56 protein-coding genes and 2 pseudogenes are annotated in these 54,504 nt (G+C 70.0%); 29 read left to right on the forward strand and 29 right to left on the reverse strand.

Going from position 1 to position 54,504, the window contains the following annotated elements; genetic code table 11:
• Nucleotides 1–240 (forward strand): annotated as a pseudogene (locus tag A5691_RS28120) (hypothetical protein); the annotation flags it as partial.
• A 28-nt stretch (nucleotides 241–268) separates the two neighbouring features.
• On the opposite strand, the gene A5691_RS19740 reads toward A5691_RS28120, so the two are convergent.
• The 4 genes from A5691_RS19740 to A5691_RS19755 form a co-directional block, all read right to left on the reverse strand.
• On the reverse strand, nucleotides 269–769 hold the full coding sequence (locus A5691_RS19740) for a nitroreductase/quinone reductase family protein (protein WP_067757217.1): 501 nt from the start codon (nucleotides 767–769) through the stop codon (nucleotides 269–271).
• A 106-nt stretch (nucleotides 770–875) separates the two neighbouring features.
• Nucleotides 876–1,364: a DUF302 domain-containing protein gene (locus tag A5691_RS19745; protein WP_067888224.1), complete on the reverse strand. Its 489-nt coding sequence runs from the start codon at nucleotides 1,362–1,364 to the stop codon at nucleotides 876–878.
• Entirely contained in the window at nucleotides 1,361–2,437 is a 1,077-nt protein-coding gene (locus tag A5691_RS19750; RefSeq protein WP_067782979.1) for an NmrA family NAD(P)-binding protein, read from the reverse strand. Before A5691_RS19750 ends, A5691_RS19745 begins: the two co-directional genes overlap by 4 nt.
• A gap of 5 nt (nucleotides 2,438–2,442) precedes the next feature.
• On the reverse strand, nucleotides 2,443–3,618 hold the full coding sequence (locus A5691_RS19755; protein WP_067782976.1) for a thiolase family protein: 1,176 nt from the start codon (nucleotides 3,616–3,618) through the stop codon (nucleotides 2,443–2,445).
• Nucleotides 3,619–3,712: 94 nt separating this feature from the next.
• On the opposite strand from A5691_RS19755, the gene A5691_RS19760 reads away from it, so the two are divergent.
• Complete coding sequence (locus A5691_RS19760) at nucleotides 3,713–4,186, forward strand: helix-turn-helix domain-containing protein (protein ID WP_067757229.1); 474 nt, start codon at nucleotides 3,713–3,715, stop codon at nucleotides 4,184–4,186.
• Here the strand turns inward: A5691_RS19760 and rsgA are convergent.
• Together rsgA and aroA are read right to left on the reverse strand one after the other, a co-directional pair.
• Entirely contained in the window at nucleotides 4,173–5,165 is a 993-nt protein-coding gene (gene rsgA / locus A5691_RS19765; RefSeq protein ID WP_067782974.1) for a ribosome small subunit-dependent GTPase A, read from the reverse strand. The two genes, A5691_RS19760 and rsgA, sit on opposite strands and share 14 nt — an antisense overlap.
• Entirely contained in the window at nucleotides 5,162–6,445 is a 1,284-nt protein-coding gene (gene aroA / locus A5691_RS19770; RefSeq protein ID WP_156675541.1) for a 3-phosphoshikimate 1-carboxyvinyltransferase, read from the reverse strand. The genes rsgA and aroA overlap by 4 nt, the downstream gene beginning before the upstream one ends.
• 44 nt (nucleotides 6,446–6,489) lie before the next feature.
• Here aroA and A5691_RS19775 point away from each other — a divergent pair, with 44 nt between their 5' ends.
• Together A5691_RS19775 and A5691_RS19780 are read left to right on the forward strand one after the other, a co-directional pair.
• Complete coding sequence (locus tag A5691_RS19775; protein ID WP_067757244.1) at nucleotides 6,490–7,254, forward strand: SOS response-associated peptidase; 765 nt, start codon at nucleotides 6,490–6,492, stop codon at nucleotides 7,252–7,254.
• A 110-nt stretch (nucleotides 7,255–7,364) separates the two neighbouring features.
• Nucleotides 7,365–8,231 (forward strand): 3-hydroxyacyl-CoA dehydrogenase family protein, encoded by an 867-nt coding sequence (locus tag A5691_RS19780; protein ID WP_068015562.1) that lies wholly within the window; start codon nucleotides 7,365–7,367, stop codon nucleotides 8,229–8,231.
• A 24-nt stretch (nucleotides 8,232–8,255) separates the two neighbouring features.
• Here the strand turns inward: A5691_RS19780 and A5691_RS19785 are convergent, their stop codons facing one another.
• Nucleotides 8,256–8,510 carry a hypothetical protein gene (locus A5691_RS19785; protein ID WP_067782966.1) on the reverse strand — a complete coding sequence of 85 codons (255 nt, stop codon included), beginning with the start codon at nucleotides 8,508–8,510 and terminating at the stop codon, nucleotides 8,256–8,258.
• Between the two features lie 135 nt (nucleotides 8,511–8,645).
• Between A5691_RS19785 and A5691_RS19790 the strand changes: the two genes are divergently transcribed.
• Nucleotides 8,646–9,248, forward strand: coding sequence for an HdeD family acid-resistance protein (locus tag A5691_RS19790; protein ID WP_067757344.1), 603 nt, complete (start codon nucleotides 8,646–8,648; stop codon nucleotides 9,246–9,248).
• Nucleotides 9,249–9,368: 120 nt separating this feature from the next.
• On the opposite strand, the gene A5691_RS19795 is transcribed toward A5691_RS19790, so the two are convergent.
• The gene (locus A5691_RS19795; protein WP_067757252.1) at nucleotides 9,369–10,562 is read right to left on the reverse strand and encodes a CdaR family transcriptional regulator; all 1,194 of its coding nucleotides are present in this window, start codon (nucleotides 10,560–10,562) and stop codon (nucleotides 9,369–9,371) included.
• Nucleotides 10,563–10,705: 143 nt separating this feature from the next.
• Between A5691_RS19795 and A5691_RS19800 the strand changes: the two genes are divergently transcribed.
• The 3 genes from A5691_RS19800 to A5691_RS19810 are packed head-to-tail and all read left to right on the forward strand — an operon-like array spanning nucleotide 10,706 to nucleotide 14,769.
• Complete coding sequence (locus tag A5691_RS19800) at nucleotides 10,706–12,217, forward strand: long-chain fatty acid--CoA ligase (protein WP_067782988.1); 1,512 nt, start codon at nucleotides 10,706–10,708, stop codon at nucleotides 12,215–12,217.
• Nucleotides 12,218–12,219: 2 nt separating this feature from the next.
• Nucleotides 12,220–13,911: an alpha/beta hydrolase gene (locus A5691_RS19805; protein WP_067757255.1), complete on the forward strand. Its 1,692-nt coding sequence runs from the start codon at nucleotides 12,220–12,222 to the stop codon at nucleotides 13,909–13,911.
• A 30-nt stretch (nucleotides 13,912–13,941) separates the two neighbouring features.
• Nucleotides 13,942–14,769 carry an alpha/beta fold hydrolase gene (locus tag A5691_RS19810; RefSeq protein WP_067782985.1) on the forward strand — a complete coding sequence of 276 codons (828 nt, stop codon included), beginning with the start codon at nucleotides 13,942–13,944 and terminating at the stop codon, nucleotides 14,767–14,769.
• Here the strand turns inward: A5691_RS19810 and A5691_RS19815 are convergent.
• Together A5691_RS19815 and A5691_RS19820 are read right to left on the reverse strand one after the other, a co-directional pair.
• Entirely contained in the window at nucleotides 14,766–15,251 is a 486-nt protein-coding gene (locus A5691_RS19815; protein ID WP_067782963.1) for an aminoacyl-tRNA deacylase, read from the reverse strand. The genes A5691_RS19810 and A5691_RS19815 overlap by 4 nt on opposite strands.
• Nucleotides 15,252–15,266: 15 nt before the next feature.
• Nucleotides 15,267–16,115, reverse strand: a complete 849-nt coding sequence (locus tag A5691_RS19820; RefSeq protein ID WP_067782960.1) for an NAD(P)-dependent oxidoreductase — start codon at nucleotides 16,113–16,115, stop codon at nucleotides 15,267–15,269.
• Nucleotides 16,116–16,419: 304 nt separating this feature from the next.
• Here A5691_RS19820 and A5691_RS19825 point away from each other — a divergent pair, with 304 nt between their 5' ends.
• Nucleotides 16,420–17,067, forward strand: a complete 648-nt coding sequence (locus tag A5691_RS19825; protein WP_067757263.1) for a sigma-70 family RNA polymerase sigma factor — start codon at nucleotides 16,420–16,422, stop codon at nucleotides 17,065–17,067.
• Nucleotides 17,064–17,366, forward strand: coding sequence for a mycothiol system anti-sigma-R factor (gene rsrA, locus A5691_RS19830; protein ID WP_067757266.1), 303 nt, complete (start codon nucleotides 17,064–17,066; stop codon nucleotides 17,364–17,366). The genes A5691_RS19825 and rsrA overlap by 4 nt, the downstream gene beginning before the upstream one ends.
• Before the next feature lie 6 nt (nucleotides 17,367–17,372).
• Here rsrA and A5691_RS29180 read toward each other — a convergent pair whose 3' ends face one another.
• The gene (locus A5691_RS29180) at nucleotides 17,373–17,447 is read right to left on the reverse strand and encodes a 50S ribosomal protein bL37 (RefSeq protein WP_011728008.1); all 75 of its coding nucleotides are present in this window, start codon (nucleotides 17,445–17,447) and stop codon (nucleotides 17,373–17,375) included.
• A gap of 195 nt (nucleotides 17,448–17,642) precedes the next feature.
• Here A5691_RS29180 and A5691_RS19835 point away from each other — a divergent pair, with 195 nt between their 5' ends.
• The gene (locus tag A5691_RS19835) at nucleotides 17,643–17,858 is read left to right on the forward strand and encodes a biotin/lipoyl-binding carrier protein (protein WP_044512934.1); all 216 of its coding nucleotides are present in this window, start codon (nucleotides 17,643–17,645) and stop codon (nucleotides 17,856–17,858) included.
• A gap of 51 nt (nucleotides 17,859–17,909) precedes the next feature.
• Nucleotides 17,910–19,409, forward strand: a complete 1,500-nt coding sequence (locus tag A5691_RS19840; RefSeq protein ID WP_067757269.1) for a sensor histidine kinase — start codon at nucleotides 17,910–17,912, stop codon at nucleotides 19,407–19,409.
• A gap of 66 nt (nucleotides 19,410–19,475) precedes the next feature.
• On the opposite strand, the gene whiB1 is transcribed toward A5691_RS19840, so the two are convergent.
• On the reverse strand, nucleotides 19,476–19,730 hold the full coding sequence (gene whiB1, locus A5691_RS27535; protein WP_007168139.1) for a transcriptional regulator WhiB1: 255 nt from the start codon (nucleotides 19,728–19,730) through the stop codon (nucleotides 19,476–19,478).
• A gap of 271 nt (nucleotides 19,731–20,001) precedes the next feature.
• Nucleotides 20,002–20,982 (reverse strand): diacylglycerol kinase family protein, encoded by a 981-nt coding sequence (locus A5691_RS19845; protein ID WP_067757272.1) that lies wholly within the window; start codon nucleotides 20,980–20,982, stop codon nucleotides 20,002–20,004.
• A gap of 79 nt (nucleotides 20,983–21,061) precedes the next feature.
• Here A5691_RS19845 and A5691_RS19850 point away from each other — a divergent pair, with 79 nt between their 5' ends.
• Nucleotides 21,062–21,511 (forward strand): hypothetical protein, encoded by a 450-nt coding sequence (locus A5691_RS19850; RefSeq protein ID WP_156675542.1) that lies wholly within the window; start codon nucleotides 21,062–21,064, stop codon nucleotides 21,509–21,511.
• Here A5691_RS19850 and A5691_RS19855 read toward each other — a convergent pair.
• From A5691_RS19855 to A5691_RS19865, 3 genes are read right to left on the reverse strand one after another with little or no spacing between them, the layout of a single operon-like run.
• Complete coding sequence (locus A5691_RS19855; RefSeq protein ID WP_067888230.1) at nucleotides 21,463–21,939, reverse strand: GNAT family N-acetyltransferase; 477 nt, start codon at nucleotides 21,937–21,939, stop codon at nucleotides 21,463–21,465. The two genes, A5691_RS19850 and A5691_RS19855, sit on opposite strands and share 49 nt — an antisense overlap.
• Complete coding sequence (locus tag A5691_RS19860) at nucleotides 21,936–23,033, reverse strand: isochorismate synthase MenF (RefSeq protein ID WP_067757278.1); 1,098 nt, start codon at nucleotides 23,031–23,033, stop codon at nucleotides 21,936–21,938. The genes A5691_RS19855 and A5691_RS19860 overlap by 4 nt, the downstream gene beginning before the upstream one ends.
• On the reverse strand, nucleotides 23,030–23,641 hold the full coding sequence (locus A5691_RS19865; RefSeq protein ID WP_068015571.1) for an acid phosphatase: 612 nt from the start codon (nucleotides 23,639–23,641) through the stop codon (nucleotides 23,030–23,032). Before A5691_RS19865 ends, A5691_RS19860 begins: the two co-directional genes overlap by 4 nt.
• Nucleotides 23,642–23,751: 110 nt before the next feature.
• Between A5691_RS19865 and A5691_RS19870 the strand changes: the two genes are divergently transcribed.
• The gene (locus A5691_RS19870; protein ID WP_067757284.1) at nucleotides 23,752–24,552 is read left to right on the forward strand and encodes a ParA family protein; all 801 of its coding nucleotides are present in this window, start codon (nucleotides 23,752–23,754) and stop codon (nucleotides 24,550–24,552) included.
• Between the two features lie 127 nt (nucleotides 24,553–24,679).
• On the opposite strand, the gene A5691_RS19875 is transcribed toward A5691_RS19870, so the two are convergent.
• Nucleotides 24,680–25,900 carry a hypothetical protein gene (locus A5691_RS19875; RefSeq protein WP_067888233.1) on the reverse strand — a complete coding sequence of 407 codons (1,221 nt, stop codon included), beginning with the start codon at nucleotides 25,898–25,900 and terminating at the stop codon, nucleotides 24,680–24,682.
• Nucleotides 25,901–25,916: 16 nt separating this feature from the next.
• Nucleotides 25,917–27,413: a DEAD/DEAH box helicase gene (locus A5691_RS19880; protein WP_067782332.1), complete on the reverse strand. Its 1,497-nt coding sequence runs from the start codon at nucleotides 27,411–27,413 to the stop codon at nucleotides 25,917–25,919.
• Between the two features lie 251 nt (nucleotides 27,414–27,664).
• On the opposite strand from A5691_RS19880, the gene A5691_RS19885 reads away from it, so the two are divergent.
• On the forward strand, nucleotides 27,665–28,384 hold the full coding sequence (locus tag A5691_RS19885) for a ferritin-like fold-containing protein (RefSeq protein ID WP_067757306.1): 720 nt from the start codon (nucleotides 27,665–27,667) through the stop codon (nucleotides 28,382–28,384).
• 49 nt (nucleotides 28,385–28,433) lie between these two features.
• Here A5691_RS19885 and A5691_RS19890 read toward each other — a convergent pair whose 3' ends face one another.
• Entirely contained in the window at nucleotides 28,434–29,147 is a 714-nt protein-coding gene (locus A5691_RS19890) for an MmpS family transport accessory protein (protein WP_067888237.1), read from the reverse strand.
• 206 nt (nucleotides 29,148–29,353) lie between these two features.
• Here A5691_RS19890 and A5691_RS19895 point away from each other — a divergent pair, with 206 nt between their 5' ends.
• A complete protein-coding gene (locus A5691_RS19895) occupies nucleotides 29,354–29,620 on the forward strand; it encodes a DUF3107 domain-containing protein (protein WP_067782352.1) in 267 nt (88 codons plus the stop codon).
• Here A5691_RS19895 and A5691_RS19900 read toward each other — a convergent pair.
• Nucleotides 29,607–30,293: a TetR/AcrR family transcriptional regulator gene (locus tag A5691_RS19900; RefSeq protein WP_067782337.1), complete on the reverse strand. Its 687-nt coding sequence runs from the start codon at nucleotides 30,291–30,293 to the stop codon at nucleotides 29,607–29,609. The genes A5691_RS19895 and A5691_RS19900 overlap by 14 nt on opposite strands.
• Before the next feature lie 199 nt (nucleotides 30,294–30,492).
• On the opposite strand from A5691_RS19900, the gene A5691_RS19905 reads away from it, so the two are divergent.
• The 3 genes from A5691_RS19905 (at nucleotide 30,493) to A5691_RS19915 (ending at nucleotide 33,768) form a co-directional block, all read left to right on the forward strand.
• Nucleotides 30,493–31,518 carry a DUF3152 domain-containing protein gene (locus A5691_RS19905; protein ID WP_156670169.1) on the forward strand — a complete coding sequence of 342 codons (1,026 nt, stop codon included), beginning with the start codon at nucleotides 30,493–30,495 and terminating at the stop codon, nucleotides 31,516–31,518.
• A 180-nt stretch (nucleotides 31,519–31,698) separates the two neighbouring features.
• Nucleotides 31,699–32,877 (forward strand): adenylyltransferase/sulfurtransferase MoeZ, encoded by a 1,179-nt coding sequence (gene moeZ / locus A5691_RS19910; protein ID WP_068015573.1) that lies wholly within the window; start codon nucleotides 31,699–31,701, stop codon nucleotides 32,875–32,877.
• Nucleotides 32,878–32,913: 36 nt separating this feature from the next.
• A complete protein-coding gene (locus A5691_RS19915) occupies nucleotides 32,914–33,768 on the forward strand; it encodes a TIGR02569 family protein (protein WP_067782343.1) in 855 nt (284 codons plus the stop codon).
• Here A5691_RS19915 and A5691_RS19920 read toward each other — a convergent pair.
• The 3 genes from A5691_RS19920 to A5691_RS19930 are packed head-to-tail and all read right to left on the reverse strand — an operon-like array spanning nucleotide 33,765 to nucleotide 35,097.
• A complete protein-coding gene (locus A5691_RS19920; protein WP_067757330.1) occupies nucleotides 33,765–34,067 on the reverse strand; it encodes an MGMT family protein in 303 nt (100 codons plus the stop codon). The genes A5691_RS19915 and A5691_RS19920 overlap by 4 nt on opposite strands.
• Nucleotides 34,068–34,069: 2 nt before the next feature.
• Nucleotides 34,070–34,855, reverse strand: coding sequence for an alpha/beta fold hydrolase (locus tag A5691_RS19925; protein WP_068015576.1), 786 nt, complete (start codon nucleotides 34,853–34,855; stop codon nucleotides 34,070–34,072).
• A 47-nt stretch (nucleotides 34,856–34,902) separates the two neighbouring features.
• On the reverse strand, nucleotides 34,903–35,097 hold the full coding sequence (locus A5691_RS19930; RefSeq protein WP_067757337.1) for a hypothetical protein: 195 nt from the start codon (nucleotides 35,095–35,097) through the stop codon (nucleotides 34,903–34,905).
• Nucleotides 35,098–35,207: 110 nt separating this feature from the next.
• Here A5691_RS19930 and A5691_RS19935 point away from each other — a divergent pair, with 110 nt between their 5' ends.
• The 4 genes from A5691_RS19935 (at nucleotide 35,208) to nudC (ending at nucleotide 43,802) form a co-directional block, all read left to right on the forward strand.
• Nucleotides 35,208–38,342 carry an ATP-dependent DNA helicase gene (locus tag A5691_RS19935; protein ID WP_068017120.1) on the forward strand — a complete coding sequence of 1,045 codons (3,135 nt, stop codon included), beginning with the start codon at nucleotides 35,208–35,210 and terminating at the stop codon, nucleotides 38,340–38,342.
• A complete protein-coding gene (locus A5691_RS19940) occupies nucleotides 38,339–41,599 on the forward strand; it encodes an ATP-dependent DNA helicase (protein ID WP_068266766.1) in 3,261 nt (1,086 codons plus the stop codon). Before A5691_RS19935 ends, A5691_RS19940 begins: the two co-directional genes overlap by 4 nt.
• A gap of 90 nt (nucleotides 41,600–41,689) precedes the next feature.
• A complete protein-coding gene (locus A5691_RS19945) occupies nucleotides 41,690–42,760 on the forward strand; it encodes a TrkA family potassium uptake protein (protein ID WP_067750960.1) in 1,071 nt (356 codons plus the stop codon).
• A gap of 109 nt (nucleotides 42,761–42,869) precedes the next feature.
• Nucleotides 42,870–43,802, forward strand: a complete 933-nt coding sequence (nudC, locus tag A5691_RS19950) for an NAD(+) diphosphatase (RefSeq protein WP_067889809.1) — start codon at nucleotides 42,870–42,872, stop codon at nucleotides 43,800–43,802.
• A gap of 10 nt (nucleotides 43,803–43,812) precedes the next feature.
• Here the strand turns inward: nudC and A5691_RS19955 are convergent, their stop codons facing one another.
• Both A5691_RS19955 and mrx1 read right to left on the reverse strand, forming a co-directional pair.
• Nucleotides 43,813–44,478 carry a sensor domain-containing protein gene (locus A5691_RS19955; protein WP_067889812.1) on the reverse strand — a complete coding sequence of 222 codons (666 nt, stop codon included), beginning with the start codon at nucleotides 44,476–44,478 and terminating at the stop codon, nucleotides 43,813–43,815.
• Nucleotides 44,479–44,560: 82 nt separating this feature from the next.
• Nucleotides 44,561–44,815: a mycoredoxin Mrx1 gene (gene mrx1 / locus A5691_RS19960; protein ID WP_067750972.1), complete on the reverse strand. Its 255-nt coding sequence runs from the start codon at nucleotides 44,813–44,815 to the stop codon at nucleotides 44,561–44,563.
• Nucleotides 44,816–44,930: 115 nt separating this feature from the next.
• Here mrx1 and A5691_RS19965 point away from each other — a divergent pair, with 115 nt between their 5' ends.
• The 3 genes from A5691_RS19965 to A5691_RS19970 all read left to right on the forward strand — a co-directional run bounded on the left by A5691_RS19965 (nucleotide 44,931) and on the right by A5691_RS19970 (nucleotide 47,760).
• Nucleotides 44,931–47,030: an ATP-dependent DNA helicase UvrD2 gene (locus A5691_RS19965; RefSeq protein WP_197504943.1), complete on the forward strand. Its 2,100-nt coding sequence runs from the start codon at nucleotides 44,931–44,933 to the stop codon at nucleotides 47,028–47,030.
• A 173-nt stretch (nucleotides 47,031–47,203) separates the two neighbouring features.
• Entirely contained in the window at nucleotides 47,204–47,356 is a 153-nt protein-coding gene (locus tag A5691_RS28130) for a hypothetical protein (RefSeq protein WP_156669995.1), read from the forward strand.
• A gap of 134 nt (nucleotides 47,357–47,490) precedes the next feature.
• Entirely contained in the window at nucleotides 47,491–47,760 is a 270-nt protein-coding gene (locus A5691_RS19970; protein ID WP_067750977.1) for a WhiB family transcriptional regulator, read from the forward strand.
• Here A5691_RS19970 and A5691_RS19975 read toward each other — a convergent pair.
• The gene (locus A5691_RS19975; RefSeq protein WP_067750983.1) at nucleotides 47,757–49,100 is read right to left on the reverse strand and encodes an AarF/ABC1/UbiB kinase family protein; all 1,344 of its coding nucleotides are present in this window, start codon (nucleotides 49,098–49,100) and stop codon (nucleotides 47,757–47,759) included. The genes A5691_RS19970 and A5691_RS19975 overlap by 4 nt on opposite strands.
• An 81-nt stretch (nucleotides 49,101–49,181) precedes the next feature.
• Between A5691_RS19975 and A5691_RS28410 the strand changes: the two genes are divergently transcribed.
• Nucleotides 49,182–49,355, forward strand: coding sequence for a hypothetical protein (locus A5691_RS28410; RefSeq protein ID WP_197499210.1), 174 nt, complete (start codon nucleotides 49,182–49,184; stop codon nucleotides 49,353–49,355).
• On the opposite strand, the gene A5691_RS19980 is transcribed toward A5691_RS28410, so the two are convergent.
• Both A5691_RS19980 and A5691_RS19985 read right to left on the reverse strand, forming a co-directional pair.
• Nucleotides 49,352–50,167: a TOMM precursor leader peptide-binding protein gene (locus A5691_RS19980; RefSeq protein WP_067750997.1), complete on the reverse strand. Its 816-nt coding sequence runs from the start codon at nucleotides 50,165–50,167 to the stop codon at nucleotides 49,352–49,354. The two genes, A5691_RS28410 and A5691_RS19980, sit on opposite strands and share 4 nt — an antisense overlap.
• A 78-nt stretch (nucleotides 50,168–50,245) precedes the next feature.
• Nucleotides 50,246–51,625: a zinc-dependent metalloprotease gene (locus A5691_RS19985; RefSeq protein WP_197499209.1), complete on the reverse strand. Its 1,380-nt coding sequence runs from the start codon at nucleotides 51,623–51,625 to the stop codon at nucleotides 50,246–50,248.
• Nucleotides 51,626–51,702: 77 nt separating this feature from the next.
• Between A5691_RS19985 and A5691_RS19990 the strand changes: the two genes are divergently transcribed.
• Nucleotides 51,703–52,725 (forward strand): PDZ domain-containing protein, encoded by a 1,023-nt coding sequence (locus A5691_RS19990; RefSeq protein WP_067750990.1) that lies wholly within the window; start codon nucleotides 51,703–51,705, stop codon nucleotides 52,723–52,725.
• 78 nt (nucleotides 52,726–52,803) lie between these two features.
• Nucleotides 52,804–54,159, forward strand: a pseudogene (locus tag A5691_RS19995) (UPF0182 family protein); the annotation flags it as partial.
• Here the strand turns inward: A5691_RS19995 and A5691_RS20000 are convergent.
• On the reverse strand, nucleotides 54,111–54,494 hold the full coding sequence (locus tag A5691_RS20000) for a UPF0182 family protein (RefSeq protein ID WP_369827104.1): 384 nt from the start codon (nucleotides 54,492–54,494) through the stop codon (nucleotides 54,111–54,113). The pseudogene A5691_RS19995 and the gene A5691_RS20000 overlap by 49 nt on opposite strands.
• Nucleotides 54,495–54,504 lie beyond the last annotated feature (10 nt).

The following is a 54,504-nucleotide window of genomic DNA, read 5'->3' on the forward strand; positions in this document are numbered from 1 at the left end:
GGACGAAGTGCCGTCGCCCGGGCTCCCACCCGTCGAACTTCGGGTGGTGATGGGCCCGGTCCAGGGTCCCGGGCGGGGGTCGATCCCGACCAGGTCCCCGAAGCCGACAAGGCCGGCCTGGCCGCGTCCGCACCGGAGATCGTCGCGGCGGTCAAACGGATGCTCGACGGCGTGCGCGACGGGGAGTTGGCCCCGTCGCCGCCCGAGCCTGTCGCCGCGGCCCGCACCGGCTGGCTCTGAGCTCTCGAGTTCGGTTGCCCGGCAACGGCTACCGGGAGTCTTCCGCGGAAAAGACGTCGATCGCCCGCACGGGCGTCAACATCACCAGCGGGATCTGACGGCTGGTTGACTGCTGATAGGTGAGGTACGGCGGATACAGGTGCGCCATGTACGCCCACACCTGGTGGCGTTCCTCGGCCTCGGGCTCCCGCCAAGTGGCCTCGAACGCTTGAGTCGCGATCTGGACGCCGATCGTGTTGCTCTGCAAGACGTTCAAGTACCACTGCGGGTGCGTGTCGGCACCGCCCTTGGACGCGACGACCACGATCTCGCCACCGACGTTGCCGTAGATCAACGGCCTGACGTAGCTCTTCCCCGACTTGCGGCCCATACACCTGATCAGGCAGTGGGTGGTCATCGCCCTGCCCCCGACCGCGCTCACGTCCATGATGTGGCCGCGCGCGCCGCCGGAGGTCAGATACGTCTCGAGGTGCTCGGCGATCCAGTCGCTGCGTGCGGCTCGGATAGATGCGGCGTCGGCGTCGCTCATCGGTGACTCCTAACGTAAGCGAGGCGAGGGCCTTTGGATGACGGCTTCCGTCGCCCGACTATGCCAGGCGGACCGGTCAGCCGTGCGCCGACCCAACCCGGTGCCGTTAGCCGCTCGTCACCTTTTCGGCCAGCGCAGCCAACTTGGCGTCCAGTTGCTCCGCGGCGCTCAGTAATTCGGGATTGGGTTCGACGACCATCAGCGATGACGGCTTGACGTAGGTCAGGCTGCTGCCGGCCGGCTCGTCGGTGATCAAGACTTCGACCGGGGCGAACAGGCCCGCGGTCGGGTCGTGCCGCAGCATCGTGATCGCGATCAACGGGTTGCCGAGGATTACGCGAATCACCTTGCGGTCGATGCCGGCCTTGGGGATCCACGCGCCGTGGTCGAACAACCCGAACAACATGAATCCGCTGGGGCCGACGTGTGGTTCGACGGCCTGCCGGTAAGAATCCCAGTTGTCGCTAGTTGCCGCGATGTCGTTGATCGCGACGGCTCGCTCGCCGATGTCCGCGAGCAACGCGGCGAGCAGTTCGTCGTAGCTCTTCGTGCTGTCGTGGCGCACCCGCACGCCGTTGAAAACCGTCTCGGTCATAATCTTCCTGTCCTTCGGTCCTCGCCGATCTTGAGGATCGGGGTCCGGTTCTCCGGTTGCACCCTGTCCCACAAGCCGCCCTTGCCCAGTTCTCGTCCCAACTGCTCTTCGCGGCGGAACCACTCCTCGGCAGTCTTGATCCGATTCGGGTGGATCTCGTCGAGCAGGCCGTAATCGCGCTTGATCACCTCGTATTTCCACAAGTTCCAGAATCCGGTGAAGTTGTCGCGGATGTTCATCGTGCTCTTGTCCTTGGGGTCCGCGTTGTAACCGGCGGGCGCATCCGCGGCCCCGCTAAGTGGGCCCTCGCGCCAGTAGGTGTCCAGGTCGGTGTCGATGTACCGCGCCGGATGCCCGGTGACCGCCTCGAACGCCGCGGCGAGGTCGGCGTAGCGAATCTGGTCGACGGCGACTTCGAGATCCATGCCATTCGCGCGCTCGGGGTGGTCGAAAAGCCAGCGGACGTAATAGCCGCAGTCTTCGAGGGCCACATGGGGCACGGCCCCGTCGCCGAGCGGAACCCGCCAGGTCACCACGCCATCCTCGATGGTGGGGGCCATCGGTGTGCCGGGCGAAATCACCATCTCGATGTAGGGGCCCGACGTGAAGACCGCCGCGCCCATCCGATCGGCGTTCACCTGATTCTGGAACAGGATCCACTCACCCACGCGGCCCTTGCCGTCGTAATGGCCGGTGCGGAATCGCGAGTCATAGCCCGCTTTCTTGAGCCCGTAGTCGAGGTTGCCATACACGAAGAACTTGATTCCCTCTTCGATCGCTATCTCGTAGCTGCGGATGGCCCAATACATTTCGGTCTTCTCGCCCGTGTTGAATCCGTCGATGTTGACGAATGCCGCTTCACAACCGCGGAACCCTTCCCGCAGCTTCGCCTCGTCGGCGAATGAGCCTTCCAACACGGACACGTTGTCGAGGGCGAGCAGCTCCTTGGCTCGCCGGGAGCCGGGGTCTCGGCTGAGGAAGCGGATGGAATACTTGTCGTCGGCGACCAGGGCACGAATGATCGGCATGCCCTGGGCGCCGGTGCCGCCGACGACGAAGATCTTCTGGGACATCGTCGTCAGCCCAGCCGCTCGATGATGGTGGCGTTGGCCATGCCGCCGCCCTCGCACATCGTCTGCAGCCCGTACCGGCCGCCGCGCTGCTCCAAAGCGTTGACGAGCGTGGTCATGATGCGGGCGCCGCTGGCCCCCAGCGGATGGCCGATCGCGATGGCGCCGCCGTTGACATTCGTCTTGGCCAGATCGGCGCCGGTGTCGTGCGCCCAGGCGAGCACGACGGGCGCGAAGGCCTCGTTGACCTCGAACAGGTCGATGTCAGCCAGCGTCAATCCCGCACGGTGGAGCACCTTTTCGGTGGCCGGGATGACCCCGGTCAGCATGTACAGCGGATCCGAGCCCACGACGGTGGTGGTGTGGATGCGCGCCAGCGGGCGCAGGCCGAGCTTCTTGGCGACGTCGCTGGTGGTGATCAGCACGGCGGCGCTGCCGTCCGAGAGTGGCGAGGAGTTGCCGGCGGTGATCTCCCAATTGATCTGTGGGAAACGGGCTTTCATCGCCTCGCTGTAGAACGCGGGCCGCAAACCGGCCAGCGTCTCGACCGTCGTGCCGGGCCGGATGAATTCGTCGGCGGACAGCCCGGCGATCGGGATCAGCTCGTTGTCGAAGAGCCCATCCTTGGTGGCGCGCGCGGCCTTGTCGTGGCTGCCCGCGGAGAACTCGTCGAGCTGGGTGCGCGAGAAGCCCCACCGCGCCGCGATCAGTTCGGCGCTGATGCCCTGCGGCACCAGCCCGTCGGGATAGCGCCGCGTCATGTCGTCGCCGAAGGGATTGCTGCCCGGCAGCACCGAGGTGCCCATCGGGACGCGGCCCATCGACTCCACGCCGGCGGCGACGACGAGGTCGTAGGCGCCGGAGAGCACGCCCTGGGCGGCGAAGCTGATGGCCTGCTGGCTGCTGCCGCACTGCCGGTCGATCGTGACCCCGGGAACCGACTCGGGGAATCCGGCGCCGAGCAGCGCATTGCGGGCGATGTTGACCGCCTGGTCGCCGACCTGGGCGACGGCGCCGGCGATGACGTCGTCGATCTGCGCCGGGTCTACGCCGGTGCGCGCCACCAGCTCCCGCAGGCTGTGTGCCAGCAGGTCGGCGGGCAAGACGTCGTGCAGCGCACCGCTGGGCTTGCCCTTGCCGATGGGGGTGCGGACGGCTCCGACGATGACGGCGTCGCGATTCATGGCTCCTCCTTGAGTCCGACGATCTAGGTATAGACAGCTGTACCCAGGTAAACATCTAGGTACACTAAAAGCAACCCAGCCGGAAGGGTGATTTATGACACTGCTACAGGGGCCGCTCGCCGACCGCGATACCTGGTCGGCCGTCGGCGAGTGCGCGATCGAGAAGACCATGGCGGTGGTGGGCACCAAATCCGCGATGCTCATCATGCGCGAGGCCTACTACGGCACCACGCGCTTCGACGACTTCGCCCGCCGGGTGGGCATCACCAAGGCCGCCACCTCGGCCAGGCTGTCCGAACTGGTCGAGCTGGGGCTGCTGAAGCGGCAGCCCTACCACGAGCCGGGGCAGCGCCGGCGTGAGGAATACGTGCTCACGGAGGCCGGCATCGACTTCATGCCGGTGGTGTGGGCGATGTTCGAGTGGGGCCGGCGCCACCTGCCGGGCCGCCACCGGCTTCGCCTGACCCACCTCGGCTGTGGCGCCGATGCGGAGGTCCAAATGCGTTGCACCGAGGGGCATCTGGTGCCACCGGACGAGCTCGGCGTGCGGCTGGCTAAGTCTGGTTGAGCGCGGCCAGCAGCCGGCGGGCCGCGGCCACGCGGCGGGCGGCGGGGCCCGACAACGCGTCCAGGGCGCATTCGGGGTCGGCCGGCGGCCCCATGTGCCCGCAGCCGCGCGGGCAGTCCTCGATCGCCCCGGCGAGATCCGAGAAGGCCATCAGCACGTCGTCGGGTTGGATGTGTGCCAGCCCGAAGGACCGGATGCCCGGGGTGTCGATCACCCAGCCGGAGGTCGCCAGGGGCTTGCTCAAAGGGAAGGCGACGGACTGGGTGGAGGTGTGCCGGCCGCGGCCGATGTCGGTGACCTCGCCGACGGCCCGTTCCGCCTCGGGGACAAGGCGATTCACCAAGGTCGACTTGCCGACGCCGGAGTGCCCGAGCAGCACGGTGATCTTGCCGCCGAGCAGGTCGGCCACCGCGAGTAGCGGGTCGTCGCGGCCCGCGGCCACCACCGTGAGGTCCAGGTCGACGAACTGCTCGGCGAACGGCTCCGGCGGCGCCAGGTCGGTCTTGGTCAGGCACAGGATGGGCGTCAGGCCGCCGGCGTAGGCGGCGATCAGCGCCCGGTCCACCAGGCCGGTGCGCGGCGGCGGGTCGGCCAGCGCCACCACGATCAGCAACTGGTCGGCGTTGGCCACCACCACCCGTTCGGTCGGATCGGTGTCATCGGCGGTGCGGCGCAGGACCGTTCGCCGCTCAGCGCGCCGGACGATGCGGGCCAGGGTGTCCAGCCGCCCGGACAGATCGCCCACCACGTAGACGTCGTCGCCGACCACGATCGGGGTGCGGCCGAGTTCCCGCGCCCGCATGGCGGTGATCCGGCGTTCGGGGTCGCCGCCCAGCACGCACCCCCAGCGGCCACGGTCGACGCTGACCACCATCGCGGCCTCGGCGTCGGCGTGCTCGGGACGAGTCTTGGTGCGCGGTCGCGAACCCCTGCCGGAGCGGACCTTGACGTCGGACTCGTCGTAATCGCCGGGCCTCAAATATCGGACCCCAGCATGTGTGCCCACAGCTCCGGAAACTCCGGCAGTGTCTTGGAGGTGGAGCCGATGTCGTCGACCACGAGCCCGGCCACCCGCAGCCCGATGATCGCGCCCGCCATCGCCATCCGGTGGTCGGCGTAGGCCCGCCAGACGCCGGGGTGCAGCGGTGTCGCGGTGATAACCAGGCCGTCGGGCGTCTCGGTGCAGTCGCCGCCGAGGTTGGTGATCTCGGTGCGCAGCGCGGCGAGGCGGTCGGTCTCGTGGCCCCGCAGGTGACCGATGCCGGAGAGGCGCGACACGGACCCCGGGGTCGCCAGCGCGGCCAGCGCCGCCACCGACGGGGTCAGCTCGCCGACGTCGCGCAGGTCGACGTCGAAGCCGTCATAGCCGGCCGATCCGCGCACCTCCAGGTACGAACCATCTTGGTCGACAACGGCATTCAGCTTGCCCAGCACCGCCAGGATGTGCTCGGCCGGTTGCACGCTCGCCTCCGGCCAGCCGGTGATGCGCACCGTTCCGCCGCTGACCACGGCGGCTGCCAGGAAGGGGACGGCGTTGGTCAGGTCCGGTTCGACCTGCCAATGCCGGGCCGCGACCGGGCCGGGTTGCACCCGCCAGGTGTTGCGAACCGAGTCGTCGACCGCAACCCCGGCCTGGCGCAGCATCACCACCGTCATGGCGATGTGCGGCGCCGACGGCAGCGTCGCCCCGGTGTGCCGCACGGTCAGGCCCTCGGTGAACGACGGCGCGCACAACAGCAGCCCCGACACGAACTGCGAGGACGCCGACGCGTCGATGTCCACGGTCCCGCCGGCCACCGACCCGCCGCCGTGCACGCGGAAGGGCAGGCCCGAGCCCTCGATCGGCACGCCCAGGCCGCGCAGCGCGTCGAGCAGCGGCGCGATCGGCCGCGCCCGGGCCTGCTCGTCGCCGTCGAACTCGACCACCGCCTCGGCCAGCGCCGCCAGCGGCGGGACGAACCGCAGCACCGTCCCGGCCAGGCCGCAATCCACCGTTGCCTCGGGCCCCGGGGCGATCCGGCCACCGACCCTGAGCTCGGACCCGGTGCCGTCGACGCGCAAGCCGAGGGTGCGCAGCGCGCCGATCATCAGATCGGTGTCCCGGCTGCGCAGCGCCCCGCTGATGGTCGGGGCGCCGTGCCCCTGGGCGGCGGCCAACGCGGCCAGCACCAGCGCCCGATTGGTCTGCGACTTCGAGCCCGGAACGGTCACGGTCGCGTGCACCGGTTCCGGCGCGCTGGGGGCCGTCCACATACTCACCGGTCCATCATGGCGTGTCACCGAGCAATGCCACTATGGGACTTATGTGTGGACGGTTCGCGGTCACCACCGATCCGGCGCTGCTGGCCCAGAAGATCAAGGCGATCGATGAGGCCACCGGCGCCTCCGAGAGCGCCGGCACGCCCAACTACAACGTGGCGCCGACGTCGACGATCGCCGCCGTCGTGAGCCGCCACACCGATCCCGATGACGAGCCCACCCGCCGGGTGCGGCTGATGCGCTGGGGCCTGGTCCCGCCCTGGGTCAAGGCCGATGCCGACGGGGCGCCCGAGACCAAGGGCCCGATGCTGATCAACGCCCGCGCCGACAAGGTCACCACGTCGCCCGCGTTCCGGTCGAGCGCGAAGTCGAAGCGTTGTCTGATCCCGATGGACGGCTACTACGAATGGCGCGTCAACCCCGACGCGGCCGGCGGCAAGAAGTCCCGCAAGACGCCCTTCTTCATGTTCCGCCAGGACGGCGAGCCGCTGTTCATGGCGGGGCTGTGGTCGGTCTGGAAGCCGGCCAAGGCGGGCTCGCCGCTGCTGAGCTGCACCATCATCACCACCGACGCGCCCGGCGAGCTGGCCGAGATCCATGACCGGATGCCTCTGGTGGTGCCGGAAGGGGAGTGGGACCGCTGGCTGGACCCCGACGCCCCGATCGACGAAAAGCTGCTCACCCGGCCGCCCGACGTGAGCGGCATTCGAATGCGCGAGGTCTCGACCCTGGTCAACAACGTCCGCAACAACGGGCCCCAGTTACTCGAGCCGGCCGACCCGGAGCCCGAGCAGGCGACCCTGCTTTAGGGTGCTCACCGAGGCGGCGCTTCGCGGTTGTACGCGCGAGACAACATCCGGGCCACCTTTGTGGTTCGGCGACGGATCCGCGGGGTCCACGTGCGCTTTACCATGCATGGGTGACCGGCTCGTACACCCACACCTTCGAGGAGATCCGTGACCGCCCGGTGGCGGTGATCGGGGCGGGTACGCTCGGGCGCCGCATCGCGCTGATGTTCGCCAGCCGCGGCGGGACGGTGCGGATCTTCGCGCCCCGCGCCGAACAGCGCGCCTCGGCGGTCGACTTCGTCGCGCAGAACCTGCCAAAGTTGTTGCAGGAGCGTGGTTTTGGTGAGATCGGTCAGGCGGTCGCGACGGGCTCGCTGGAAGAGGCGCTCGACGGCGCATGGCTGGTGGTCGAGTCGGTTCCAGAAAAGCTCGAGGTCAAGATCGCCGCCTGGGACCAGATCGACCAGGCGGCGCCGGCGGATACGATCTTCGCCACCAATTCGTCGTCGTACCCGTCGCGCCTGATGGCAACGTACGTGAAGGACAAGTCGCGGCTGTGCAACATGCACTTCTATATGCCTCCGGCCTCCATCGGCGTGGATCTGATGTCCGACGGTCAGACCGATCGGGGACTACTCGACACCCTGCTGACCGTCCTGCCGGAGTTCGGCGTCCATCCCTTCGAGGCGCGCAAGGAATGCACCGGCTTCATCTTCAATCGCATCTGGGCCGCCATCAAACGCGAGTCGCTGGCGGTGGTAGCGGAGGGGGTGGCCCGTCCCGAGGACGTCGACGGCATGTTCAAGGTCAACCTCGGCGTGCCGGCCGGTCCGTTTCAGATGATGGACGCCGTGGGCCTCGACGTCGTGCTCGACATCGAAAACCACTATGCCCAGGAGTTCCCGCACCTTCCCGAACACGTGCGTGAGTTGCTGCAGTCCTACGTCGACGCCGGCAAGCTCGGCATCAAGTCCGGCGAGGGCTTCTACACGTACTAGGACGCGCCCTTGGCCCGGTCGCCGTCAGTTGCTCAAGACCAGGCGCCAACTTCCGGCGATCAAACGGTCCGGCACGCACCAGAAGTTGTTCCAGTTTCCCGGCGTCGTGGCCTTGACCCCCGGCCCGGCGTCCTGACATGCCTCCCGGGTCGGATAGTTGCCCTCGGTTTGGATCGTCTCGGCCTTGCCGACGCCGACGCCGACGGTCAGCAGCCCGGTGAAAGCCAGCAGGCCCGCGGCGACGATGGCCCTCGGGTCGATTGACCGCTTTGCGTCCATGCGCTCCTCCTATGTGATGCACCGCTGATGAGCGAAGGGTGTCAGATGGGCGCGCCGCGCACAACACGTGGGTGATGCCGAATTGTGGCCAAAGGGCCCTTATCTTCGACATCGGAACTGGCAAATCATATGGTCATGACAACTACCGACCGGACCGTTTTTGAAGGTCCATTGCAACAGCTGGCGCGCAGCGCGTGGCAGCTGCTTCTGCTCATCGGCGTGCTGGCGGTGGCACTCGGTGTCATCGTGCTGGCCTGGCCGGGCAAGACACTCTTCGTCGCGGGTGTCCTGTTCGGGATCTACCTGGTGGCTTCCGGCATCGGCTACGTGTTCACGGCCTTTGGCACAGACGTGGGCGCCGCTATGCGGGTGCTCACGTTCCTCACCGGCGTCGTGTCAATCGTGCTGGGGTTCTTCTGTTTTCGCGACAAATTCGAGGCCGTCACGCTGCTGGCGATCTGGATCGGCGTCAGCTGGCTGTTCCGCGGGATGACCATCCTGGCCGCGGCGCTGTCGTTCGACCACATGCCCGGCCGCGGCTGGCAGGTGCTCTCCGGCTTGATCATCGTGGTCGGCGGGGCCGTGCTGATCGTCTCGCCGTTGGATTCGATCGCGATCCTGACCCTCGTCGCGGGTTGCTGGTTGATCGCCATCGGCATCGTCGACATCATCAACGCCATCCAGGTTCGCAACCGCGCCAAGCACGTTGTGGACACACTGGCCCGGCCCGCCGCCTAGGCGGGGCACCCGGGCCATCTAGTCAGGGCGGACCGACTTTCGGCGCCGAGATTGCGGCGGCGGTTGTGCTCCACGGGCAAACCACGACCCCCACGGCAATCTCGGCGACGGCGGTGCCCGTCAGGGCAGCCGCCGCTCGGCCTCGAACGCCAGGCACAGCTCGGCGAGATCCCGCGGTCGCGACACAGAGCGGCCCGTCAGCTCTTCGATGCGGCGCAGCCGGTGCCGCACCGTATTGGGATGACAGAAGATCTTCGCCGCGGCGTCGTTCGCGGAACCGTCCGCGTCGAGCCAGGCCTGAAATGTGTTGAGCAGGATCGAGCGCTCATCCGCGGCCAACTCGTTAAGCCGCTGCAACAGCAGGGACTTGATCTTGCCCATCACCTCGGGTGCGCTGACGGCCGCCAACGCGAGTGGAGTGTCATCGAACACCGACACGAGCGAGTCCCCTGATTGCTTACTGCCGGCCGCCGCCCGGGCTAACCGCAAGGCGTCGCCGGTGTCGGTCAGGCTCCGAAACGGCGGACTGATGCCGACCCGCGCAGTCGCGGCCTGACCGAGCACCTCGACCAAGATTCTCAAAGGGGCGGAAACCCGCGGGCCTTTGAGCGCAACGATCCCGACCTGGAGGTCCGGGGAGAGCCGCCACGCCGAACGGATGTCGCGGGCGGACAGCTTGTTCTCGATCGCCGGGAGGCCCAAACGCCCAACGGCCGGCAGCTTCGCGGCCACCACGACGTAGGGCCCAGACGCCGGTAACCGCAGTAAATCCGCTGCCTCCCAAAGGCTCTGCTTGTCAGTCATCCGCTGCGACAGCAGCGCCTCGACCAAAGCCGACCGCTCTTCTTCACGCTCGAGGAGCTGTGTGGTGAGCTGCTGGCGGTAGGCCGTGGCCATCGCCTGGGTGAAAGTCTCCTGCGCGAAGAAGATGCGTGCGGTGGCATCCAGGATGGCGTCGGTCGGTATCGCCGCGGCGCGGGCGACGGCCAGGGTCTCCTCCCACATGAACCGGAAACCGATGCGGTAGGCGGTCATGACCGCCGGCAGCGGCACCCCGGCGGTCGCCCGCTCGGTGCCGGTGCGCTCGGCGGGCGAGACGTCGACATCGTCCTCGCCGGTGAGCGAATGAAAGATGAAAGCCACGTTCGCCACGCAACTCTCGGCCACCTGACCCTTCGTGACGACGGTGTCGTCGCGGTAGGCGTCGATGTCCCGGCAAAGCACGTCGGCCATGGCCCTGCCCAGCGCGGGCGCGCGCGCCAGCATGAGCTTGCTGAGCTCCACCACATGCGGGTCAACCGCCACGCCGCCCATAACGCGAACCTTATTCCTGACCGCCGGCGAATGTGACCGGTCACAGTCAACCGGGCGCGGTGTTGTTTCGGCGAACATTGTGATCGGAGGTTGCCGGGATGACGCTGGAAGCACGCCCGAAGAACTCGTCCCGGAGGCACACCATGGCGGCACTGAGCGCCCACCTGATCGCGTCGAAGGACCGTCACCCCGAACGCATCGCGCTGCGTTGCGACGACCTGACATTCACCTTCGCCGAACTCGACGCCGCCGCGGCGCGGGTGGCGACGCTGCTGGAACGGGCGGGGATCCGGCCCGGCGACCGGGTCGGTGTGATGCTGCCCAACACACCGGCCTTCGCGGTCGCGTTCTACGGCATCATGTATCGGGGCGCCGTCGCGGTCCCGATGAACCCGCTGCTGAAAGAGCGGGAGATCGCCTACTACCTCTCGAACAGCGGCGCCACGGCGCTCTTTGCGACGCCGGCTTTCGCCGACGAGGTCATCCCGGCGGCGGCCCGTGGCGGGGCGCGATGCTGGCTCGTCGATGACGCGGACCTGATGAAGCTCGTCGCGGACCTGCCGGAGCAGACCACCGCGATACAGCGCAGCGACGACGATGTCGCGGTCATCTTGCACACCTCCGGGACCACCGGAAAACCGAAGGGCGCCATGCTTACTCATGGGAGCCTCCGGCGCATCGCCGAGGTCGGCGTTCGCACCCTGCTCGGGGCGGGGCCGGCCGATGTGGTGATGGGCTGCTTGCCCCTCTTCCATGTTTTCGGACTCACCTGCGGGCTCAACGTTTCCGTTCTTGCGGGCGCGATGCTGACACTCATCCCTCGGTTCGACCCGCTCAAGGCGCTCCAGGTGATCGAGCGTGACACCGTCACGATCTTCGAGGGGGTGCCGACCATGTACTCGGCGTTGCTCGGCGTGGCCGATCAGGCCTCGACGGGCGCGACGCGGAGCTTGCGGACCTGCGCCTCCGGCGGCGCCGCACTGCCCGTCCAGGTCCTCGCCGACTTTGAAAAGACGTTCCAGTGCACCGTTTTGGAGGGGTACGGGCTTTCCGAGAGCACGGCGGTCGCGGCGTTCAATCATCCCGATCGCCCCCGCAAGGCGGGCTCGATCGGCACCCCGATCGAGGGTGTCGAGATGCGGGTCGTCGACTTCGGTGGCGCCGAGGTCCCGCGGGGCCAGACCGGAGAGATTCAGATCCGCGGCCATAACGTGATGAAGGGCTACTGGAACCTGCCGGAGGCGACGCGGGCCACCATCACACCCGACGGGTGGCTGAACACTGGCGACGTCGGCCGCGTCGACGAGGACGGCTACTTCTACATCGTCGACCGCACAAAGGACTTGATCATCCGCGGCGGGTACAACGTCTATCCCCGCGAGGTCGAGGAAGTGCTCTATGAGCATCCGGCGGTGGCCGAAGCCGCCGTCGTCGGTATTCCGCACGACTCCCTCGGTGAGGAGGTCGGCGCCGCCGTCGCGCTCAAGGAGGGCGCTTCCGCGGCGCCGGAGGAACTGCGCGAATACGTGAAGCGGCGCGTGGCCGCCTACAAGTACCCGCGTTTGGTGTGGCTCGTCGACGCGCTGCCCAAGGGGCCCACCGGCAAGGTCCAGAAGCGCGACATCAACATCCCCGCAGTAGAAAGCATGCGATAACCATGGTCACCCAAACCGCCAGAGCCGAAGAGCTCGCCGCACCCCTCGACCTGCTCTTGACGAGCGCCACCAAGCCGTTCGCCGGCCGGATGATGCCCGACGACACCTGGACCCGATTCGCCGTCGGCCTCGCCAAGCAGCCCGGCGCGGTGGCCGGCCGGATCGGGGCTCTCACCCGCGAGCTCGGCGCCGTCGCGGCCGGCAACTCACACCGGGTGCCGGCGCGCGCCGACAAGCGATTCGCCGACCCGGCCTGGGAGCAGAACCCGGTGCTGCACCGGATCATGCAGGCCTATCTCGCCGGCGCGGAGACCGCCGAGGGGCTGCTCGCCGACGCCGGGCTGGACTGGCGCGACCAGGAGAGGATGCGGTTCGTCGTCGACAATCTGGTCGAGGGTCTGGCCCCCAGTAACAACCCGCTGATCAGCCCGCTCGGCTGGAAGGCGATGATCGACACCGGCGGCCTGAGCGCGGTGCGGGGCCTGAAAGCGTTTGCGCGGGACATGCTTTCGAAGCCCCGGGTGCCCGCGATGGTCGAGCCCGACGCCTACGCGGTGGGCGAGACCTTGGCCCTCACCAAGGGAGCGGTCGTGCTGCGCACGTCCATGTTCGAACTGATCCAATACGCGCCGCAGACCGCGAAGGTCCGTGAGGTCCCGCTGCTGTTGGTGCCGCCGGTGATCAACAAGTACTACATCATGGACATCGCGCCCGGCCGCAGCATGATCGAGTACTTCGTCGCCCAGGGGCAGCAGGTGTTCGTCGTCTCCTGGCGCAATCCGCAGAAGCGCCATCGGGATTGGGGCTTCGACGCGTACGGCGCGGCGATCATCGAGGCGATGGACGCGGTGGAGAAGATCAGCGGGACCGACCGCACCCACCTGCTAGCCACCTGCTCGGGCGGAATCCTGGCCGCGATGACGGCGGCCCACCTGGCCGAGATCGGCCGCGGTGACCGGGTGGCCGGCCTCAACCTGTCCGTCACCGTGCTGGACGAGAACCGGGCGGGCCTGGCTGCCGCGGTGATGAGCGATCGCGCGGCCCAGGCGGCGATCCGGGTCTCGGCCCGAAAGGGCTACCTGGACGGTCGGGACATGGCCGAGATGTTCGCCTGGCTGCGGCCCACCGACCTGGTGTGGCGGTACTGGGTGAACAACTACGTCCAGGGACGCAAGCCGGCGCCGTTCGACGTGCTGTTCTGGAACGCCGACACCACCCGGATGACGGCCGCGCTGCACCGCGACATGGTGCTGATGGCCGTGCGCAACGCCCTCGTCACCCCCGGCGGGGTCGAGATGCTCGGCACCCCGGTGGACCTGTCGAAGGTCACCGCCGACGCCTACGTCGTCGGCGGCGTCGCCGACCACATCTCGCCGTGGCAGGCCACGTACCGCAGCGCACGGCTGCTCGGCAGCAAGGACAACCGGTACGTGCTGTCCACCAGCGGCCACATCGCGGCTCTGGTCAACCCGCCGGGCAACCCGAAGGCTTCGTACCGGACCGGACCGGTCGAGGCGGAGGATCCGCAAGAGTGGCTGCAGTCGTCGCAGCAGTCCAAGGACTCCTGGTGGCCGGACTACGTGGAGTGGCTCGCCGAGCGCAGCGGGCCGGAGGTCGATGCCCCGAAAGCCCTTGGCGGCGAGGGACTCCCGCCGCTCGGACCCGCTCCCGGCGGCTATGTGATGGAGAAGTGAGTGAGGCGCAGCCCACAACAACAGCGGCGCCTGCGGGTGGTCCAGCCGAGCACGGTGGGCCACGAGCGTTACGTTAGCGCCGGCGGGCAGCGGATCCGGGTCAACATCCGTCGGGGAACCGGAGTGCCGCTCGTGCTCTGCAACGGCATCGGCGCCAGCCTGGAGGTGCTCGACCCGCTGGTCGAGCAGCTGCCGATGACGGTCGTGAGGTTCGATGTGCCGGGTACCGGGGGGTCGCCGACCTCGCCCCTGCCCTACGGGTTTCCCTATCTGGCCTGGGTGTTGGGCCGGGTGTTGTCCAAACTCGGCATCGGGGTCGTCGACATCTTCGGGCTGTCCTGGGGCGGGGCGCTGGCGCAGCAGTTCGCGTTCCAGAATCCACGCCGATGCAGGCGCATGGTATTGGTGGCGACGGGCACCGGCATCCTCATGGTGCCGGCCAGCCCCTTCGTGCTGGCGAAAATGGCCACCCCGCGCCGGTTCTCGGATCCCAACTACGCCGCTTCGATCGCCGGTGACCTCTACGGCGGCACCGTCCGCGCCCACGGCGAAGACGTGGCGAAGCTGTTCGTGCGGCAGTTACACGCCGGCTCGAAGATGGGCTACCTGCATCAACTGCTCGCCGGGTCGGTCTGGACGAGCCTGTTCGCGCTGCCCGCGGTGCGGCAGGAGACGCTGATCGTCTCGGGCACCGACGACCCGATCATCCCGGTGGCCAACGCCCACCTCCTGCACCGGTTGCTGCCCCATGCGGTTCTCCACCTGCATTCGGGCGGTCACATCGACATCGTGCACAACGCGACCGAGCTCGCCCCCGTGATCGAGGGTTTTCTGAGCGAGGCGGGCGAACGGGCCTAGCCGCGGATGTCCGCGGTGACCGCATTCGTCAACCGGATCAGGTCCTGTGGCGAAACGCCGACGTCCCAGCCTCGCCTGCCCGCGCTGCAGTACACCCGCTCGAAGTCCAGCGCGCCCGCGTCCACGACCGTCGGCAGGGTCTTGCGCTGCCCGAACGGCGACACGGCGCCCACCAGGTAGCCGGTGGCCCGCTCGGCGGCGGCGGACTCGGCCATGACCGCTTTGGCCACCCCCAGCGCCGCGGCGCTCGCCTTCAGCGAAAGCCGCTCCGGCACAGGCAGTATCGCGACGGCCAGCGCGCCGGGCACCGCGATGACGAGGGTCTTGAAGACCTGTTCGGGTGCGATGCCGCGCTCGGTCAGCGCGTGGACCGCCTCGGCGCCGAACGAGCGCTCGCGCGGATCGTGGTCGAACGTGACAACCTCATGCGGCACACCGGCTTTCACCAGCGCGGCGAGCGCGGGCGTGGCGGCGCGAGGCATCAGGGCCCGGCCCGGCTAGGGGCCCGAGTACCCCGGCGGGTTCACGCCGTCGACCCAGAAGTCGACACCGAGCTGCCCGCCCGGCACGCAGTTGTAGACCGACAGGTCGGTGACGCCGGACTCCAGCAGCACGTCCTCACACAGCAGGGTGTTGCCGGTGTACTCGCGGGCGGGCTTGTTGAGGATCACGTACGCGGCGTCGGAGTACACCTCCGGCTTGCGGGCGCGGCCCATCGCCTCGTCACCCCCGAGCAGGTTCTGCACCGCGGCGGTGGCCACCAGCGTGCGCGGCCACAGCGTGTTCGACGCGATGCCCGCCTCGCGCATCTCCTCGGCGATGCCCAGCGCGCACAGCGTCATGCCGAACTTGGCCATCATGTACGCGGTCGGCTTCAGCCACTCCTTGCCGAGCAGCACGGGCGGAGACAGCGTCAGGATGTGCGGGTTGTCCCCCTTCTTCAGGTGCGGGATGCAGGCCTGCGACACCGCGTACGTGCCGCGCACCTGGATGCCGTTCATCAGGTCGAACCGCTTCATCGGCACCTCGGTGATGGACCCCAGGTTGATCGCCGACGCGTTGTTGACGCAGATGTCGATGCCGCCGAACTGCTCGACGGCCTTGGCCACCGCGGCCTCCACGGACTCCGGGTCCCGGACGTCCCCCACGATCGGCAGGGCCTGCCCACCCGCCTCCTCCAGCTCCTTGGCGGCGGTGTACACCGTGCCCGGCAGCTTGGGGTGGGGCTCGGCGGTCTTGGCGATCAGGGCGATGTTGGCGCCGTCTTGGGCGGCGCGCTTGGCGATCGCCAGGCCGATACCGCGGCTGGCGCCGGAGATGAACATGGTCTTGCCGTTCAGGGACATGGCGTCACATTAACGTCCTGCCGCTCCCGCCCGGACCGGGGGACGGGCGGCGACGGACTCCGCCGGGAAATAGCACGTCGGCCCCCGCTGTTGACTCAATCGGTCTCTGAAGTTACGTAGGCGCACCCAGGCAGACACTGTCGGTGGCAGCCTCTAGATTGGGAGGAGCGGTTTGGTGTCAGCGGCGACGAGCCTGTTGGACCGTCCAACGGGTGCCGACCAGTTGGCTTGCTTTCTGGCAAGCCCGGTGGCGCTTGCAGCGCCGTCCGGCGACACCGCAGCGGAAGGGACCGGGGTAATCGACATGGCCGACACAGACGGCGCGACAGCACAGGAGATTCCCGATCCCGGCCCGCCCGAGACGGACGCGGAGCTGATGGCGCGCTTCGAGCGCGACGCGATCCCCCTGCTGGACCAGCTGTACGGCGGTGCCCTGCGCATGACCCGCAATCCCGCCGACGCGGAAGACCTGCTGCAAGAGACGATGGTCAAGGCTTATGCGGGCTTCCGCTCGTTCAGGGCCGGCACCAACCTCAAGGCGTGGCTGTACCGGATCCTGACCAACACCTACATCAACAGCTACCGCAAGAGGCAGCGCCAGCCGGCCGAGTACCCCACCGAGGAGATCACCGACTGGCAGCTGGCGTCCAACGCCGAGCACTCGTCCACCGGGCTGCGCTCGGCCGAGGTCGAGGCGCTGGAGGCGCTGCCGGATAACGAGATCAAGGAAGCGCTGCAGGCGTTGCCGGAGGAATTCCGGATGGCCGTCTACTACGCCGATGTCGAGGGTTTTCCGTACAAGGAAATCGCGGAAATCATGGATACGCCCATCGGGACGGTAATGTCACGGCTGCACCGCGGCCGCCGTCAACTGCGGTCGCTGCTGGCTGACGTGGCCAAGGAGCGGGGTTTCAACCGCGGCCACCAGGCGCACGAGGAGGTGTCGTCATGAGCGAGTTGTCGGGCCCCGGCGACACGTGCCCCAACGACGACGCTCACGGCGCCGTCGGCTGTGCCGAGGTGATTCGCCAGGTCTGGCTGCTGCTCGACGGCGAATGCACGCCGGAGTCCCGCGACCAGCTGCGCCGCCACCTCGAGGCGTGCCCCGGCTGCTTCAAGCACTACGGCCTCGAGGAGCGCATCAAGGCGTTGATCGCCACCAAGTGCAAAGGCGAGAAGGCCCCCGAGGGCCTGCGCGAGCGGCTACGGCTGGAGATCCGCCGGACCACCATCATCCGAGAGACGCGGTAGCGGGCCTCAGGCGTTGGGCCGCTTGCCGTGGTTGGCCTTGCTGTGCTTGCGGTCGCGCTTCTTGCGGCCCCGTTTGGCCATTTCGGAAAACCTCCGTTGATTGATCGAAACCGGGCGCCCGGCGCCCGTTAGCTTGCCTCACATTCTCGCACGGCCTGTCGGGGCCCCGTGCGCCGCGGTGGGCCGGGGGCCTGTGGTTCGATATACACCGAGCCTGACGGAAGCTAGATGGACCAGCAGCCAGCCTGCGCAATGGCCGAAACGAGTGGGGTGAAGATGGCCGAGGATGTGCGCGCCGAGATCGTGGCCAGCGTGCTCGAAGTCGTAGTCAACGAGGGTGACCAGATCGGCAAAGGCGATGTCGTGGTGCTGCTGGAGTCGATGAAGATGGAGATCCCGGTCCTGGCTGAGGTCGACGGCACGGTGAGCAAGGTGAGCGTCTCGGTGGGCGATGTCATCCAGGCGGGCGACCTGATTGCCGTGATCAGCTAAACCTTGAAGCCTTTCTTGTCCGCTGCCGGGGAATTGCCCGGGGAGTGAGCGATGTCGACTCTCGGTGACCTGCTTGCCGAACACACCGTGCTGCCCGGCAACGCCGTGGATCACCTGCACGCGGTGGTGGGGGAGTGGCAGCTGCTGGCGGACCTGTCCTTCGCCGACTACCTGATGTGGGTTCGCCGCGACGACGGCATGTTGGTGTGCGTGGCGCAGTGCCGGCCGAACACCGCGCCCACGGTGCTGCTGACCGACTCGGTCGGCAGCGTCGTCGCCGCCGACCGGCTGGCGCTCGTCGCCGAGACCTTCGATTCCGGCCTGGCGCAGCGGGATGGCGAAGCGGCGCAAGAGGATTCGTGGCTGCCCGGCCCGCACGTCGAGGCGTCCCCGGTGCGGTACGGGGGGCAGGTGGTGGCCGTGCTGACCCGGCATCAGACCGCCGTCGCGGCCGACCGCGCGTCCGGCCACCTGGAGACGGCCTACCGGGACTGCGCCCGGGATCTGGTCGCCATGCTCGCCGAGGGCACCTTCCCCGACGTGGGCGACGTGGTCATGTCGCGCTCCACGCCGCGGGCCGGCGACGGCTTCATCCGGTTGGACGTCAACGGCGTCGTCGCCTACGCCAGTCCCAACGCGGTTTCGGCCTACCACCGGATGGGCCTGACCACCGAGCTGGAGGGCCGCAACCTGGTCAAGGTCACGCGGCCGCTGGTCTCCGACCCGTTCGAGGCGCAGGAGCTGGCGGAGCACGTGCTCGACCTGCTGGCCGGCGGGCGCAGCATGCGCATGGAGGTGGACGCCGGCGGCGCCACGGTGCTGTTGCGCACGCTGCCGCTGGTGGTCGACGGCGCCAGCGCCGGCGCCGCGGTGCTGATCCGCGACGTCACGGAGGTGAAGCGCCGCGACCGGGCCCTGATCTCCAAGGACGCGACGATCCGGGAAATCCACCACCGGGTGAAGAACAACCTGCAGACGGTGGCGGCGCTGCTGCGGCTGCAGGCCCGCCGGACGGCCAACGCCGAAGGCCGGGAGGCCCTGATCGAGTCGGTGCGCCGGGTCTCGTCCATCGCCTTGGTGCACGACGCGCTGTCGATGTCGGTGGACGAGCAGGTCAACCTCGACGAGGTGATCGACCGGATCCTGCCGATCATGAACGACGTCGCGTCGGTCGACCGGCCGATCCGGATCAACCGGGTCGGCGACCTGGGCGTGCTGGACTCCGACCGCGCGACCGCCCTGATCATGGTGATCACCGAACTGGTTCAGAACGCGATCGAGCACGCTTTCGACCCCGCCGCCGAGGAGGGCTCGGTGACCATCCGCGCCGAGCGTTCGGCGCGCTGGCTCGACGTCGTCGTGCACGACGACGGCCGTGGTTTGCCGGAAGGCTTCAGCCTGGAGACGTCCGACAGCCTCGGCCTGCAGATCGTGCGGACGCTGGTGTCGGCCGAGCTGGACGGCACGCTGGGCATGCGTCAGGCCCCGTCCCGCGGCACCGACGTGGTGCTGCGGGTGCCCATCGGCCGGCGAACCCGATTGGTGTTGTAGGTGTGCGGCCGACACAACAGCGCGGCCCCGACTTTCGTCGAGGCCGCGCTGTGTGGTCTAAACCAGTCAGACTCCGCTACGGGCCTTCGTCCGGGCGTTGCGACGCTTGAGTGCGCGCCGCTCGTCTTCACTCATGCCGCCCCAGACGCCCGAATCCTGGCCGGTATTCAGGGCCCAGGAAAGGCAGTCTGTGGTTACCGGGCACCGATTGCAGACCAGTTTCGCGTCAGCGATCTGCGCGAGCGCCGGGCCGCTGTTCCCTACCGGGAAGAACAGCTCCGGGTCTTCGTCGCGACAGACCGCCTTGTGGCGCCAATCCATAAGTTGTTACTCCTCACTGAGTGCGCAGCAAGGCGCACGGCCAATTTTCTTCGGCTGTTAACGCGTGCACAAGAAAAGGGTCCGTACCCCTATCTAACTTTCTGCATGCAACCTTTCGATCGTTTCACAGGCCCAACAGAAGTCAATAGCGTGCGTTACCTCGTGGGCAATCTCACTTTGACCGTTCCGTAGCCGGGCCATTACTCCGTTGTACTACACTGACTGGCCGATCTCGGAGAAAATATTCACCGCCCGGCCCCTTGGCGCTTCGTTATCGCAGCTCAGAGTGATTTTTTAGCGGAGGCGCGACGACGGCCAGCGCGTCCGGGACCGCCCGGAACGTCATGCTTTCGCGCACGCCGAGGTAATCGCCGTCGAACTGGCAGGCGACCGGGCCCCCGGCCGAGGTCACCCGCAAACAGGGCACGTCGTCCTCGGTGACGAGGTGGTCGAACGCGAACTTGGGCCGTTTGGCGAACATCTGCCGCACGATGCGCAGCGTCGGGATCGTCTTCATGCTCTTCGGCGCGAACACTCCCAGGCCCGACTCGAAGGTGCAGCCGGGATTGGTCCATACCGGCCGATCGTTGGCGAACGTCCAGGGGCTGGAGTTGGAGACGAAGACGAAGCTCACCCCCGGGATGGGTTCGCGGCCGGGCAATTCGAGCTGCAGCATCGGCTCGCGGCGCGTGTAGCCCCACACGGCGGGCACCGCCGCGCGGATGTAGCGCCACGCCGTGACCTTGCCGCCCTTGTCGCGTTCGGCCTCGACCGCGGCGACCACCTCCGCGTCGACCCCCATCCCGGTGTTGAAGACCGCCCACCGCTCACCGCAGTCGATCAGCCCTATCCGGCGCCAGGTGTGGTGGCGGCGATAGTCGTCGATCAGCTGGATGAGCTGGTTGGTCGCGGCCACCGGGTCCCGCGAGATCCCCAGCGAGCGCGCCAGCACGTTCGCCGAACCGCCGGGAACCACCGCGACCGCAGGCACCGGGCCGGTGGGCCCGGAATTCGAGCCCGGACGGCCGAGCAGGCCGTTGACCACACCGCTGACCGTGCCGTCGCCGCCGTGCACCACGACCAGGTCGACGCCGTCCGCGACCGCCTTCTCCGCGAGTTCGGTGCCGTGACCTCGGTGGTGGGTGTGTTCGACGGTGAGCTCCAGGCGGCTCTTGAGCGCGTGCGCCAGCAGGTCGCGACCGGCCGGGGTCGTGGAGGTGGCGGTCGGGTTCACGATCAGCACGGCGCGCATGATGCACGAGCTTATGCGGGCCGGTTAAGGCCGTGCTGTGGGGAACTCCCCCCGCGGCGGGGTGACTACGCTGACGCGGGTGACAGTCTTCCGCCGCAACCCCGGGGCCGCCCCGGCCGCCGTGCGCGGCGCCGGGCTGCTCGTGGCGTTGCAGGGGGCGGCCGGGCTGGTCATGGCGGTGGTGCTGGTGGTGCGGGGTGCCGCCGGGGCAGATCAGCGCGTGGTCAACGGCCTGGGCACGGCGGTCTTCTTCGTCGTGGTCGGGGCCGTGGTGTTGGCTGCCGGACGTGCGCTCATCCTCGGCAAGCGCTGGGGGCGCGGGCTGGCCGTGATCACCCAGCTGCTGTTGCTCCCCGTGGCGTGGTACCTGGCGGTCGACTCGCACCGGCCCGGCTTCGGGATTCCCGCGGGGTGCGCGGCGCTGGCCGTGCTCGGCCTGCTCTTCAGCCCCGCCGGCGTGCGGTGGGCCGGTGGCGGCGATCAGCGCGACTCGGCCAGGTCGGCCAACCGCGGGCCCGACAGCCGGTAGGTGGTCCACTCGCTCTGCGGTTCACCGCCGACGCCGTCGTACAGGGCGATCGCGTCGGTGTTCCAATTCAGCACCGCCCAGGACAACCGCGTGTAGCCCTTGGCAAGGCATTCGGCCGCCAGCGTCGCCAGCAGCGCGCGCGCCAGGCCGCGACGGCGAAAGCGCGGATGCACGAACAGGTCTTCGAGGTAGATGCCGGCCGCGCCGTCCCAGGTGGAGAAGTTGAGAAACCACAGCGCCATCGCGGCGACCTCGCCGTCGGCTTCCGCGACGTGTCCGTGCAATATCGGGCTAGGGTCGAAAAGGGCTGCGGTGATTTGTTTTTCGGTGACGGTACATTGGTCGGCGGCATTTTCGAATTCGGCCAGCGCGCGAATCATTTCGATGATGGCGGCGGCGTCTTCGGGTTTGGCGCGGCGAATGGTCATCGCTTTACGTCCAATGCGTTGAGGATCGTGGCGAATTTCGTTGTGGTTTCCGCGACTTCCTCGTCGGGATCGGATTCGGCGACGATGCCGCCCCCGGAGCGGGCCAACGCGCTGCGCCGGTCCGCCGACAGCTGCGCGCAGCGGATGGCCACCACCCAGCGGCCGTCGCCCCGGGCGTCGCACCAGCCCGCCGCCCCCGCGTAGAACCCGCGGTCGCCTTCCAGCTCGGCGATGAGCTCGACCGCGGCCTTGGTGGGCACGCCGCCCACCGCGGGGGTGGGATGCAGCGCCAGTGCCAAATCGATTGCGGTGGTTGAGGTGTCGCGCAGGCGGCCGCTGATCGGCGTGCACAGGTGCCACACCGCCGCGGTGCGGCTCAACTCGGGCTCGGCGGCGATCGTCAGCTCGTCGCACAGCGGCTCCAGGGCGGCCCGGATCGTCTCGATCACCAGCTGGTGCTCGTGCCGGTCCTTGGCCGAGCCGGCCAGCGCGGCGCCGTTCGCCGCGTCGGCGTCCGGATCGGCCGCGCGGGGGGCCGACCCGGCGAACGGCCGGCAGGTGACCCGGTCGCCGGAGCGCGCCACCAGCAGTTCGGGGCTGGCGCCCACCAGCGCCGCCCCGGCGTAATCGTCGCCTGCGGCGGTCAGGTCGACCAGGTAGCCGTAGGCGGCCGGATCGGCGGCGATGAGGCGGCGCAGGATGACGCGCGCGTCCAGGGGGGCGTCGGCGACCAGCCGCAGCGCGCGGGACAGCACCACCTTGCTCAGCAGGCTGTCGGGCGCGGTGAGCTGATCGCGAGCCCGGACGATGCGGCGGCGGTAGGCGTCCGGCGGCGGGTCGGCGGCGGCGATGCGCACCGGCGGCAGCGGGCCCGTCGGCCAGTCCGGGGGGACGTCGGTGCGGCGCACGGCCTCGGGCGTCAGCAGCGCCGCGGGCCGGTCGACGTCAAAAGGCAACGCACCCAGCACTATTGGGGCCAACCCTGACCTCAGGGCGTCCTGCGCCGCCGCCACGTCGCGGTAGCGCTCGCGCACCCCCTCGGCGAGCAGGGTTTGCTTCGGTCCGCACAGCGCGAACGGCGGTTGGGTGCTCACCCGGGTTTGATCGCCTGTGGCTGGGCGGTCAGGCCGAGCGCGGCGAGCTGACGCACCCCGTGCTCGAATCCGCACACCGCGAGGGAGCCGGCGAGCATCCAGAAGCGGCTGCCCTCGACGAGCGGCAGCTCCACCCAGCGGGTGATGACCGAACGCGAGAAGTGGCTGTGCCCAACGAACACCACGTCGCGCGAGTCCATGTGCTCCAACGCGAATGTGACGGCCTCATCGGCGCGGGCGCTGACCTGCGCCACGCTCTCGCCGCCGGGGCAGCCGTGCGTCCAGACCAGCCAGTCGGGCACGGATTCCTGGATCTGCGGGGTCGTCAGCCCCTCGTAGGCCCCGTAATCCCATTCGGCGAGCAGGGGAGAGACCTCGTCGACGGCCAGCCCGGCGAGCTTGGCCGTGGTCAGGGCCCGGATGCGCGGGCTGCTGACCACCAACGGGTCGGTGAGGTTGAGTTCGCGCAGGACGCGGCCGGCGAGCTCGGCCTGGACGCGGCCGGTGTCGGTGAGCTCGAGGTCGGTTCGGCTGGTGTGCTGGCCGGATTTCGACCACTCGGTCTGGCCGTGGCGGAGCAGTACAAATCGGTGGTTGTGCAGGCCCATATCGATCGATTCTGCCGGACGACACCCCGGGGCCCTCGGCCGCAGCGCGGGGCGATCGAACATGCCAGGATGGGCACTGTGACCGTGGCAACAAGGAGGGGCGGGCGCTAGTGAGAAAGACCCGGGTATTGGCGGTGGCCAACCAGAAGGGCGGCGTGGCCAAGACTACGACGGTTGCCTCGCTGGGGGCGGCGATGGTGGACGAGGGCCAGCGGGTGCTCCTGGTCGACCTGGATCCGCAGGGCTGCCTGACGTTCTCGCTGGGCCAGGATCCCGATAAGCTCCCGGTGTCGGTGCACGAGGTGCTGCTCGGTGAGGTCGAGCCGAACGCGGCGCTGGTCACGACGATGGAGGGCATGACGCTGCTGCCGGCCAACATCGACCTGGCCGGCGCCGAGGCGATGCTGTTGATGCGCGCCGGTCGCGAGTACGCGCTCAAGCGCGCGCTGGCCAAGGTCTCCGACGACTTCGACGTGGTCATCATCGACTGCCCGCCGTCGCTGGGGGTGCTCACCCTCAACGGGCTGACCGCCGCCGACGAGGTGATGGTGCCGCTGCAATGCGAAACGCTGGCGCACCGCGGCGTCGGCCAATTCCTGCGCACGGTCGCCGACGTCCAGCAGATCACGAACCCGGAACTGCGGCTGCTGGGCGCGTTGCCGACGCTGTACGACTCGCGGACCACCCACACCCGCGACGTTCTGATGGACGTCGCCGACCGCTACAACATGCCGGTGCTGGCCCCGCCGATCCCGCGGACGGTGCGCTTCGCCGAGGCCAGCGCCTCGGGCTCGTCGGTGATGTCCGGCCGCAAGAACAAGGGCTCGTCGGCCTACGGGGAGCTGGCGAAGGCGTTGCTCAAGCACTGGAAGACCGGCAAACCGCTGCCGACGTTCGCCGTCGAGGTCTAGTGGCTTTGATTGTGCGCGTCCGGCTTTGAGCGATGCGCCGCGCGCTTCGAGTGTGCGCCGATGGCGCGGCGCGACGGCGTGTCGCCGCCCAGAGCGCACTCGCGATGCCGTGAGCGCACACGCTTCGTCAGCCCAGGGCCACCACGGTGTCGCCGCGCTGCTCGAACACCCGGGGGCCCGCGACGGCCGGAACCACGGCCCGCCCGGGCACACTGGGCGCCCGGTTCACCGGGATGTAGCGCTCGCTGGCGCCGCTGACGGGGTCGTAGACACCGATCGCGCCGGTGACCGGGACCAGCAGGCGGCCGGCCATCATCGCGCCCGGCCCCAATGGCGCGGTCGTGTCGCCCGCGGCGATGGTGTAGCGCAGCGTCAGGTTGCCCGTCTCGAAGACCATGACGGAATCGCCTGTCCACCAAGTGATCAGGCTGCCCGCGTGCGAGACCGCCCCCGGGCCCGACGGGGCTTTGGGCAGCAGGTTGCTCGACACGGTGGTGCCGGTTTCGTCGATCACGTCGACCCGCGGCCGCGGGGAGGGCAGGTACACCGCGGTGTTGTTCTCCCACACGGTGAGCACCCGGGCGCCGGAGTCCGCCCTCACCCCGGGTTCGGCGACGATGCGTTGTTGGGGTTCGTCGTCGTCCTTGCCCGGCCGTAACAGCACCAACCGCAGGTCGGCCTCGTTCACGCAGCTTTCCAGCACCGACACCGCCGACGAGCTCGCCGCCGCCGACACCAGCTTGCAGCCGGAATGCAGGCCGCGTGCCGAGGGCTTCACCCGGGCGTCGGTCTCGCCGTAGGCCACCATGCGGACCATGTCCGAGCGCCAGAGCTCCAGCCGGGTGTCACCGGTCGACAACACCGTGGTGCCGTCTGAGGACAGCTGCACGCGCGGGTCGGCGTAACCGCTGCGGGCCGGCCCGCGGCGACCGGTGGACCCGTCGAGCGTGCTCACCTGCCCGCACCCGCGGTCGTCCCGATAAACGGCGACGGCGAAGTGATAGACCCAGGAGACCCCGCACAGGTCGGTGTCGCGCTGATAGCTCCACAGGGACTGGCCGGCACCGGGATCGCGCCCGTCGACCCGGCGGCCGTCGCCGGTGATGACCGTCCCGCCAACCGTTACCGGTGCGGTGGTGGCCGGGCTCGCCGCGGTCCACAGCTCCTTGAGCGCGGTCGGCACCTGGCGGGCGGGGTTCTGGTTAGGCGCAGGAACCCCGGCCGGCCGGCTGACGGTGGCCCGGGCGTCGCTGGTCCACCAGATCAGGCCAGCGACGACGGCGACGACGGCCGCGATGGCGACGGCGGCCACGACATCGCCCTTGGTCCGGCGTTCGGGTCTGACCATCTCCTCGGCGCGGGGCTCAGTTGGCGTGCGCGCCGGCTTCGGCGGGCTTGCGGCGCCGACGGCGACGCCGGCTGCTCCCGGACTTGCCGGACGCCTCCGCGGCGGCTTCGCCGCTGGCGCCGCCGGCCGCGGCGTTGCCGTCGGGGTGCCCGGTGACGGGCTGGCCGCCGCGGGTCCGTCGCCGTGGCGCGCCCGACCGGGCACGCCCCGTCCGCTCCGCCTTCTGGCCGTCACGCTCGCTGCTGCGGCGTTGGCCCTGCGGCTTCTTCGGGGTGCCGACGGTGCCGGCCGCCCCGCCGGGGATGCCCAGCTCCTCGTAGAGGTGCGGTGAGTTCGAGTAGGTCTCGGCGGGCTCGGGGTTCTCCAGACCCAGCGCCTTGTCGATCATCGACCAGCGGGGCAGCTCGTCCCAGTCCACCAGGGTGACCGCGATACCGGTCTTGCCGGCGCGGCCGGTGCGGCCGATCCGGTGCACGTAGGCCTGTTCGTCCTCGGGGATCTGGTAGTTGATGACGTGGGTGATGTCGTCGATGTCGATGCCGCGGGCGGCGACGTCGGTGGCCACCAGCACGTCGATGTCGCCGGTGCGGAAGGCCTTGAGCGCCTTCTCGCGGGCGATCTGCCCCAGGTCGCCGTGCACGGCGCCGACCTTGAAGCCGCGCTCGGCCAATTCGTCGGCGACCTTCTGCGCGGTGCGCTTGGTGCGGGTGAAGATCATCGTCGCGCCGCGGCCCTCGGCCTGCAGCACGCGGCTGACCAGCTCCACCTTGTCCAGCGCGTGGGCCCGGTAGACGAACTGCTCGGTGGTGTCGTGCGTGGCCGCCGAGTGCGGCGCCTCAGCCCGGATGTGGGTGGGCTGGTTCATGAAGGTGCGGGCCAGGGTGATGATCGGGCCCGGCATGGTGGCAGAGAACAGCATGGATTGCCGGTCCTCGGGGATCTGGCGCAGGATGCGCTCGATGTCGGGCAAAAAGCCCAGGTCGAGCATCTCGTCGGCCTCGTCGAGCACCAGCACCGACAGCCCGCCCAGCTGCAGGTGGCCCTGCTGGGCCAGGTCGAGCAGCCGACCCGGGGTGCCCACCACGACGTCGGCGCCGGCCCGCAGCGCCTCAATCTGCGGCTCGTAGGCGCGACCTCCGTAGATGGAGATCACGGAGAGCCGGCGGCCGCCCTCGGCCGTCAGGTACTTGGCCGCGGTGGCCAGGTCCTCGGTGACCTGCAGGCAGAGCTCGCGGGTCGGCACCACGATCAGGGCGCGCGGTGTGCCGTTGAGCTCCCGCACGCCGACTCCGGACGTGATGCGGTTCAGCAGCGGGACGCCGAACGCGAAGGTCTTGCCCATGCCGGTGCGGGCCTGGCCGATCAGGTCGTCGCCGGCGAGCGCCAGCGGCAGGGTCAGCTCTTGGATCGCGAACGGGCGCTCGATGCCCTTCTCCGCGAGGGCGCGGACGATTTCGTCGCGGACGCCGAGGCTGGCAAAGGTCATTTCAGTTGTGCTGTCGAGTGTGCTCATGCGTGGGTAGTAAGCCTTTCGGTGACATATCCGGTTGTGTCGGTGTTTCTCTGTCGCGGTCACGCGCGCACGAGTTCCGACTCCGAATACGTCGCCGAGTCGCGGGCCCCTGCTCAAATCGGTGGGCCAGCTGTGCACGCACATTTCGCCGATAGCGGCTTGGGAAGAAATACAGCCGCTATCTACGTACATGATAGCCGGTCGACGGCTGGCTCCCTTTTTGCGCCGGGTCAGCCGACTACAGTGTTGCCATGACCCGGCCCCCTTGCGAGCCCTCGGAAGCAGACCTGGACGCCGATCAGGCGGACGATTCGCCCGCCCCCCGGTTGTCGGCCGACCACCCGGGCGTCAACGAGTTGTTCGCGGTCCTGGCATACGGCGAGATCGCCGCGTTCTACCGGCTCACCGACGAGGCGCGGATGGCGCCTGACCTGCGCGGGCGGATCTCGATGGCGAGCATGGCCGCGGCCGAGATGCAGCACTACGAGCTGCTGCGCGACGCCCTGGAGCGCCGCGGCGTCGATGTGGTTCCGGCGATGTCGAAGTACGTCTCGGCGCTGGAGAACTACCACCGGCTGACGATGCCCAGCACCTGGCTGGAGGCCTTGGTGAAGACCTATGTCGGCGACGCCCTGGCCGCCGACTTGTATCTGGAGATCGCCGACGGGCTGCCCGACGAGATCGCCGGCGTGGTGCGGGCGGCGCTGTCGGAGACCGGGCACTCGCAGTTCGTGGTCGCCGAGGTGCGCGCCGCGGTGACGGCCAGCGGCAAGCAACGCAGCCGGCTGGCGTTGTGGTCGCGTCGGCTGTTCGGCGAGGCGCTCACGCAGGCCCAGTACCTGCTGGCCGACCACGACGAGCTGGTCGACCTGGTGATGTCAGGCGCCGGCGGCCTGGGCCAGCTCAACGCGTTCTTCGACCGGCTGCAGCAGACGCACGACCGGCGGATGCACGAGCTGGGCCTGAGCTGACGCCCGCCCGTGATCGCGAGCGCGGCGTAGCCGGGTCAAGGCGTCGGGCTCAGCGGGTGCAGGTCGCCAGGCTCGAGTTGGTGGTCGACGCGGCCACCAGTTGGCCGGCGGCGTTGACGATCGAGCAATTCAGCCGGCCGTAGAAGCTGGTGGCGACCACCGACGGGGTCTGAACGCCGGGGTTCAGGATCACCGCTTTGGTCCACGGCAGCGACACGTTGAACTCGGTCTGGGATGCGCCGCTGCCATCCGTGTAGACGATGTTCACCAGGTCCAGCAGCTGCTTGGTGCCGGTCACGCTGTAGACGACCGTGCGCGGGTTCAGCGCGGCGGGCGGCGGCGTCAGGGTCAGGGGCGGCGCCGCGGTGGGCGTTCCCGTCGGCGCCAGGCTCGGCGCGGCGCTGGGCGTCGTCACGGTGGTGACCGTCTCGGGCGGCAGTGGGGTGTTCGAGGGGCTGGGCTGCGCGCTGGGCGGGGCGGAGCTCCTCGTCGTGGCGGGCGCGGACGTCACCGGTTGGGGGGCCGGCGCCACGGTGGCTTTGGTCGAGGCGCTGTCGCCGCTGTTGATGATCACGGCGGTGGCGATCGCGCCGACGGCCACCACCGCGCCGATGATCGCCGTGAGGGGCCGCCAGCGCAGCTCGGTAGGCCAGCCGGTCCAGGTGTAGTCGCCCTCGGGGTAGGCCTCCGCGCCGTAGAGCTCGTCGGTCTCGTCGTCGGGGTAATCCCGCACCCTGTCGAGGTCGGCCAGTGTGGTACCCATGTTGCCGAAGTTAGCGATGTGAAAACACGGATCGCCCCTCCAACCCGGTTCTGGACCCAGCTGCAAGCGAATCGTTACCGCCCCGCGACCATCGTTTCGCTCAGCGCGAACCCCGCGGTGGGGGCTGTCTCGGATGCGGGCCCGCCGCGTCCACTAGCCTGCAGCTGACAGGTCTGTCGACTTCAATGCCTACGGAAGGGGTGACCGTGGAGGTCAAGATCGGTATTACGGACAGTCCGCGCGAGCTCGTCATCGCCAGCGCGCAGACGCCGGCCGAAGTCGAAGAGCTGGTCAGCGCCGCGCTGAGCGAGGCGGGCCTGCTGAGACTGAACGACGAGCGGGGACGTCGCTTCCTGGTTCACACCAGCAAGATCGCCTACGTCGAGATCGGTCCCGCGGACGGGCGCCGGGTCGGCTTCGGCATCGGCGCCGAGGTCACCAAACTCCCCGGCAAGGGCGCTAAAGGCGAGTAAGGGGCACGTGGGATAGCCCGCCCCAGGCGAACTGCACGGTGCCTTCGACGGCGTCCGCCTTGGAGATCGGGCGGTCGGAGTCGAGCCAGTAGCGGGCGCAGTCGACGCTGATGCCGACGAGGCCCACCGCGATCATCCGGGCGCGGTGCGGGTCCAGGCCCGAGTCCTCGCTGATCAACGCGAATACCGCGTCGATGCAGGATTCGGTGGCGACCCGCACCTGCGCGGCCACCTCGGGTTCGGTGACGTAGTCGTTCTCGAAGATCAGCCGGTAACCCTGGCTGTCGTGCTCGATGAAGTCGAAGAACGCCTGGACCGCCGCGTGCAGCCGGCGTCGGTTGTCGGTGGTGGTGTTCAAAGCCTGCTGCACGCCCGAGACCAGGTTCTCCACGTGCCGGGCCAGCACGGCCAGATACAACTCGAGCTTGCTCGAGAAGTGTTGATACAGAACCGGTTTGCTGACGCCCGCGCGGTCGGCGATCTCGTCCATGCCGGCGGCGTGGTAGCCGCGATCGACGAAGACGTCGCTGGCGACGATGAGCAATTGACCGCGGCGCTCATCGCGGGGCAATCGGTTGCCGCGCCGGCTCGAAGCCGCAATGCCGTCCCCGGGCCGACTGCGGTCGGCCGACCTCACGGCGCGCCGCGCCGCGGGTTTGGCGAGTTCGCTCATCGAGTCCTCATCTGATGCGTTGGCAACCGGCCGCCGGCACTGGAGGGCCGGCCGCGCGCGGCTCGTGGCACAGACATTACTACCCGCGCCGTTCCGGCGATCGTCGTCGCCGCCGTCGTCGCTGGCAGAAAGCGGTGTCGGGCGGTGCATTCGGGCGCGCCAAGGACGGCGCCGGTGCCGACTGTGTAATCCTGGGGAAATGACTTCCCAGCGGCCCTCGCGCGGCACCGGTCGCGTCCCGGTGCTGCGCGACGAGTGGCGGGAACCCCTGCGCGCCCTGCGCGACCCGATCGCCCGCGACGGCGGACGCACCCGCGCCGACCGGGAGCGGCCGCGCCAGTGGCGCAAGCAGACATGGCTGGGACGGTTCGTCTCCACCTACGGCTGGCGCGCGTACGCGTTGCCCGCGCTGTCGGTGCTCACCGCGGTCGTCGTCTACCAGACGATGACCGGCACCGCCGCGACGAAGCCCACGGCCAACCAGCCCATCCAGAGTCCGCAGGCGATGGAGGCCGTGGGCACCTCGATCATCGACGCGCCGCCGCGCGGGCTCGCCGCGTTCGATGCCAACCTGCCGGCCGGGACGCTGCCGGACGGCGGCCCGTTCACCGAAGCGGGCGAGAAGACGTGGCACATCGTCCCCGGCACGACGCCGCAGATCGGCCAGGGCACCGTCAGGGTGTTTCGGTACACCGTGGAGGTGGAGGACGGCATCGACCCCACAATGTTCGGCGGCGACAACGCTTTTGCCCAGATGGTCGACCAGACCCTCGCCAATCCCAAGGGCTGGACGCACAACCCGCAATTCGCGTTCATCCGGATCGACAACGGCAAGCCCGACTTTCGGATCTCCCTGGTGTCCCCGGTGACGGTCCGCGAGGGCTGCGGATACGAATTCCGTCTGGAAACCTCGTGCTACAACCCGTCCTTCGGCCAGGACCGGCAGTCGCGAGTCTTCATCAACGAGGCGCGCTGGGTGCGCGGAGCCGTCCCCTTCGAGGGGGACATCGGCTCCTACCGCCAATACGTGATCAATCACGAGGTCGGCCACGCCATCGGATACGTCCGCCACGAACCGTGCGAGCAGCAGGGCGCTTTGGCGCCGGTGATGATGCAGCAGACGTTCTCCACGTCCAATGACGATGCGGCCAAGTTCGACCCGGACTTCGTCAAGGCCGACGGGAAGACCTGCCGATTCAACCCCTGGCCGTTCCCGATCGCCTAGCCCGGTGACGATGCGCGCCGGGCAGCGGCGTGAGGAGGAGGCGGGCGGTCAAACCCAGCCCGGTGACGATGCGCGCCGGGCTGCGGCGGGTTGAATTCATTGCCGTCCACCACGGCGGCTGCTGTGATGGTGGTGGACGACAAACCGCGTTCGCGAGACCGAATAGGAGGATGTCCGGCCGTGTCGACGCCGCAGACAGCGCTGCCGCCCCTAGTGGAGCCGGCTGGCGAGCTCACCCGCGATGAGGTGGCCCGCTACAGCCGCCATCTGATCATTCCGGGCCTCGGCGTCGACGGGCAGAAGCGGCTGAAGAACGCTCGCGTGCTGGTGATCGGCGCCGGTGGGCTCGGCGCGCCGACGCTGCTGTACCTGGCCGCGGCCGGGGTCGGCACGATCGGCGTCGTCGACTTCGACATCGTCGACGAGTCCAACCTGCAGCGCCAGATCATCCACGGCGTCGCCGACGTCGGACGCCCCAAGGCCCGGTCAGCGCGCGAGTCGATCGAAGCGATCAACCCGTTGGTTCGGGTGCGGCTGCACGAGTTGCGGCTGGATTCGAGCAACGCCGTCGACCTGTTCGGGCAATACGACCTGATCATGGACGGCACCGACAACTTCGCCACCCGCTACCTGGTCAACGACGCCGCCGTGCTTGCGGGCAAGCCGTACGTCTGGGGGTCCATCTACCGCTTCGAGGGCCAGGTGTCGGTGTTCTGGGAGGACGCGCCCGGCGGGCGGGGCCTCAACTACCGCGACCTCTACCCGGAACCGCCGCCGCCCGGCACGGTGCCGTCGTGCGCGGAGGGCGGCGTGCTCGGCATCGTGTGCGCCTCCGTCGCGTCGGTGATGAGCACCGAGGCGATCAAACTCATCACCGGGATGGGCGAATCGCTGCTGGGCCGGCTCATGATCTACGACGCGCTCGAAATGTCCTACCGCACCATCACGATCCGCAAGGACCCGGCCGCGCCCGCGATCACCGGACTGGTCGACTACGAGGAGTTCTGCGGCGGGGCGCCCGGTGACCTCGCCGCGGAGTCGACGATCACCCCGCGTGAGTTGCGCGCGTTGCTGGACTCCGGCACGAAGCTGGCGCTGATCGACGTCCGCGAGCAGGTCGAGTGGGAGATCAATCACATCGATGGCGCCCAGCTGATCCCGCAGTCGTCGATCGACTCGGGTGAGGGTCTGGCAAAGCTGCCGCACGACCGCATCCCGGTGCTGTATTGCAAGACGGGGGTGCGTTCGGCCGAGGCGCTGGCGGCGGTGAAGAAGGCCGGATTCGCCGACGCCGTGCATCTGCAGGGCGGCATCGTGGCGTGGGCGCAGCAAATGCAACCCGACATGGTGATGTACTGACCCGATACGGCAGGTGGCCTCGTCTAGGCTACCCGTGTGAATGTCGAGCCACCGCCGGAGCATGTGCTGGCGGCGTTTGGTTTGGCCGGTGTCAAGCCCGTCTATCTGGGGGCTAGCTGGGAAGGCGGCTGGCGCTGCGGCGAGGTCGTCCTGTCGCTGGTGGCCGACCACGCCCGGGCGGCTTGGTCGGCCCGGGTGCGCGAGACGTTGTTCGTCGACGGCGTCCGGCTGGCCCGCCCGGTCCGCTCGACGGACGGACGGTACGTCGTTTCGGGGTGGCGGGCGGACACTTTCGTCGCCGGCACGCCCGAACCGCGGCACGACGAGGTGGTCTCGGCGGCGGTGCGCCTGCACGAGGCGACCGGCAAACTGGAGCGTCCCCGATTCCTGACGCAGGGCCCCACCGCGCCGTGGGGCGACGTGGACATCTTCATCGCCGCCGACCGCGCCGCCTGGGAGGAACGGCCGTTGGCCTCGGTGCCCCCTGGCGCGCGGACCGCCCCGCCGACGGCCGACGCCGAGCGGTCGGTGGAGCTGATCAATCAGCTGGCCACCCTGCGCCGGCCGACCAAGAGCCCGAACCAGCTGGTGCACGGAGACCTTTACGGCACAGTGCTTTTCGTTGGCACCGCCGCTCCGGGGATCACCGACATCACGCCGTACTGGCGCCCCGCGTCGTGGGCGGCCGGTGTCGTTGTCGTCGACGCCCTGTCCTGGGGCGAGGCCGACGACGGACTTATCGAACGCTGGAACGCGTTGCCGGAGTGGCCGCAGATGTTGTTGCGGGCCTTGATGTTTCGCCTCGCCGTCCATGCGCTGCACCCACGGTCGACCGCCGAGGCCTTTCCCGGCCTGGCCCGCACCGCGGCGCTGGTCCGGCTGATCCTTTAGCGCCCGAAGTCGTGGCGCACCTCGCGCAGCGCGATCTTGCCGTCGGTGGCCAGCACCCCTTCGGCGCGCAGCAGCTCGAGCTGCCGGGTGGTCAGATGACGCGCGGGGCGCCCGGAGGCGGTGATCACCCGGTGCCACGGCAGGTCCGAGGAGTCGGTCCGCATGATCCAGCCGACGATGCGCGGGCTGGAAAGACCTGCGACGTCGGCGATGTCGCCATAGGTGGCGACCCTGCCCGACGGGATCGCCGCGACCAGCGCGCGCACCCGCTCGACCTGCTCCTCGGTCACCGGCGCCACGGTCAGCGCGCCTCGAGCAACTCGCGCGTCAGCGCGGCGACTTCCCCGGGCGCGGCGTAGGGGACCATGTGGTTGCAGTCGAAATCAAGCAGCCGGAAATCCGGTCCCAACCGATCGTGCAGCCCGGCGATCAGTCGGTCGCTGACGTATGGCGGCGAGGTGCGCTTCGCGCGCACCAGGATCGTCGGCGTTCCGGCCGGCGGGAACACGATGTCCCGGGCCAGCTCGCTCCAGTACGACATCATCGCCGGCAGGCTGACGCGCCAGCCGTACCGGCCGCCCGGCAGCGCGATCAGATGCTCGCCGATCTCGGCGTCCAGCAGCGCCGGGTCGACGTCCGACCAGGAGCCGTGCACCTTCTCCAGGCGCGCCTCCTCGGCGTCGGGGTAGTCGGGCGAGGCCAACATCGCGTCCGCGATCTGGCGCATCCACTCGCCGTCCAGCCCGACCGCCGGGTCGAGCAGCAGCAGCGCCGCCACCAGGTCCGGTCGTGCCGCGGCCAGCTGCGTGGCGAGGCCGCCCCCGAAGGAGTGGCCCACCACCAGCGCCGGCGCCTCGGCCTGGTCGTCGAGCAGCGCGGCCATCGCCGCGACGTTGGCGTCGATGGTCCACGGCGCCGCCCAGGTCGACCTGCCGTGGCCGATCAGATCCGGTGCGGCGAAAGTCATTTCGGGGAGCAGGCCGGCCAACTGCTGCCAGCGCCGTCCGTGGCCGGTCAACCCGTGCAGCGCCAGCACCCGCACCGGTCCCGCCGGGCCGTAGCGGTGCACATGCAGATCAGCGGTCACGCGTCGATCGTGCCAGCCGCCGTCACGAGAGCTCGCGGGCGGCCGGCTCAGCGTCCGTCTTCCCACTCGTCCTCGGTGGGGACGATGTAGGCCTGCTCGATCACATCGGCCTCGTTCGCCTCGCGATCGGCCACGGTCAGGTATTCGGTGTCCAGGCCGGATTCGTCGTCGACGTCGACCGGTTGCAGTTGTTCCGCGGCGTCACCTTCGGGCGCTTCGTCGCTGGGAAAGACGTCCGTCACGATGTCTACCTCCTCAACCGTTCGTCGGGCTGTTCGCGGCCTCCAGCGTAGGGGCCCGCGGCCGCGCGGGTCGGGCCGACTTGTCAGACCCTGGTGATTCCATTGCAGCCATGTCGTTCACCTGGGACCCCGAGGCGCTTGCCCTGCTTGCGCCCGGCGTGCGCGGGCCGGTCCGGGTGCTGGGCGGGCCCGGCACCGGCAAGAGCAGTCTGCTCATCGAGGCCGCGGTCGCCCAGATAGACGCCGGCCTGGCCCCCGAATCGGTTCTGCTGCTTACCGGTTCGGGCCGGCTGGGGATGCGGGCGCGCAGCACGCTGACGACGGCCCTGCTGCGTCCGCGCTCCGCGGGGCCCGGCCGGGCCGCCGTGCGCGAACCGCTCGTCCGCACCGTGCACGGCTACGCGTACGCGGTGCTGCGCCGGGCCGCCGAGCGGGCCGGCGATGCGCCGCCGCGGCTGGTCACCAGCGCCGAACAGGACGCCATCATCCGGGAGCTGCTGGCCGGCGACCTCGAGGACGGGCCGCGCGCGGCGGTGGCGTGGCCCGCCCATCTGCGGCCCGCGCTGGCCACCGCGGGCTTCGCCACCGAACTGCGAAACATGTTGGCGCGCTGCGCCGAACGGGGTGTGGACCCGCAGGAGCTGGAGCGGCTGGGCCGTCGGTGCCGGCGTCCGGAATGGACCGCCGCCGGCCGGTTCGCGCGCCAGTACGAGCAGGTGATGCTGCTGCGGGCGGCGGTCGGCACCGCGGCGCCGCAGGCGACGACGCCGGCGCTGGGGGCCGCCGAACTGGTGGGTGCCGCCCTGGAAGCCTTCGCGGTCGATCCCGAGCTGCTGGCGGCCGAGCGGGGCCGGGTGCGGGTATTGCTGGTCGACGACGCCCAGCAGCTCGACCCGCAGGCGGCCCGGCTGGTCCGGGTGCTCGCGGCGGGCGCGGAGCTGGCGTTGATCGCCGGGGACGCCAATCAGGCGGTGTTCGGTTTTCGGGGCGGTGAATCCGCCGGGCTGTTGGACGGGGATTCGCCGTCGGTCACGTTGACGGCCTCGCATCGCTGCGCCCCGGCGGTGGCCCGCGCGGTCAGCGGCATCGCGCGCCGGCTGCCCGGCGGCAGCGCAGGCAGGCGGATCGAGGGCACCGGGCCTGAGCAGGGGTCGGTCAAAGTGCGCCTGGCCGCGTCCGCGCACGCGGAGGCGGCGATGATCGCGGACGCGCTGCGCCGGGCGCACCTGCTCGACGGCGTGCCGTGGTCGCGGATGGCGGTCATCGTCCGTTCGGTGCCGCGGGCCGGCGCCCGCTTGCCGCGCGCGCTGGCCGCCGCCGGGGTGCCGGTGGCCGCACCGGCGGCCAGCGGGTCGCTGTCCGACGAGCCTGCGGCCCGCGCCCTGCTGACCGTCCTGGCGGCCACCGCCGACGGGCTCGACGGCGACCGGGCCCTCGCGCTGCTGACCGGTCCGATCGGCCGAGTCGACCCGGTCTCGCTGCGGCAGCTGCGCCGAACGCTGCAGCGCGCCAACGCCGATCGCGCGCCGCGCGATTTCGCGGACCTGCTGGCCGACGCGCTGTCCGGCGCCGCGCCACTTTCGGGGCCGCAGCTTCGCCCGGTGCAGCGGGTGCGCGCGGTGCTGGACGCGGCCGCGCGCTGCCATCGTGCGGGCCAAGACCCGCGCTACACCCTCTGGGCGGCGTGGCAGCGTTGCGGCCTGCAGCGTCGCTGGCTGTCGGCGGCCGAGCGCGGCGGGCCCGCCGGCGCGCAGGCCGCCCGGGACCTGGAGGCGGTGACCGCGTTGTTCGACATCACCGACCAGTACGTGTCCCGGACCTCGGGCGCGTCGCTGCGCGGGCTCGTCGACCACGTCGGCGCGCTGCACCTGCCGAGCGTGAACCAGGAGCCGGTGTCGACGGTGGAGCAGGTGCGGGTGCTCAGCGCGCACGCCGCCCTGGGCCACGAATGGGACATGGTCGTCATCGCCGGGTTGCAGGAGGGGTTGTGGCCCAACACCGTCCCGCGTGGCGGGGTCCTGGCCACCCAGCGACTGCTGGACGTGCTGGACGGCGTCGCCGAGGAGGCGTCGGTGCGGGCGCCGCTGCTGGCCGAGGAGCGGCGGCTGCTTGTCGCCGCGATGGGCCGGGCCCGCCGGCGATTGTTGGTGACCGCCGTGGACAGCGATTCCGGGGGCGCGGATCAAGAGGCCGCGCTGCCGTCGGTGTTTTTCCACGAGCTCGCGCAGTGGGCCGACGGCGACGCCGATTCGGTTGGCGTGCAACCCATCGCGGCGCCACGGGTGTTGTCCGCTGCGGCGTTGGTGGGCCGGCTGCGCGGTGTCGTGTGCGCGCCCGACGGGGCGGTCGACGACGCCGCCCGCGCCTGTGCGGCAACGCAATTGGCGCGGCTCGCCCGGGCCGGCGTGCCGGGCGCCGACCCGGCCGGCTGGCACGGCCTGACCCCGGTCAGCACCAGCGAACCGCTGCACGGCGAAGGCGATGCCGTCACCCTGACCCCGTCGACCCTGCAGACGCTCAACGACTGCCCGCTGCGGTGGCTGGCCGAACGGCACGGTGGCACCAACCCGCGCGATCTGCGCTCGACCATTGGTTCGGTGGTGCACGCCCTGGTCGCCGAATCACGCAAAAGCGCAACGGAATTGCTGGCCGAGCTGGACCGCGCCTGGCGCCACCTGCCCTTCGAGGCGGAGTGGCATTCGGCCAACGAGCTGGCGCGGCACCGCGCGATGATCGAGGCCTTCGTCGAGTGGCGGGCGCAGACCCGCGGAGCGCTGACCGAGGTCGGCGTCGAGGTCGAGATCGACGGAACCCTGGCCGCGTCCCGCGATGGCGGTGGCGAAGTCCGGCTGCACGGCCGGGTCGACCGGTTGGAGCGCGACGCCGCCGGCCGGTTGGTGATCGTCGACGTCAAGACCGGTAAGACGCCGGTCAGCAAGGACGACGCCCAACAGCACGCCCAGCTCGCGATGTATCAGTTGGCGGTCGCCGAGGGCATGGTGGCGGCCGGCGAGGAGCCGGGCGGCGCGCGGCTGGTCTACGTCGGCAAGGCCGGGGCCTGCGGCGCGACGGAGCGCGAACAGGATCCGTTGACCCCGGCCGCCCGCGACGAATGGCGCCGGCTGGTGGTCCGCGCCGCCGAGGCGACCGCCGGGCCCCGGTTCATCGCCCGGCGCAACGACGGCTGCTCGCATTGCCCGATACGGCCCTCGTGCCCGGCCCACGCGGACGGGGCGGAACGGTGAACGCACGGTACAGCCCGGCCGAATTGGCCCGAGCGCTGGGGCTTTTCCCGCCCACCGACGAGCAGGCCGCCGTCATCGCGGCCCCGCCCGGCCCGTTGGTCGTGATCGCCGGCGCCGGCGCGGGCAAAACCGAGACCATGGCCGCGCGGGTGGTCTGGCTCGTCGCCAACGGCTACGCCGAACCCGGCCAGGTCCTCGGGTTGACGTTCACCCGTAAGGCCGCCGGCCAGTTGCTGCGCCGCGTGCGCTCCCGCCTCGCCCGGCTGGCCGGCGTCGGCGCCCCCGACGGTGCGGCTGCCGCGGAACCGGCGGGCAACCCGACGGTCAGCACCTACCACGCCTTCGCCGGTTCCTTGATCCGCGATTACGGGCTGCTGCTGCCCATCGAGCCCGACACCCGGCTGCTCGGCGAGACCGAGCTGTGGCAGCTGGCCTTCGACGTCGTCAGCCGCTACCGCGGGGAGCTGCACACCGACAAGACCCCCGCCGCGGTGACGTCGATGGTGCTGCGGCTGTGGGGTCAGCTGGCCGAACACCTGGTCGACACCCGGCTGCTCGGCGATACCCACGTGGAGCTGGAGCGGCTGATCCACACCCTGCCCGCGGGCCCCTATCAGCGCGACCGCGGCCCCAGCCAGTGGTTGCGACGGTTGTCGGACACCCAGACCCAGCGAGCCGAGCTGGGGCCGCTGCTCGACGCTTTGGGCGAGCGGATGCGGGCCGCCAAGGCGATGGACTTCGGCGTGCAGATGGCCTGCGCCGCACGGCTGGCGGCGGACTACCCGCGGGTCGGCGAGGAACTGCGCGGCCGCTACCGCGTGGTGCTACTCGACGAGTACCAGGACACCGGGCACGCGCAGCGGGTCGCCCTGTCGGCGTTGTTCGGCGGCGGTGTCGACGACGGGCTGGCGCTGACCGCCGTCGGCGACCCGATTCAGTCGATCTACGGTTGGCGCGGCGCCTCGGCGACCAACCTGCCACGCTTCACCACCGACTTCCCGCTGTCCGACGGCACACCGGCGCCGGTCCTGGAGCTGCGGACCAGCTGGCGCAACCCGCCGAGCACCCTGCGGCTGGCCAACGCGATCTCGGCGGAGGCGCGCCGCAGGTCCGTCGCGGTGCACGCGCTGCGGCCGCGCCCGGACGCGCCGGCCGGGACCGTCCGCTGCGCATTGCTGCCCGATGTGCAGGCCGAGCGGGAGTGGATCGCCGACGAGCTCGCCGCCCGGTACCGGGGGGCCGACGGCGGGAACCCGCCGACCGCCGCGGTCCTGGTGCGCCGCAACGCCGACGCCGCGCCCATCGCCGATGCGCTGCGCGCCCGGGGTGTCCCGGTCGAGGTCGTCGGGTTGGCCGGGCTGCTGTCGGTGCCGGAGGTCGCCGACGTCGTGGCCATGCTGCGGCTCGTGGCCGACCCGACCGCGGGCGCGGCGGCGATGCGGGTGCTCACGGGTCCGCGCTGGCGCCTCGGCGGCCGCGACGTGGCCGCGCTGTGGCGGCGCGCCCGGACCCTGTGCGACGGCGGGGGCGGGGCCGTCGCGCCGGAAGCGATCGCGATGGCGGCCGGCCCGGACGCCGACACCGCCTGCCTCGCGGACGCCATCGCGGATCCCGGCCCGGCGGAGTGCTATTCGGCCGCGGGGTATCAGCGCATCACCGCGCTGGGCGCCGAACTGCGCGCGCTGCGGGGCCACCTGCGCCATGCGCTGCCGGACCTTGTCGCCGAGGTGCGCCGGGTGCTCGGCGTCGACTGTGACGTCCGCGCCGCGGCGGGGGCGCAGTCCGGCTGGACCGGCACCGAACACCTGGACGCGTTCGCCGACGTCGTCGCCGGCTACGCCGAACGAGCGGACGCGGCCGACCGTTCGGCGACGGCGTCGGTGTCGGGGCTGTTGGCCTTCCTGGATGTGGCCGAGTCGGTCGAAAACGGCTTGCCGCCCGCCCCGTTGGTGGCCGCGCGCGATCGCGTGCAGGTGCTCACGGTGCACTCCGCGAAGGGGCTGGAGTGGCAGGTGGTCGCGGTGGCGCACCTGTCGGGCGGGATCTTTCCGTCGACCGCGTCCCGGAGCACCTGGCTCACCGACGCGGCGGAGCTGCCGCCGCTGCTGCGGGGCGACCGCGCCTCGACGGGCGCACTGGGCATCCCGGTGCTCGACACCTCGGATGTCACCAACCGAAAGCAGCTGTCCGACAAGATCTCCGAACATCGCCGACAACTTGAGCAGCGCCGCGTCGACGAGGAGCGGAGGCTGCTCTATGTCGCCATCACCCGCGCCGAGGACACCCTGCTGGTGTCCGGCCACCACTGGGGCGCCACGGGGATCAAACCGCGCGGGCCCTCGGATTTCCTGTGCGAGATCAAGGACGTCATCGACCGTTCGGCCTCGGCCGGTGACCCCTGCGGGGTGGTGGATCAATGGGCGTCCACCCCGGCCGACGGTGACCGGAACCCGTTGCGCGACAACACCGTCGAGGCCGTCTGGCCCGCCGATCCGCTGGCCGGCCGACGTGGTGATGTCGAGCGCGGTGCGGCGTTGGTGACCCGGGTGATGTCGAGCGACACCGGTGACGAAGGCGCCGACGTCGAGGGTTGGACCGCCGACGTCGACGCGCTGCTCGCCGAACGGGCGCGGGTGGCCCAACCGCCGTCCGGGGAGCTGCCCAGCCAGCTGTCGGTCAGCGGCCTGGTCGACCTGGCCCGCGACCCCGCGGCCGCGGCGCAGCGGCTGCGGTATCGGCTGCCGACGCGGCCCGACCCGCACGCGTTGCTGGGCAACGCGTTTCACGCGTGGGTCCAGCAGTTCTACGGCGCCGAGTGCCTGTTCGACCTCGCGGACCTGCCCGGTGCGGCGGATTCCGACGTCGGCGACACCCGGGAGTTGGCCGCGTTGCAGGCCGCGTTCACCGAATCGCCGTGGGCTGCGCGCACTCCGGTCGCCGTCGAGGTGCCCTTCGAGATGCCGATCGGCGACACCCTGGTGCGCGGCCGCATCGACGCGGTGTTCGCCGACCCCGACGGCGGCGCAACGGTCGTCGACTGGAAGACCGGAGAACCGCCGCACGGACCCGAAGCCATGCGGCAGGCCGCCGTCCAACTCGCCCTCTACCGCTTGGCGTGGGCCGCCCTGTCCGGTGTCCCGGCATCGTCGGTGCGCACGGCCTTCTATTACGTGCGCGCCCGCGCCACGGTCGCCCCCGACGATCTGCCCGCCCCCGCCGAACTGGCCGGGCTGCTGGGCGAGCCGGCCGTCGGGTGACCCGCGCTGCCCGGGTACCGGGGTGGCGATCGTGGTTACATTGAGGCGTGGGTGTCTCCTGCGCTGGCGTCGAGCCGATCACGGACCGCCGTGCGCAACGGTAGGTCGCGGCAACTGAGCGGTCTCGAAGAGACGCTGACCGCCCAGCGAGGCCACCAGTTGGTCGGCGTGGTGCGCATCCCCGAGGAGCACGCCAGCCCCATTCGGGTGATCACCCGCCGCGTGGCCATCGCGCTGGTGGTGCTGTTCGCGGCGGCCGTCATCGTCTACGCGGACCGCAACGGCTACCGCGATGTGCGGGGCCAGCCGCTGACCTTTCTGGACTGCGTGTACTTCTCCGCGGTGTCGCTGTCGACGACCGGCTACGGCGATATCACGCCATACACCGAAACCGCGCGTTTGGTTCACACCCTGATCTTCACCGCGCTGCGGATCGCGTTCCTGGCCGTATTGGTCGGCACGACCCTCGAGGTGCTCTCCGAGCGCTCCCGGCAGGGGTGGAAGATTCAGCGTTGGAGGAGCAGAGTGCGCAACCACACGATCGTGATCGGCTACGGCACTAAGGGCAAGACGGCCGTCGCGGCGATCCTCAGCGACGAGGCCGCCCAGGGCGAGGTCGTCGTCGTCGACACCGATCGCAGCACCCTCGAGCACGCCGCGACCGCGGGCCTGGTCACCGTGCACGGCGACGCCACCAAGGCCGACGTGCTTCGGCTGGCCGGGGCGCAACACGCGGCGTCGATCATCGTGGCCACCAGCCGCGACGACACCGCGGTGCTGGTCACGCTGACCGCCCGGGAGATCGCCCCCAACGCCAAGATCGTGGCGTCCATCCGAGAGGCCGAAAACCAGCACCTGCTACAGCAATCGGGCGCGGACTCGGTGGTGGTCTCCTCGGCGACCGCCGGCCGCCTGCTGGGGCTGGCCACCACCACGCCCAGCGTCGTGGAGATGATCGAAGACCTGCTGACACCGGACTTCGGGCTGGCGATCGCCGAGCGCGAGGTGGAGCCGGCCGAGGTCGGCGGCTCCCCGCGCCATCTGCGCGACATCGTGCTCGGCGTGGTGCGTGACGGCCACCTGCTGCGCATCGGCGCGCCCGAGGTGGACGCTGTCGAGGCCAACGACCGGCTGCTCTACATCCGGCACGCGGGGCACTAGTGGCGATCGCAAGAGCGGCAGAGCCGGTCGCGGCGGGTCGCCACGATGGCTGGGCGATCGCAAGAGCGGCGGAGCCGGTCGCGGCGGGTCGCCACGAAGGCTGGCTCTAGTGGGCATCGCGGACTTTCGGCTACGGAACGTGCCGTTGCTGTCGCGGGTCGGCGCCGACCGGGCCGACCAGCTGCGCACCGACGTCGAGGCGGCCGCCGCCGGCTGGGCGGACGCGGCGCTGCTGCGGGTGGATTCGCGCAGTCAGGTGCTGGTCGCCGACGGCCGGGTGGTGCTGGGCTCGGCGGCCAGGCTGGCCGACAAGCCGCCACCGGACGCGGTGTTCCTGGGCCGCATCGACAACGGGCGCCACGTGTGGGCGATCCGCGGCGCTCTGGAGGCGCCGGAGGACGAAGACGTGCACGCCGAGGTGGTGAACCTGCGCGGCCTGGGGTCGATCCTCGACGACACCAGCAGCCAACTGGTCTCGTCGGCCGTCGCGCTGCTCAATTGGCACGACTCGGCGCGGTTCAGCTCGGTCGACGGCTCGCCGACCCGCCCGGCGCGGGCGGGCTGGGCACGGGTCCACCCGGTCACCGGGCACGAGGAGTTTCCGCGCATCGACCCGGCCGTGATCTGCCTGGTCCACGACGGCGGCGACCGTGCGGTGCTGGCCCGCCAGGCGGTGTGGCCGGAGCGGATGTTCTCGCTGTTGGCCGGTTTCGTCGAGGCCGGTGAATCATTCGAGGTCTGCGTCGCCCGCGAGATCCGCGAGGAGATCGGCCTCACCGTCCGCGACGTCCGCTACCTGGGCAGCCAGCCGTGGCCGTTCCCGCGCTCGCTCATGGTCGGCTTCCACGCCGTCGCGGACCCCGGCGAGGAGTTCTCGTTCAACGACGGCGAGATCGCGGAGGCGGCGTGGTTCACCCGCGACGAGGTGCGCGCGGCGCTCGCGGCCGGTGACTGGTCCAGCTCGGCGGATTCGAAACTGCTGCTGCCCGGCTCGATCTCGATCGCGCGCGTGATCATCGAATCCTGGGCCGCGATCGACTGACCCGGCGCCGCTACTTGATGCGGTCCGTCACGGTCTGCAGCACGGCGCTGGCGACCTGATCGGTGGGTTCGATTCCCAGCACGCCGACGGAGACCAGCACCGATGACTTCACCGTGTAGAGGTGAATCCAGCCGTCGGAGTTCAGCTTCAACGTCAGGGAATCCGGCTTGTTCAGCGTGAAGTCATACGCGGTGTGGTGTAGGGAGGCGCACTGATCCAGCGTCGTGTGCAGCTGGTTGAGCGCCCCGCGGGCGACGTTGGCGTCCGGGTAGACGACGACGGCGTTGGTGACCTCGTTGATCGGGGCGATGCCGCCCGGCCTCAGGTCGTCGGTCGAGCCGGCGTAGGCGACAGAGCGGTATTCCTTCCAGCCCCCGGCGAAGGTGAGGTCCGTGGTTCCCACCGCCCGGCACGGCGCCGGCGGGTTGCCGATGGTCTCCTGTGGCGGATCGTGGCGGTCGGCATACGGATACGGTTGCAGGCCTTCGAAATTGGCGATGTGACGCGCATCGTCGAGGCTGATGACCAAGGAGTCGGCGTACACGTGCGGGCTCGGGTTCGCCGCCGTACGGGAGTGCGAGCATGCCGTCAGTACGGCGACGGCGATGACGGCCGAAGCCATGGCGGCCAGCGACAGGCGCCGAGGCAAGCGGCTCGACCGATCACTCGACGCCATGCTCGCCAATGTTAGGGCCGCGCTCGGCGGCAGGCAGAGCAGTTGGTGAACACCGGCGGCGTGTCGGCGCGCCCGGCCCTCTTTAGGCGCCGGCCTCGGCCAGCTTGGCCTTGACCTCGGCCGCGCTCGGGTTGGTCAGGGTGGATCCGTCGGCGAACTTCACCGTCGGGACCGTCCGATTGCCGCCGTTGACCGACCCGACGAATTCCGCCGCCGCGGGGTCGTGCTCAATGTCGACCGCCTGGTACGGAATTCCGTTGGACTTCAACACAGTCATGAGCCGATGGCAGTAGCCACACCATGAGGTCGTGTAGACGGTGATCGGGGCAGTGGTCATAGCTCGTTAACGTAGCCCGCAGGCGGTGTGTTCCGCGCCCGAACACCGCACCCATATCCCGACGCGCACCGGCCGGGGCCGCGGTTTGTCGGCCATCGCTGCCAAGATGGACGCCATGCCGATGGTCGCCGACGCCTTGACCGCCGGGCTGGACGACGAGCAGCGCGAGGCCGTCCTGGCTCCGCGCGGCCCGGTCTGCGTGCTTGCCGGGGCCGGAACGGGCAAGACCCGCACCATCACCCACCGGATCGCGCAGTTGGTGGCGAGCGGCCATGTGGCCGCCGGGCAGGTGCTGGCGGTCACGTTCACCCAGCGGGCGGCGGGGGAGATGCGTTCCCGGCTGCGCACGCTGGGCGCCGCAGCGGGCGCCGACACCGGCGTCGGCGGGGTGCAGGCCCTGACCTTTCACGCCGCGGCGCACCGGCAGCTGCGGTACTTCTGGCCGCGGGTGGTCGGTGACACCGGCTGGCAGCTGCTGGACACCAAGTTCGCCGTGGTGGCGCGGGCGGCCAGCCGCTCAAGGATCAACGCCAGTACCGACGACGTCCGCGACCTGGCGGGCGAGATCGAGTGGGCCAAGGCGTCGCTGATCACCCCCGAGGAGTATCCGGCCGCCGTGGCCGAGGCAGGGCGGGACATCCCGCTCGACGCCGCCCGGGTCGCGACCGTGTACGCCGCCTACGAGGCGCTGAAGGTCCGCGACGAATCGGTGACGCTGCTCGACTTCGACGACCTGCTGCTGCACACCGCGGCGGCGATCGAGAACGACGCCGCCGTGGCCGACGAATTCCGGGGCCGCTACCGCTGTTTCGTTGTCGACGAATACCAGGACGTCACACCGCTGCAGCAGCGGGTGCTGGCGGCGTGGCTGGGCGACCGGGACGACCTGACCGTCGTCGGTGACGCCAACCAGACCATCTACTCGTTCACCGGGGCCTCGCCGCGGTTCCTGCTGGACTTCTCGCGGCGCTATCCCGACGCCACAGTGGTCCGCCTGGAACGCGACTATCGCTCCACCCCGCAGGTGGTGTCGTTGGCCAACCAGGTGATCGCCGCGGCCCGCGGGCGGGTCGCCGGCAGCAAGCTGCACCTGTCCGGTCAGCGTCCGCCGGGCCCGGCGCCGTCGTTCCGCGAGCATCCCGACGAACCGGCCGAGGCCGCCGCTGTCGCGGCGTCGATCGCCCGGCTGATCGAAGCGGGCACCCCGGCGTCGGAGATCGCCGTGCTCTACCGGGTCAACGCGCAGTCCGAGGCCTACGAGGAGGCGCTGACCGAGGCCGGCATTCCCTATCAGGTTCGCGGCGGCGAGGGCTTTTTCACCCGGCAGGAGATCAAGCAGGCGCTGTTGGCGCTGCAGCGGGCCGCCGAGCGCGGCGCCGACGGGCCGCTGCCCGACGTCGTAAGAGCCGTCCTGGAACCGCTGGGTCTGACGGCCGAGCCGCCGGTGGGCGCCCGGGCCCGGGAGCGCTGGGACGCGCTGACCGCGCTGGCCGAGCTGGTCGACGCCGAGGTGGCCCAGCGCCCGCAGCTGGACCTCGCCGGCCTGTTGGCCGAGCTTCGGTTGCGCGCCGACGCGCGCCACCCGCCGGTGGTGCAGGGCGTGACGCTGGCCTCGTTGCACGCCGCCAAGGGGCTGGAGTGGGACGCGGTGTTCCTGGTCGGGCTGGCCGACGGCACGCTGCCCATCTCGCACGCGTTGGCGCACGGCCCCGAAAGCGAGGCGGTCGAGGAGGAGCGCCGGCTACTGTACGTCGGAATCACCAGGGCGCGAATCCATTTGACGCTCAGCTGGGCGCTGGCCCGCAACCCGGGCGGACGGCAGGGCCGCAAGCCGTCGCGGTTCCTCAACGGCATCGCGCCCCAGGCCCGCGCCGACGCCGCCCCCAACAAGTCCCGGCGCAACCGGGGACCCGCGGCGCGCTGCCGGATCTGCAACAAGGACCTGTCCACCGCCGCGGCGGTCATGCTGCGGCGGTGCGAGACGTGCGCGGCCGACGTCGACGAAGACTTGCTGCTGCGGCTCAAGGCGTGGCGGCTCGACGTCGCCAAGGAGCAGCAGGTGCCCGCGTATGTGGTCTTCACCGACAACACGCTGATCGCCATCGCGGAGCTGCGGCCCGGGGACGAGGACGCGCTGATCGCGATCCCCGGCATCGGCGCGCGCAAGCTGGAGCAGTACGGGCCCGACGTGCTGGAGTTGGTGCGCGGCGCCTAACCACACCGTCGAGCGTGGGGCTTGTGGACGAATTCGAGGCAATTGCCGTACTAGGGCCCACACTCGGTGAGGCTGTCGCCGATAAGCGCAGGTCAGAAAATAGTTTGTGCCGCGCGTCCGCGACGGTTTACCCTCGAAGCTGCGTTCTGGCACGACGAAGGGAGGTGGCCACGATGATCAACGACGCGTTCGGTGTGGACGTGGCCGCCGCGGCGGCCACGCTCAAGCATGCCGCCGCCGTGCCGGCGGCCGCGTTGAAGCATCGCGCCGCCGCCGCCGCGACGAACGCGTCCGCAGGACTCGAGGTCCACCGAATGGCTACGTAACTCCCCGGTCTCACCGGATGGCCACGGACCCGAAGTCAAGGATCCGTGGCCATAGTCTTTTCGGGCGCAAGCCCGCTCCCTGGTCCGGATCAGCGAAATCCGCAAGCCCCGACCAGGAAGCAGGTGAGCAGGACATGTCGGCCCTGACAGTCCCCAGACAGCCGTCGCCGGCGTTGCCGTGTCACGCCGGCGATCCCGACCTCTGGTTCGCCGAGACCCCGGCCGACCTCGAGCGCGCCAAGGCGCTCTGCGCGGGCTGCCCGATCCGGCGCGAGTGCCTGGCGTCCGCGCTGGAGCGGGCCGAGCCCTGGGGGGTGTGGGGCGGCGAGATCCTCGACCGCGGCGCCATCCTGAGCTTCAAACGGCCGCGCGGACGCCCCCGCAAGGACGAGGTCGCCGCCTAGATGGCCGCGCTGTCGGGCTCGGCGAAGCCGGGAATCAGCTCCTCGGAGAGGGCCTTGATCGGCACCCGCGCGTCCAGCTGGCACAGGATCGCCGCCACCGAGGCGATGACCCGCATCGGGATGGCCAGCTTGGGCGGCAGGTCCATCTGCCGGGCCGTCTTGATCTGGGACACCGACCGGTCGATCTGGCCGACGGTCATGCGCTGCAGCCATTTGCGCGTGTAGTGGAACTCGTCGACCTCGATGGGTTCGACATACTGGCGCAGCATTTCGTCGATGTCGCGCACCGACACCTGCTGGCCCTTCTGGATGAACCCGACCTTCTCCATCGTCGGCAGCAGCAGATCGTAGTTCTTGTCGCGGGCCAGGCGGATCGTCATCCCGAGCTCGATGGGGTAGCCGCCGGGCAGCGGTGCGACCGCGCCGAAGTCGATGACGCCCATGCGGTCGTCGGGCAGCAGCATGAAGTTGCCCGGGTGGGCGTCGCCGTGCAGCATCCCCAGCCGGCGCGGCGCGTCGAAGGTGAGCTCGAGCAGCCGGGTGCCGATCAGGTCGCGCTGCTCGCGGGTGCCGTCGCGGATGATCTCCGCCAGCGGCAGGCCGTCGATCCACTCCTGGACCACGACCTTGGGCGCGCTGGCGACGACGTGGGGTATCGCGAAGTGCGGGTGGCCCTCGTAGGCCTTGGCGAAGGCGCGCTGGTTGTCGGCCTCCAGCCGGTAGTCGAGCTCCATCTCGGTGCGCTCGACCAGCTCGTCGACGATGCCCTGGACGTCGGCGCCGGGGGCGAGCTGTTTGACCACGCCGACCATCCGCTGCATGGTCTTGAGGTCGGCGCGCAGCGCCTCGTCGGCGCCGGGGTATTGGATCTTGACGGCCACCGGGCGGCCGTCGGCCCAGACCGCCTTGTGCACCTGGCCGATGCTGGCCGAGGCGATGGGTTTGTCGTCGAACGAACTGAACCGTTCGCGCCACTTGGTGCCCAGCTGGGCGTCGAGCACCCGGTGCACCTTGTTGGCGGGTAGCGGCGGGGCGTCCTTTTGCAGCTTGGTCAGCGCCTCGCGGTAGGGCTCGCCGTATTCGTCCGGGATGGCGGCCTCCATGACCGACAAGGCCTGGCCGACCTTCATCGCCCCGCCCTTGAGCTCGCCCAAGACGGTGAACAGCTGGTTGGCGGCTTTCTCCATCAGCTCGGCCTGGACTTCGTCCCGCGATTTCCCGGTCAGCCGTTTGCCGAAGCCGAGCGCCGCCCGGCCGGCGAAGCCGACCGGGATGCTGGCCAGCTTCGCGTTGCGCGCCGCCCGGCCCCGTTTGATGTCTGCCACGTATCCATCATCCATGACGTTCCACGCGCCTCGCGCTTGATCTTCGCAACACCCGCTCGCGGGCGGCCGACGGGGAAGCGCCCTAGGTTGTCCCCCATGGCAGCCAAGCAATCACAACACGACGCCGCTGACTCCCTGTTCAGGGCGATCATCGAAACGCTGGACAAGCACCGCAACGACGGCACCCTGACCGCGGAGATCCTGCAACAGCTGGGGACCGCCTACGAGTCGGTGTCGTCGAACGTCCCGGATCAGGGCCGGCTCGGCTAGCTGGCCCGTCCGCACGAGCACAGCGGGTGCCGGGTCCAGCGCCGCGCGACGATGGCGCCGGCGTTGAGGTCGAATTCCAGCGTGGCGTTCAGCGTCTGGGGCGGCATCGCCTCCTGTTGGCGCACGGCGGCGATCACCCGGTTCACCTGGCTGAGCGCCAGCGCCGCGGTCGCCAGCAGCGTGGCCCGGTCGGCCACCCCGACGGTCTCCCGCAGCTGCGCGGAGATCGCGGGCCAGGCCGCGTCGCGGTCCCGCCGATGCAGGTCGGCGCAGCCCAGGCAGCTGGTCGTCCCGGGAATCACCAGCGGGCCGACCAGCCCGACGCCGTCGCGGACCCGCACCGGCAGGTGGGGCACGCCACGGGCGTGCAGGTCGCGGACCATGCGCGGGTCGGCGACCAGGTAATCGGACAGCACCACCAGGTCGACGACGGCGGCCGACACGGCCGCGTGCGGCTGGCTGCTGCGGGCGATCCGGGCGCCCGAGCAGCGCAGCGCCTCGGCGAGCAGCTCCGACAGCGGCCCGCGGCCGTGGATCCGGATGGACGGCGCCCGGCCGCGGGGCTTCCCGCATTCGGTCGCCACGCCCGCGCCGACCAGCTGGTCGACCAGGTCCGTCAGGCCCTCTGCGTCCCGCAGGCCGCGGTCGACGGCGCGCCGCCGCAGCTCGGCCAGCGGCGTGGGTGATCGCATGGTTCGCAGCAGCGCGGCCAGTTCCGCGGCGGGCAGGCCGCCCGGTGGCCGCACCAGCACGGCACGGCGGGGATCCCAGCCGACTTGGACGGCGCCGTCGGGCCGCAGCAGTACCGGCATGGCGGGGTCCAGCGCATAGGTGGAAAGCGTGGCCGGTGACACCGGTGCACTGTGCCACGCCGGGGGTGGGCGCCCCGGTCAGTTATCCACAGGGCCGCGGCCCGGATCCTCGGGGTTCTCCTCGAGCTTGGCGATCGCCTCGTCGATGCCGCTGGTGTCGCCCCCGATGACGCGGTCGATGAAGCCCGCCGGCTCGTCGAGGTCCTCGGCGGCGGGCAGCAGGTCGGGGTGTTGCCAGATGGCGTCGCGGGCGTCCACGCCGGCGGCCTCGGTGAGGCGCTCCCACAGCGCGGCGGCTTCGCGCATCTTGCGGGGCCTCAGCTCCAGGCCCACCAGCGTCGCGAAGGTCTGTTCGGCCGGGCCGCCGGTGGCGCGGCGGCGGCGCAGCGTCTCGCTGAGCGCGGCCGCCCCCGGAATCCGGTCGCCCAGGGCCGCGGTGACCACCACCTGCACCCAGCCCTCGATCAGCGCGAGCAGCGTCTCGAGGCGTTCCAGCGCCTGCGTCTGCGCCGGGGTGGCCTTGGGCTCGAAAACGCCTTGCCCCAGAAGGTTTTCGATGGCCGCCGGGTCCGACAGCGTCGCCGGGTTGAAGTCGCGGGCCAACTCCTCGATACCGCTCATGTCGATCTGCATGCCCATCGCGTAGGCCTCCACCGCGCCCAGCAGCTGGCTCGACAGCCACGGCACGTGGCTGAACAACCGGTGGTGGGCGGCCTCGCGCGCGGCCAGAAACGTCAGGATCTCGCTGCGGGGCTGCTCGAGCCCGGCCGCGAACGACTCCACGGCGTCGGGCAGGATCGCCGCAACGCCCTTGGGCCCCAACGGCAATCCGATGTCGGTGGAGGTGAGCACCTCGCGGGACAGCCGGCCCAGCGCCTGCCCCAGCTGCGAGCCGAAGGCCATGCCGCCCATCTGCGACATCATCGCCATCAGTGGGCCCGCCATGCTCTTGGCCTCCTCGGGCAGCGACGACGCCCACACCGTCGAAATCTGTTGTGCCATCGGGTCGCACAACCGCTTCCAGGTATCCAGGCTGTTGTCGACCCAGTCGGCCGGGCTCCAGCCCACCGCCTTGCTGGTGCCGGCGGGCAGCGCCGTGGCGCCGTCCAGCCAGGTCTCGGCCAGGTGTACCGCGTCGGCGATCGCCGAGTGCGTCGTGGCCGGGATGGGCGCCACGAACCCGATCGAGTTCGTGGCCACCCGGCGCGCCAGCTCGTAGTTGACCGGGCCCGACTGTCCGCCCCCGGCCATCCCGGTGCCCGCGCTGGAAAGCATCTGACCCAGCTGGGTGAAGATCTGCCCGAGGTCGCCCATGCCGAAATCGCCGCTCATGCCGAATGCGCCGAAGGGATCGGAGCCGCCGGAGCCCGAATTGGGATCTTTCTTCCCGGGTTTGTCGGGGTCTTCCCCGTGGGAGAAGCCGAAAGGCAGGTCAGCCATACCGTCAACGGTACTCACCGGGGGAATGGGGTGGGTGGTCTCGGGGTCAGCTTGTGGCTGAACCGGACCGACGGGCTCCGTCTAGTGTAATCGGCGTGAACAGGCGGATTCTGACCTTGATGGTCGCGCTGGTGCCGATCCTGGTCTTCGGCGTGTTGCTGGCGGTGGTGACGGTGCCGTTCGTCTCGCTGGGCCCGGGACCCACCTTCGACACGCTCGGCGAGGTCGACGGCAAGCAGGTGGTGGCGATCGAGGGCACCGCGACGCATCCGACCACCGGGCACCTGAACATGACGACGGTCTCCCAGCGGGACCAGCTGACCCTCGGCGAAGCGCTGACGCTGTGGCTTTCGGGGCAGGAGCAGTTGGTGCCGCGCGACCTGATCTACCCGCCGGGCAAGTCACGGGACGAGGTCGACAAGGCCAACAACGCGGACTTCAAGGAGTCCGAGGACAGCGCCGCCTACGCCGCGCTGGGCTACCTGAAATACCCGGCCGCGGTCACGGTCGCCAAGGTCACCGATCCGGGTCCGTCCGCGGGCAAGCTGAAGGACGGCGACGCCATCGACGCGGTCAACGGCGTCCCGGTGGCCGACGTCGACCAGTTCACCGGGCTGCTCAAGAACACCAAGCCGGGCCAGACGGTGACCATCGACTACCGGCGCAAGAACGAGCCGGCCGGGGTGGCCCAGATTACGCTGGGCGCGAACAAGGATCGCGACTACGGCTTCCTCGGTGTCGCCGTGCTCACCGCGCCCTGGGCGCCGTTCGTCGTCGACTTCAACCTGGCCAACGTCGGGGGGCCGTCGGCCGGCCTGATGTTCAGCCTGGCGGTGGTCGACAAGCTGACCACCGGTGACCTCACCGGGTCGAAGTTCATCGCGGGGACCGGCACCATCTCCGCCGATGGGAAGGTCGGCCAGATCGGCGGCATCACCCACAAGATGGTCGCCGCCCACGCGGCGGGCGCCACGGTCTTCCTGGTGCCGGCCAAGAACTGCTACGAGGCGAACTCGGACAATCCGTCCGGCCTGCGCCTGGTGAAGGTGGAGACCCTCAGCCAGGCGGTCGACGCCCTGCATGCGATCACGTCGGGGGGCCAGCCCCCGAGCTGTTAGAAGCTGAGCGAGCCAAATGGCGGGTCGCGCGATGCGTAGAGTTGTCACCGTCGATCAATCGAGCAGGGAGCGTAGCCAGTGGGGATGCGGCCCACCGCACGGATGCCGAAGCTGACCCGGCGCAGCCGGATTCTGATCCTGATCGCCCTGGGTGTGATCGCTTTGCTGCTCGCCGGCCCCCGGCTGATCGACGCGTACGTGGACTGGCTGTGGTTCGGCGAACTCGGCTACCGCTCAGTGTTCAGCACCGTCCTGGTCACCCGGTTCGTGGTCTTTCTGGTGGCCGGCCTGCTGGTGGGCGGCATCGTGTTCGCCGGTCTCGCGGTGGCCTACCGCACCCGCCCGGTGTTCGTGCCGAGCAACGACAACGATCCGGTCGCGCGGTACCGCGCCGTCGTGCTGTCCCGGTTGCGGTTGGTGGGCATCGGGGTGCCGGTCGCGATCGGCCTGCTGGCCGGCATCATCGCGCAGAGCTACTGGGTGCGCATCCAGCTGTTCATGCATGGCGGGGACTTCGGTATCCGGGATCCGCAGTTCGGCAAGGACCTCGGCTTCTACGCGTTCGACCTGCCGTTCTACCGGCTGCTGCTCAGCTATTTGTTCGTGGCCGTCTTCCTCGCGTTCGTTGCGAACCTGCTGGCGCACTACATCTTTGGCGGAATCCGGCTGTCCGGGCGCACCGGCGCGCTGAGCCGCTCGGCGCGCATCCAGCTGGTCACGGTGGTGGGGCTGCTGGTGCTGCTCAAGGCGGTCGCGTACTGGCTGGACCGCTACGAGTTGCTGTCGCACACCCGCGGCGGCAAGCCCTTCACCGGTGCGGGGTACACCGACATCAACGCGGTGCTGCCGGCCAAGCTGATCCTGATGGCGATCGCGCTGATCTGCGCCGCCGCGGTGTTCTCCGCGATCGTCCTGCGTGACTTGCGGATTCCGGCCATCGGCCTGGTTCTGCTGCTGCTGTCGTCGCTGATCGTGGGGGCCGGGTGGCCGTTGATCGTCGAGCAGATCAGCGTCAAACCCAATGCCGCGCAGAAGGAAAGCGAATACATCAGCCGCAGCATCGCGGCGACCCGGCAGGCGTACGGGCTGACGTCGGACGTCGTCACCTACCGCACCTACGCCGGTGACACGCAGGCCACCGCCCAGCAGGTCGCCGACGACCGCGCGACCACCTCCAACATCCGGCTGCTCGACCCGACCATCGTCAGCCCGGCGTTCACCCAGTTCCAGCAGGGCAAGAACTTCTACTACTTCCCCGACCAGCTGTCCATCGACCGCTACCTGGACCGCAACGGCTCACTGCGCGACTACGTCGTCGCGGCCCGCGAGCTCAACCCGGACCGGCTGATCGAGAACCAGCGCGACTGGATCAACCGGCACAGCGTCTACACGCACGGCAACGGGTTCATCGCCTCGCCGGCGAACACGGTGCGCGACAGCCAGTCCCCGACTGGAACTCCCCCGAGCCCGGTGTAGGTGTAGTTCTTGGTCTCGGCGCTGGTCTCGTAGTCGTATTCGCGGTCGGCGCCGTTGCGACCGACGATCGCGTAGTCGGCTGAGGTGTTGGCGATGACGGGCCCGTAGTAGATGCGCGGCTGGTCCAGCGGCGCGGGGCCGTCGGACACCACGTTGCCGTTGGCGCCGACGACGTTCACCAGGAACTCGGGATAGCCGCCGTTCTGGTTGGGGTCGTTGGCGACGCCGCGCACCGTGTTCGCCGGCGAGGCGATGAACCCGTTGCCGTGCGTGTAGACGCTGTGCCGGTTGATCCAGTCGAGC

Source organism: Mycobacterium sp. E183, from assembly GCF_001667735.1.
GTDB lineage: Bacteria > Actinomycetota > Actinomycetes > Mycobacteriales > Mycobacteriaceae > Mycobacterium.

Bases quoted from the DNA above. Each gene is read 5' to 3' on its own strand.
- A5691_RS19865 (WP_068015571.1), bottom strand. From the start codon at position 23,641: ATGGGCCTGCACAACCACCGATTTGTACTGCTCCGCCACGGCCAGACC.
- A5691_RS19935 (WP_068017120.1), top strand. From the start codon at position 35,208: ATGTCGTTCACCTGGGACCCCGAGGCGCTTGCCCTGCTTGCGCCCGGC.
- A5691_RS19835 (WP_044512934.1), top strand. From the start codon at position 17,643: ATGGCCGAGGATGTGCGCGCCGAGATCGTGGCCAGCGTGCTCGAAGTC.
- A5691_RS28410 (WP_197499210.1), top strand. From the start codon at position 49,182: ATGGCAGCCAAGCAATCACAACACGACGCCGCTGACTCCCTGTTCAGG.
- A5691_RS19885 (WP_067757306.1), top strand. From the start codon at position 27,665: ATGACCCGGCCCCCTTGCGAGCCCTCGGAAGCAGACCTGGACGCCGAT.
- A5691_RS19820 (WP_067782960.1), bottom strand. From the start codon at position 16,115: ATGTCCCTGAACGGCAAGACCATGTTCATCTCCGGCGCCAGCCGCGGT.
- A5691_RS19825 (WP_067757263.1), top strand. From the start codon at position 16,420: ATGGCCGACACAGACGGCGCGACAGCACAGGAGATTCCCGATCCCGGC.
- A5691_RS19890 (WP_067888237.1), bottom strand. From the start codon at position 29,147: ATGGGTACCACACTGGCCGACCTCGACAGGGTGCGGGATTACCCCGAC.
- A5691_RS19775 (WP_067757244.1), top strand. From the start codon at position 6,490: ATGTGTGGACGGTTCGCGGTCACCACCGATCCGGCGCTGCTGGCCCAG.
- A5691_RS19980 (WP_067750997.1), bottom strand. From the start codon at position 50,167: ATGCCGGTACTGCTGCGGCCCGACGGCGCCGTCCAAGTCGGCTGGGAT.
- whiB1 (WP_007168139.1), bottom strand. From the start codon at position 19,730: ATGGATTGGCGCCACAAGGCGGTCTGTCGCGACGAAGACCCGGAGCTG.
- A5691_RS19855 (WP_067888230.1), bottom strand. From the start codon at position 21,939: ATGACCATTCGCCGCGCCAAACCCGAAGACGCCGCCGCCATCATCGAA.
- A5691_RS19975 (WP_067750983.1), bottom strand. From the start codon at position 49,100: ATGGATGATGGATACGTGGCAGACATCAAACGGGGCCGGGCGGCGCGC.
- A5691_RS19905 (WP_156670169.1), top strand. From the start codon at position 30,493: ATGACTTCCCAGCGGCCCTCGCGCGGCACCGGTCGCGTCCCGGTGCTG.
- A5691_RS19955 (WP_067889812.1), bottom strand. From the start codon at position 44,478: ATGGCGTCGAGTGATCGGTCGAGCCGCTTGCCTCGGCGCCTGTCGCTG.
- A5691_RS19745 (WP_067888224.1), bottom strand. From the start codon at position 1,364: ATGACCGAGACGGTTTTCAACGGCGTGCGGGTGCGCCACGACAGCACG.
- A5691_RS19750 (WP_067782979.1), bottom strand. From the start codon at position 2,437: ATGTCCCAGAAGATCTTCGTCGTCGGCGGCACCGGCGCCCAGGGCATG.
- A5691_RS19900 (WP_067782337.1), bottom strand. From the start codon at position 30,293: ATGAGCGAACTCGCCAAACCCGCGGCGCGGCGCGCCGTGAGGTCGGCC.
- rsrA (WP_067757266.1), top strand. From the start codon at position 17,064: ATGAGCGAGTTGTCGGGCCCCGGCGACACGTGCCCCAACGACGACGCT.
- A5691_RS19845 (WP_067757272.1), bottom strand. From the start codon at position 20,982: ATGCGCGCCGTGCTGATCGTGAACCCGACCGCCACCTCCACGACCCCG.
- A5691_RS19970 (WP_067750977.1), top strand. From the start codon at position 47,491: ATGTCGGCCCTGACAGTCCCCAGACAGCCGTCGCCGGCGTTGCCGTGT.
- A5691_RS19815 (WP_067782963.1), bottom strand. From the start codon at position 15,251: ATGCCTCGCGCCGCCACGCCCGCGCTCGCCGCGCTGGTGAAAGCCGGT.
- A5691_RS28130 (WP_156669995.1), top strand. From the start codon at position 47,204: ATGATCAACGACGCGTTCGGTGTGGACGTGGCCGCCGCGGCGGCCACG.
- A5691_RS19800 (WP_067782988.1), top strand. From the start codon at position 10,706: ATGGCGGCACTGAGCGCCCACCTGATCGCGTCGAAGGACCGTCACCCC.
- A5691_RS19805 (WP_067757255.1), top strand. From the start codon at position 12,220: ATGGTCACCCAAACCGCCAGAGCCGAAGAGCTCGCCGCACCCCTCGAC.
- mrx1 (WP_067750972.1), bottom strand. From the start codon at position 44,815: ATGACCACTGCCCCGATCACCGTCTACACGACCTCATGGTGTGGCTAC.
- A5691_RS19875 (WP_067888233.1), bottom strand. From the start codon at position 25,900: ATGGTCAGACCCGAACGCCGGACCAAGGGCGATGTCGTGGCCGCCGTC.
- A5691_RS19740 (WP_067757217.1), bottom strand. From the start codon at position 769: ATGAGCGACGCCGACGCCGCATCTATCCGAGCCGCACGCAGCGACTGG.
- A5691_RS19965 (WP_197504943.1), top strand. From the start codon at position 44,931: ATGCCGATGGTCGCCGACGCCTTGACCGCCGGGCTGGACGACGAGCAG.
- A5691_RS19880 (WP_067782332.1), bottom strand. From the start codon at position 27,413: ATGAGCACACTCGACAGCACAACTGAAATGACCTTTGCCAGCCTCGGC.
- A5691_RS19840 (WP_067757269.1), top strand. From the start codon at position 17,910: ATGTCGACTCTCGGTGACCTGCTTGCCGAACACACCGTGCTGCCCGGC.
- A5691_RS19790 (WP_067757344.1), top strand. From the start codon at position 8,646: ATGACAACTACCGACCGGACCGTTTTTGAAGGTCCATTGCAACAGCTG.
- A5691_RS19795 (WP_067757252.1), bottom strand. From the start codon at position 10,562: ATGGGCGGCGTGGCGGTTGACCCGCATGTGGTGGAGCTCAGCAAGCTC.
- A5691_RS19755 (WP_067782976.1), bottom strand. From the start codon at position 3,618: ATGAATCGCGACGCCGTCATCGTCGGAGCCGTCCGCACCCCCATCGGC.
- A5691_RS19760 (WP_067757229.1), top strand. From the start codon at position 3,713: ATGACACTGCTACAGGGGCCGCTCGCCGACCGCGATACCTGGTCGGCC.
- A5691_RS19785 (WP_067782966.1), bottom strand. From the start codon at position 8,510: ATGGACGCAAAGCGGTCAATCGACCCGAGGGCCATCGTCGCCGCGGGC.